Genomic DNA, 55,738 nt, shown 5'->3' on the forward strand with positions numbered 1-55,738 from the left:
GATCAGTTCGGCGGCCTGGCCCCATCCGGAGCCCAGCACTAGCGCGATATCGTGTTTTTCAACGTTGGTCTGCTCGGCGATTACCTGTGCAGCCTGTGCTGCTAGAGCCTGTGGGTCATTATGCATATCAGTCACGGGCAATACGCTACCGGTACAGGGGCGCTTTGTCAGGTGAAGCTAGTGCTTCAGAATCAATATCACGTCCGGAAACGGCCATTTGAATGTGCGCATTGAACCGACATGGTGAACAATAGAAACCGTGAGCGCAGATCGTAGTAATGAAGCAACCCGTTTAGTGATCCTCGGTGGCGGACCGGGCGGCTATGAAGCTGCCATGGGAGCGGCCCAGTTGGGCGCCAATGTCACCATTGTGGAACGTGCCGGCATGGGCGGTTCAGCAGTGCTGACCGATGTCGTGCCGTCTAAGACCCTGATTGCTACCGCCGACGCTGTGCGCCGCGTGAAGCAGGCCGAGGCCTTCGGTGTCCATGTTGATGGACTGGACTCCGCGGTGACCGACTTCTCGGTAGTCAACCACCGCCTGCTGGACCTTGCCAAGGAGCAGTCTTCGGATATCCGCACCGGCTTGGAGCGCAACGGGGTTCGCATTGTCATCGGCGAAGGCCGCCTGCTTGACCAGAACACCGTGGCGGTCTCCCACCCGGACGGCTCGGAGCAGACCATTGATGCCGATGCCATCCTGATCGCTGTTGGCGCGCACCCGCGTGAGCTGCCTACCGCGAAGCCGGACGGCGAACGCATTTTCAACTGGACCCAGATCTACAACATGAACGAGGTGCCTGAGCACCTGATCGTTGTTGGCTCCGGTGTCACCGGTGCAGAATTCGCTTCGGCCTACAACCTGCTTGGTGCCAAAGTCACCCTGGTGTCCTCGCGTGACCGCGTTCTTCCCGGCGAGGATGCTGATGCAGCTGGCGTGCTGGAAGACGCGTTCAAGGAAAACGGCGTGAACGTCGTATCCCAGGCCCGCGCAGAAGGCGTGGAGCGCAAGGGCGACAAGGTCCTCGTCACCTTGGCTGACGGCCGCGTGCTGGAAGGCAGCCACTGCCTGGTTGCCGTCGGCGGCATTCCGAATACCGCCAACCTCGGCTTGGAAGAAGCTGGCGTGCAGCTCACCGAATCCGGCCACATCAAGGTCGACGGCGTATCCCGTACTACCGCTACCAATATCTACGCCACCGGTGACTGCACCGGCGTCTTCGCGCTCGCCTCGGTGGCCGCGATGCAGGGCCGTATTGCCGTAGCCCACTTGCTCGGCGACTCGGTCAAGCCGCTGAATCTTGATCTGGTGGCTTCCAACGTCTTCACCTCCCCTGAAATTGCCACCGTAGGTGTCACCCAGCGCGCTGTTGCCGAGGGCAAGTACCAAGCGAACATCATCAAGGTTGATCTGAACGCGAATGCCCGCGCCAAGATGATGAACGTGGAGCACGGCTTCGTGAAGATCGTTTCGCGCAAGGGCTCGGGCACCGTCATCGGCGGCGTGGTGGTTGCACCGCGAGCCAGCGAGCTGATCTACTCACTGGCCTTGGCTGTCCAGAACGGCCTGCACGTGGATGACGTCGCAGAGACCTTCACTGTGTACCCATCGCTGTCTGGCTCATTGGCAGAGGCCGCGCGCCGTCTGCATCGGCACATCTAGCTATCGCTTTTCAGCACCGGCGGCATCCGCATTCAATGCAGATGCCGTCGTTGCTTTATTAACCGCCCATTGGTGAAATATAGTGATGATGTTCACATTCAATCTGCCTTTTGGTATAAGCCGGATTCCTCTTTGAACTAGTCACGTCTCATTATGTGAACTAGCGAATTCCCGCTAGTTAGATGGCAAATGGCGTGCTGGTGGCTGGTTGGTGGCTTAATGATGTCCAAATAGTGGACATCAATATCCGAATACTGGGCATTGAGGTTTAAGATTGTGACATTCGTAAATGAACGATTCACTCGTACTTTCACTCTAAGGAGCAGCCTCAATGTCGCAGGCTAACCAGACGGTGGTGCCAAAGGAAAACTCACGCGGACGCGTGCTGTTTGCCAGCATGATCGGCACTACGGTCGAATTCTTCGATTTCTACGCCTACGCCACCGCGTCGGTTCTCGTATTCCCCGCACTGTTCTTCCCGAACGCCACCACAATCAACGCGATCCTTTCCTCGTTCGCGATTTTCGGTGTGGCCTTCGTGGCTCGTCCGCTGGGTTCGATCGTCTTCGGCCACTACGGCGACAAGCTGGGCCGCAAGGGAACCCTGGTCGCCTCGCTGCTCCTGATGGGTATTGCGACGTTCCTCATCGGCTTCCTGCCACCGGCTGCCGGCAGCTGGACGGTGCTGGCGCCAACCGCACTGGTGCTGCTGCGCTTCGCCCAGGGCCTGGCCCTGGGTGGCGAGTGGTCCGGCGCTGCGCTTCTGGCCACCGAGAACGCTCCAAAGAACAAGCGCGCCATCTACGGGACCTTCCCGCAGCTGGGCGCTCCCATCGGCTTCATCATTGCAAACCTGATGTTCGTGGCCCTGCAGACCTGGACCACTGCCGAGCAGTTCATGGCGTGGGGTTGGCGCGTTCCGTTCTACTTCTCGGCAGTGATGGTGATCATTGGCCTGTGGGTACGCCTGAAGCTGGTCGAATCCTCCTCCTTCCAGAAGGTTCTGGACCAGAAGAAGGTCGTGAAGTCGCCATTCGCGGTGACCATGAAGAAGCACTGGCGCCCAACCCTGGCCGGTACCTTCATCATGCTGGCCACCTACGTGCTGTTCTACCTGATGACCTCCTTCACCCTGACCTACGGCACCCAGCCAGCCAGCGTGGAGCAGGCTACCGCGGCGGCCGAAGCCAAGGGCAAGACCTTCGACGCTGCCGGCTTCGTCCCGGGCCTGGGCATTGAACGCCCGACCTTCCTGACCATGCTGATCATCGGTGTTGTCTTCTTCGGCATCTTCACCGTCGTCTCCGGCCCATTGGCTGAGAAGTTCGGCCGCCGCAAGTTCCTGATCTGGGTCACCTCAGGCATCCTGGTCTTCGGTCTTGCATGGACCCTCTTCTTCGGCCCGGGCCAGGGCGCTGCCATGGCCGGCCTGATCATCGGCTTCGCGCTGATGGGCCTGACCTTCGGTCCGATGGCCGCCTACTTGCCTGAACTGTTCCCCTCGAACGTCCGCTACACCGGCTCGGCAGTTGCCTACAACCTGTCCTCGGTGATCGGTGCCGCACCAGCTTCCTTCGTCGCTGTGGCGCTGTGGAAGGCCGGCAACGGCAACACCTTGGGCGTGGGGCTCTACCTCGCCCTGGGCGCAGTGCTGACCCTGGTGGCACTGTTCATGACCCGCGATACCTCGGATGTCGACATGGAAGAATTCGTCGAATAAGCCGAACTCTTTCGAAGCGCAAAGGCCGGGCAGCTCATCCTTGGATGGTGAGCTGCCCGGCCTTTGCCCGTTGCATCGAAGAATATGTGTGCCACTATGGGCAGGTAACCGAAATCTTTCGCAGGGGAGTAGTCATGCGCATTGCAGTTGCCGGAGGCACCGGAGTCCTGGGACGCCAAGTCGTGGAGAAACTCGCGGCTCTGGGCCACGAAGCGGTGGTGCTCGCGCGCTCTGCCGGCTGCGACCTGACCAACTTCCACTCGGTGAAGCAATGGCTGGTTGACTGCCAAACGGTCATCGATGTGTCCGGCTCGTCCACGACGAGTGCCTCGGCCGCCATGCGCTACTTCACCCAATCCACCGCCAACCTCATTCGCGTCGGGCGAGAGGCAGGGGTGCAGAACCATGTGGCGCTGTCCATTGTCGGCGCGGCCGACATCGACTCGGGATACTATGCAGGCAAAGCGGCCCAGGAACGCATGCTCCAGATCCTCGAGGGCGGCTACACGATCCTGCGCGCCACCCAATTCCATGAATTTGTCGGACAGAATATCAACCGGCTGGGCGCCGGCCCAGTGCAGGTGGCCCCGAAAATGCGGCTGCAACCCATTGCCGGATCCGAAGTCGCCGACGCGCTGATTGATCTGGCGCTGGCCCCCGCCCAAGGACTGGTGCAGGATCTTGCCGGCCCGAAAGAAGAGAATATGCCAGAGCTCTTCGCGCAGTATCTCCAGCACGAGGGGAAGTCCCCGAAGATCATTGAAGTCCCGGTTCCCGGGGCGATGGGCAAAGCGATGCGCCAGGGCGGAATCCTGCCGGACACCTCGGCGCGCCTCGGCCAGGAGACCTTCACCGACTGGCTCGCCCGGCAGTAGCCGCGAACCTGCGGGGTTGTCCGAGCAAGCAAAAAGCCTGAGGGGCCCTGCCGCGATTGTGCGGCAGGGCCCCTCAGGCCTTTGAAGAACGGATCTAGCTGGCGTCGTCGATGGTTGCGATGACCGCACCGGACGACAAGGTCTCGCCCGGAGCAACTTCCAAACCGTTGACCACACCGGCGCGGTGGGCGGTGATCGGCTGTTCCATCTTCATGGCTTCCAGAACGACAATCAGATCGCCCGCGGCCACTTCAGCGCCATTGGCCACAGCCACCTTCACGATGGTGCCCTGCATTGGCGAACGCAGCTCAGCGCTGTTGGCGCTGCTTCCTGCAGCGGTCTTGCGGCTGGACTTGCGCTTCTTCTTGCCTGCACCGCGGTCAGCGCCGTTGGCGGACATCGAGCCCAGCGAAGATGGAAGGGTGACTTCCAATCGCTTGCCATCAACCTCAACGGTCACGCTGGTGCGCTCATTGTCTTCGTCCTCAGCCTCTGCGCCTGGCATCGGGTGGGGCTCGATGGCGGTCTTGAACTCGGTTTCGATCCAACGGGTGTGGACCTTGAAAGGTCCCTCGGCAGGAACGAAGGCCGGGTCGCTCATCACGGCACGGTGGAATGGCAGAACGGTGGCCATGCCCTCGACCTGGAATTCCTCCAAGGCGCGGCGGGCACGGGCGGCGGCGACCTCGCGGGTGCTGCCGGTGATGATCAGCTTCGAGATCATCGAGTCGAAGTTCCCCGAGACGCTTTCGCCCTGTTCGATGCCGGAGTCAACGCGGACGCCCGGGCCGGAAGGCAGAGCCATCTTGGTGATGGTGCCTGGGGTTGGCATGAAGTTGCGGCCGGCGTCCTCGCCGTTGATGCGGAATTCGAAGGAGTGTCCGCGGACTTCAGGGTCCTCATAACCGAGTTCCTCGCCGCGGGCGATGCGGAACTGTTCGCGGACCAGATCCAGTCCGGTGACTTCCTCGGAAACCGGGTGCTCCACTTGCAGGCGGGTGTTGACCTCGAGGAAGGAGATCACGCCATCCTGTCCGACCAGGAACTCGCAGGTGCCAGCGCCGGTGTACTTTGCTTCGCGCAGGATCGCCTTGGATGCCTCGTACAGACGGGTGGTCTGCTCTTCGCTCAGGAATGGAGCCGGAGCTTCCTCGACCAGCTTCTGATTGCGGCGCTGCAGCGAGCAGTCGCGGGTGGAGACGACCACGACATTGCCGTGGGCGTCGGCCAGGCACTGGGTTTCCACGTGGCGTGGCGCGTCCAGGAAGCGCTCGATGAAGCATTCGCCGCGGCCGAAGGCGGCCACTGCTTCGCGAACTGCGGAATCGTAGAGCTCGCCGATTTCCTCGCTATTGCGTACGACCTTGATGCCGCGTCCGCCGCCACCGTAGGCGGCCTTGATGGCCAGTGGCAGGCCGTGCTCATCAGCGAAGGCGTAGACTTCATCAGCCGAAGCCACCGGATCCTTGGTGCCCGGAACCAGCGGAGCGCCAACCTTCTCGGCAATGTGGCGGGCCTTGACCTTGTCGCCGAGCTGGTCGATGGAATCCGGCGAAGGGCCGATCCAGGTCAGACCAGCGTCGATCACGGCCTGGGCGAATTCGGCGTTTTCCGAAAGGAAGCCGTAGCCCGGGTGGATGGCGTCTGCGCCGGAGCGCTCGGCGGCGTCCAGGATTTTCTCAATGCGAAGGTACGACTCGGCTGCGGTAGTGCCGCCCAGTGCATAGGCTTCGTCAGCCAAGCGCACATGCAGTGCATCGCGGTCGGAGTCAGCGTAGACCGCTACGGACTCGATTCCTTCATCGCGTGCGGCACGGATAATGCGCACGGCAATCTCGCCGCGGTTGGCGATAAGCACCTTCGTCAATTGATTCATCATGAACCTTGTCTTCAAAAATAGGGTTTCTCACCTAGGAGCCTATCGTTTTTGTGGGAACTATATGTAGTTAAACGGTCAAACCCGGGTGTTTGCCTGAAAAGTTTGGAGGAATCCTACAAAATAATCGCGCTTGCGCTCCTCACCGGGTGGGTCTAGCGCCAGAGCACATCCTGAATTAGGGCTGGAGCAACTCCGAGGCTAAGGACCTGCAAGCAAAACGTCGAATGCTCATGACCGTTGTGCTGGCCTTGGCTGGGCTGATGGCGATCACCGCTTGCTCGCCTGCTGCGGGCATTGCCGCCCTGGGCCATCTGGCGGGCGAGGGGGATCAATGGCCGGGGGGAGAGCGGGCAGCTCGAAGGGCTCGATGAGCAGTCGGTGCGGCTGCTGGCCTCGAATGAAGGCGCCAAGTATTTTGTCGTGGCCTCGAAGGACCAGCAGACCGCTTGCCTCTACAAATTCAAGGAGGATTCCGCCCAGCACAGCGCTGGAGGGTGCGGCGCCGCCGGTGGATCGGGCATCATTGTCGAGGTGAAGACCCCGTCCTCCAAAATGATGCTGGTGCGCGAAGATGCGGATACCGCCGAGCTGGAAGAATCTGGCTGGACCCGCATCCACGAGAATATCGTGGTCGCCTAGCTGCTAGGACTGCCGGTTTCGGTGCCGCCGCACAGCCGCGCGGTTGGCGCAGCGCACCGAGCAGTAGCGTTGCCGTCCATTGCGCGTCACGTCCACCACCACTTGTCTGCACGGTTCGGCTTCGCAGCGGCGCAGCCGATGCATTCCGCGGGTGGTCAGATGAAGGGCGGTGCCCACCGCGATCACCGACCTTAGGACCTGCGGCAGGCTTTGCCCGTTATCGCGGTAGTGCAGATGCCAGCCTTCGCCATCATGATCCACCATGCGCGGGTAGGCCGCGGCGCGGGCCATCTGCTCATTGAGCAGTTCGGCGCGGTGCCCATCGGACGTGGCATCAACGATGCACAGCCAATCGTCGATGACCCGGCGCGTCTGCTCATGGTCATCGAGGTGCCGAGGGAAGGGCATGGTCATTCCCACATCCCTGGTGCGTTGCTCAATCTGATCGCGATCCCCGGGCCAGTTATTGGCAAGGGATGCGGCCAGCAGCACGGCATATTCGCCGTAAGGGTTGAGTTGCATAAGGACATTACATCATGCTGAAGCCATGACCACTTCAAAGTACATCGCCATGGCCAGACAAGCAGTTCCCGCCAGCGAACATGAACACAGCTGGCAGACCCGGTCAAGCCACCACACCTCGACCGGAATCGTCCAGTACCTGCAGTGCCTTACGTGCAAAACCCAGCAGATGCGTCAGATCGGATTCGACTGCCAGGTGCCAAAAGCGAGCAAAGAAATACGCGCCTAGAAACGGTGTTCCCAGGCGCGTATCCGGCGATTACTTCCAGAGATCAATGATCCCTACTCCGAGTTCGGCCAGAAGCTTCCGGAGAACGAAGACATCCAAGCCCACCACGTTCTGGAAGTTCCCCTCGATGGATTCAATGAATGATGCTGCCAGGCCATCGATGGTGAATGCGCCGGCGCAAGGCAGCGGTTCACCGCTGGCGACATAGGCTTCGATCTCTGCATCGCTGACCGTCGAGAAGTGGACCACGGTCGAGGACACCTGGCCGACCGGCTTTTCCGGCTGCTGCGTGTCGATGAGCCAATGGCCCGAATGCAGCACGCCGGTGGCGCCGCTGAGCTGCTGCCAGCGTTCCCTCGCCACCTGCTCGGTATGCGGCTTGCCGTAGGCGACACCCTCGAGCTCGAAGACCGAATCACAACCAAGCACCAGGGTTCCCGCAGGGTGCTGGCCGCTGGCGACATCCTCGGCCTTGGCCCGAGCCAATAGCTGTGCGGTCTGTGCAGGGGACTGCGCGCCGTGCTGGGCTACTGCCTGGGCGAGCACTGCATCCTCATCCACCTCCGAAACCTGGGTTGTGAATTCCAGGCCTGCATCGGAGAGCACTTTCTTGCGTCCCCATGACGCGGAGGCCAGAACTAGCCGGGCGGAAGGTCGAGGCTGCGTGCTCATACGGTGGCATTCTCCTTGGTGTAATCCTGATCGTAGTCATCGTCTGCGGTTGATTCCTCAGAATCAAGCAGCTCGTTCAACTTCGATCCTTCCACATCAACGTCCGGAAGAATCCTATCCAGCCACTTGGGCAGGTACCAGGCCTTGTCTCCGAGTAGATGCATTACTGCAGGAATCAATGTCATGCGGATGATGAAGGCATCGAAGAGCACACCGAAGGCCAGCGCGAAGCCCAGCGGGCGGATCATCGCCAGATGCGAGAAGACGAATCCGGCAAAGACCGAAATCATGATCAGCGCCGCGGCGGTCACCACAGGAGCGGCCATGGAGAAGCCTGAACGCACCGCATCCTTGGCAGGCTCGCCGTGGGCGTAGCGCTCGCGCATCGCCGAGACGAGGAATACCTGGTAGTCCATGGCCAAGCCGAAGAGGATGCCGGTCAGCAGGATCGGCAGGAAGCTGAGCAACGGGCCAGGGACATTGACGTCGAAGAAGCTGGAGAACCAGCCGAACTGGTAGACCATGACGCTGGCGCCGAAGGCCGCCGCCAGGGACAGCAGGAAGCCACCGGTGGCGAGCAGTGGGACCACGACGGAGCGGAAGACCAGCAACAGCAGGATCAGCGACAGGCCAACCACGATGCTCAGGTACGGAACCAGGGCGGCGGTCACCTTTTCGGAGACGTCAATCTGGGCGGCAACCTGTCCGGTGACCGCGATATCAGCTCCGGTGGCTTCGGAGAATTCCGCGTAATCGCCACGCAGCTGATGGACCAGGGATTCGGTCTGTTCCGAGGACGGGCCATCGGTCGGAATGACCTGGATGGCAGAGAGCCGGTGGTTGTCGGTCAAGGCGACCGGAATCGCGGCCACAACACCGTCATATTCGCGCAGCTTGTCGGCCACGTCCAATGCCTTGGATTCGGCTTGGCGCTCGGTGAGGTTTTCTGGCAGGTCAGCCAGTACCAGCAACGGCCCGTTGTATCCGGCGCCGAACTTGTCGCTGGTCTGTTCGAAGGCCTGGAAGGCCTGCGAATCGGCGGGTTCCGCGCTGCCATCAGGCAGGGCAGTGCGCATCTGGGTTGCCGGCAATGCGATAGCCCCCAGGACGATGACCACCAGCAGCGTGACGGGCACGGCCACCTTGGTCACCATGCGAACCCAGCGTGCCGAGAACGGCTCCTTGATTTCCGGATTCTCCACCTGGGCCGCGGCCTTGCGGCGGGCGCGCTGGGAAACCAGGCGATTGCCAGCCAGCGAGAGCAAAGCGGGCAGCAACGTGATGTTCAGCAGGACCGAGCAGAGAACGGTGAAGGCCGCCGAAAGCCCCAGCACCGTCAGGAACGGAAGTCCTGGCACGGCCAGCGCCGCCAGCGCGATGATCACGGTCAAGCCGGCGAAGACCACGGCGTTGCCGCTGGTGCCCACGGAGCGCGCGATGGATTCGCCCACCTCCATGCCGGCCAGCATCTGCGTGCGGTGTCGATGGATGATGAACAGCGCATAGTCGATACCCACCGCAAGGCCCAGCATGAGGGCCAGGGCCGGGGTAATCGAGGCCATGTCGATCACCGAGGAGAAGGCCATGGTGGTGCCGACACCGGCGCCAACACCCAGCAGCGCCAGGAGCAATGGCAGGCCTGCGGCGATCAATGTGCCAAGCATGATGATCAGGACGATCGCGGCGATGACAACGCCGATGACTTCCGATGATCCGAAGACCTGGGACATGTCCTGCATGATTTCTTTGGAGAACAGGACCTCCACGCCATTGGCCTGGGGACCGGCGGCGATGGCCTTGATCTGCTCGCGATCAGCAGGGGTCAACGCGTCAGTCTGGATCTTGAAACTTACCTGCGAGACCGCGGTGCTTCGATCCTCGGAGACAAAACGCATGTCCGAGTTGGCGCCCACCTGGCGGGCAGCGAACTGCAGTTCGGCATGGCCGGTTTCAAGTTCCTTCTGGCCCTTTTCAACATCCTTTTCGGCCTGCTCAAGTTCGGCGGTCTTCTCCTTGATGGTCTTCTCGCCGGATTCGAGCTTTTCCTTGGCCTTGACCAGATCAGCCTTGCCCTGAAGGAACTCGGCCTTCTTCTGGTCGAATTCCTTCTGGCCTGCATCCAGCTGGGCACGTCCGGCGTCCAACTCGGCCTGGCCATCAGCCAGCTTGGCCTTGTTGGCGTCAATCTGCGACTTTGCCTGATCAAGCTGCTTCTTCGCATCGGCGAGCTGGGTTTTCGCGGCGCCGAGCTTGCTGCTGTTCGCCTTCAGTTCCTTGCGTCCGGCATCCACCTGGGCCTGGCCGTCATCGAGCTTCTTGCGCGCGGCATCGAGCTGCTTCAAGCCGGCCTCGCCTTGGGCGATCTTCGCCAGCGCTGCCGTGGCCTGGTCCTTGCCAGCCTGGGCTTTCGAAAGTCCAGCTTCGGCGGCGGCCTTGCCCTTTTCTGCCTCGGCCAGACTGGTCTTGAGTCCGTTCAGGGTTTTGGTGTAATCAGCTACGGCTTGTTCATTACCATCGGCTTTGGCTTGTTCAAGGGCCTGCTCGGTGGACTGGATCTGCGCGCCCAGCGCGGCAATGGCGGATTCGGCCTGGGAGATCCCGGCCTTGGCCTGGGCCATGCCGTCCTCTGCTTCTTTCAGGCCGGTCGTTGCCTTGGTCTTGCCCGTGGCAAGCGAGGACTCGAACTCCGAGCGGGACGAACCGCCAAGAAGCTGTTGCATTCCCGACTTGTACTGCTGCTCGCCGGAAGTGATTTCCTTCTGGGCAGCGTCAAGCTTCTTCTCGCCGGCATCGTACTGCGCCTGGCCGGAATCGTAAGTGCTCTTGCCGGACTTGTACTTCGCCAGGCCGTCGTTGTACTTGGCTTCGCCGGCAGCCAGCTGTGCCGCACCCGAATCAAGCTCCTTCTGGCCAGCTTCCAGCTGTGCGCGGCTGTCGGCCAGCTTCTTCTCGCCGGCGTCGATCTGCGGCTGAGCGTCCTTGATTTTCTTTTCGCCATCAAAGTACTGGGCCCAGCCATTGGTCAGGTCCTCACGGCCGTCTTCGAGCTGGACCTTGCCATCAGCGATCTGTTTCTTGGCATCGTCGAGTTTCTTCTGGCCATCGACCAGCTTCTTCTCGTTCTTATCGATCTCCGGCTGGGCCTTGTCAAGCTGCTTCTGCAGATCGAAGGGGCTCATCGCGTCGACAACCTGCGGGTGCAGCGAGAGCTGTTCCAGCGCTTCGGAGATGGACTTCTGCTGTCCTTCGGTCAGCGGCTTGTCGGTGCTCTCGCGGAACACGATGGAACCGGAACCGCCGGCAAGATCCGGCAATTCTTGTTTCATGCGGTCCAAGGTGCGCTGGGTTTCAGTTCCCGGGAGTGTGAAGGTATTCGAGAGCTGCCCCATGAACAAGCTGGCGCAAACACCAATGAAGATAAAGGCAGCGAGCCACATCGAGATGACGCGCATGCGGTGGCGGTGAGCCCATCGTGCCAGACGGTAAAGGATTGATGCCATGAGCTTAGATGTCCTTCGAGATGCTAGTGCTGTTCAGCGGGAAGTGTTTGAAGCCTTGTTCCAGGGTGTGCATTGCCTTGGTCACCAGGGTGTGGAAGGTGGCAATGAGTTCCGGGGAGATATCCATGTTCTGGTTTTGCTGAGCCGGGATGTGTTCCATCCACTCATCGAAGGCGGCTTGGCCTGCCCCCAGGAGCGCATGAGTCAGGACGCGGATGGAGAAGCTGTCGGCGTGGGGGTAGCGGCGGCCGAATTTGTCGAGGACATCGGCGGTGGCCTGCTGCCATTCGTTCATATTCGCCGTGATGCAGCCATTGGGTTCGTTGCCGATGATGTAGGCACCGAAATGGGCCACCTGTCCCAGCTGCTCAGCGACTTCATCGGATTTGAGCGCCTGGATGATCGAGTCCAGCAGGGGCACGGAGTCGGCGGCCTCGCCCATGGACTCGACCATGGTGTCCAGGACCTGATGCAGGGGATAGGAATAGATGGCGTCCACTGTGGGGAAATAGTTGAACAGGGTGCGCCGTGAAATCCCGGCGGCGTCAGCGATTTGATTTGCCGTGAGCGCAGTGTCGGCGCCCTGGTGCAATAGCTGCGCGACGGCGTCGACGATGGCCTGTTTAGTGGCTCGTTTATTTTGTTCTCGGCGCGTGCCGGTACTCAGGGAAGTCACATACTTACACTACGTGCAAACTTGCACGCTGTGCAAGTTGATGTGGTTGGCCAGCAAGATCTTTTGGACCCTTAAAGACAATTGGCGTCCGAGCAATTATGCTCGGACGCCAATTTCAGCGATATGTGCTACTTCGCAGATGCGGATTCCACGAGGGTGCCGCCTTCCGCCACTGACTCGTCGGCAAACGGATTGCCGTTGCGTGGTGCGTTGTACATATCAATATCCAGGATGCCTTCGCGCTTGGCCACGATGGTTGGAACCAGCGCCTGGCCGGCAACGTTCACCGCGGTGCGGCCCATATCGATGATCGGATCAACAGCCATCAGCAGGCCAACACCGGCAAGCGGCAGGCCCAGGGTGGACAGCGTCAGCGTCAGCATGACCACCGCGCCGGTGGTGCCGGCGGTAGCCGCCGAGCCGAGCACCGAAACGATCGCAATCAGGATGTAATCGGTGAGGCTCAGATCAATGTTGAAGAACTGGGCAACAAAGACGGCCGAAACCGCAGGGTAGATCGCTGCGCAGCCATCCATCTTCGTGGTCGCGCCCAGGGGCACAGCGAATGAAGCGTAGCCCGAAGGCACGCCGAGGTTCCGCTCGGTCACGCGCTGGGTCAGCGGCAGGGTGCCAATGGACGAGCGGGAAACGAAGCCCAGCTGGACTGCTGGCCAGACCCCGGAGAAGTACTGCTTGATCGACAGGCCGTGGCTGCGAACCAAAACAGGGTAGAAGGCAAAGAGGACCAGTGCGAGGCCCACGTAGATCGCTACCGTGAACTTGCCCAGGGCGCCGATGGTGTCCCAGCCGTAGGTTGCCACGGCGTTGCCGATCAGGCCGACGGTGCCGATCGGCGCAATGCGGATGATCCACCACAGCACCTTCTGGATGATGGCCAGAGCCGAAGCGGAGAATGCCAGGAATGGTTCGGCGGCCTTGCCGACCTTCAGAGCTGCCACGCCGACGGCGATGGCGACCACGAGAATCTGCAGCACATTGAAGCTGACCGAAGTGGTAGCCGCTCCGTCTTCAATGGAAGTGCTGGCGCCAAGGCCAAGGAAGTTCGACGGGACCAGTCCGGTCAGGAAGCCGAGCCAGTCGCCGGTCTTGCCGTCGTAGCCTGCAGGAGCTTCCTGCCCGGTATTTGCGCCAGGCTGGAACACCACGCCCAGGAGCATGCCGATGGTTACGGAAACCAGCGCGGTAATTCCGAACCACAGCAGGGTCTGCCACGCCAGGCGGGCAGCATTGGTGACCTTGGAGAGATTGGCGATGGAAGCGACCACCGCGAAGAAGATCAGCGGGATGACCGCTGTGCGGAGCAGCGATACGTAGCTGGAGCCGATGATCGACAGGGCGCGGCCCAGGCCGTTAGGTTCGTCGGCGGTGCTGCCGGTGTACTTGGCGACGAGACCCAGGATGAGGCCAGCGATGAGAGCCGCAATGATCTGCGGCCCGAAGCTGGTCATCCAACGGGGGAGTTTAGATGAAGGTGCGGCGTTTGACATGCTTTCAAGGCTAGGTCGGTTTTCACCGCTGGGCGCAGTTGATATTACGCAAGATGACGAATATGCCGTAATTGTGTTTTTGAACACCAAATCGGTGTGAAGTGGCGCATGGATCCGGTGATATTCCGCAATGGTTGGTCACATCCTGTCATCTGCAGACCGCCTGCGGCATCGATGCTTATCCAACTGTTTCGCCTGTCAGCTGGACTCTCGAAGCCGACTATGGCATGAACTTCATGGCGCACTCGCAGCTGCGTTGCAAGGAGGGCTGGAACCCGCCGCTGGCTGCTGGGGCAAGTCCTGTCGAATGGGCTGATCTGCAAGGTTGGCTCCCCTTGACCTGGGGTCCCGGTATGGAAGAGTGGGGCACAAGCCCACGTCGTACCTTGGCACCGAACGATGAAAGTGCCGATCAATCAGAAGGATCACTGTCAATGCGTGTTTATATCACCAGCGTTTTTGTCTCTGACCAATCGCAAGCCAAAGAGTTCTACACCAAAGTCCTCGGCTTCAAGGTCAAGCACGATATTCCCATGGGGCCATTCAGCTGGCTCACCCTGGTGTCGCCCGAAGATGAAGGCGGCGCCGAACTCCTGCTTGAGCCAGCCGAGCACCGGGCCGTCGCTCCGTACCGTGATGCACTCAAGGCCGACGGGATTCCGGTGGCATCCTTTGCTGTTGAGGACGTCCAAGCCGAATATGAGCGCCTGAGTGGATTGGGTGTTGAATTCACGCAGGGCCCTACCGATGCCGGCACGGTCATGGTGGCAACCTTCGATGACACCTGCGGCAACCTGATCCAGATTTCCAGCTACAAGGGATGAAAAATGCCGGGCCCTGGGGCCCGGCTTTCCAGCAGGCTATTTCAGCAGCGCGCGCTTGAGGGTATCCAAGCCCACCGAGCCCAGACGCAAGGCTGCGGTGTGGAAATCCTTAAGTGAGAAGGCATCGCCCTCGGCGGCAGCGTACTCATCGCGGATTTGCTCCCACAGCCGTTGGCCGATCTTGTACGACGGCGCCTGGCCGGGCCAGCCCAGGTAGCGGTTGTACTCGAAGTCCAGCTGCCCCTTGGACAAATCAAGATTCCGCTCCAGGAACTCGTACCCCTTCTCTGCATCCCAGATGCCCTTGCCCCACTGCGCTGGCACCTGCAATCCCAGGTGCACGCCGATATCAAAAACGACCCGGGCCGCGCGAAGTCGCTGCGCATCGAGCATGCCCATGTAGTCGCCGGGATCATCAAGGTAGCCCAGCTGGTGCATGAGCCGTTCCGAATACAGTGCCCAGCCTTCGCCCTGGCCGGAGACCCAGCACATCAGCCGGCGCCAGCTGTTCAGGGTCGCCGCTTGCATTTGCGCCGTGCCGATCTGCAGGTGATGCCCGGGCACGCCTTCGTGGTACACCGTGGTCAATTCCGCCCACGTGGTGAATTGGTCCTCGCCTGGCGGCACCGACCACCACATGCGCCCGGGCCGGGTGAAGTCCTCGGACGGTCCGGTGTAGTACACCCCGCCGTCCTGGGTCGGCGCGATCATGCATTCAATGCGATCCATCGGAGCCGGGATCTCGAAGTGCTTGCCTGACAAGTCCGCGATCGCCTGGTCGGCTTTGCCCTGCATCCATTCGCGCAGGGCATCGGTCCCGTTCAGCTTGCGCGCAGGGTCCTCGTTCAGGACCCGCTTCGCCTCGTCGATGGTCGAGCCCGGCTTGATCTGCTGGGCCACGCGCTGCTGCTCGGCGATGATGGCATCAAGTTCGGCGACGCCCCACGCGTAGGTTTCCTCCAGATCGATGGTGGCGCCCAGGAATCGGCGGGACATCAGCGAATAGTATTCACGCCCTACGGCATCCTGTTCTGGCGCTTGTTCCAGGAGCTCGGTTTCGAGGTATTGGGCCAGCTTGCGGTAGGCGGATTTTGCGCCCTCGGCGCCGCGTTCCAAGCGTTCAGCCGCGGCGGAATCGATGGCACTGCCGGAGCTGGCGAGCTGGTCGAAGAATCCGCCGTCCTTGGCGTAGTCGACCGATTGGCCGGCAACGATCCGCACCTGCCGCTTGGCTGGCATCATCGAGTTGGCGGCCGAATCGCGCAGGGAAGCGATGTAGCCGTCGATGGCCGCCGGCAGGTTTTCCAGGCGCTGGGCGATGAAGGCAAAATCCTCGGCGCTGTCCTGGGGCATGAGATCGAAGATCGAGCGGATCTCCTGGGCCGGGCTGGCAATGTTGTTCAGTTCCGTGCGCCCGGTAAAAAGAATTTCCAGTTCCAGGCCGAGGCGCTCGGTCATCGCATCGAGCGTCACCTCGTCCACGGCGTCAACGGGCGTGGCATTGGCCAAGGCGCTCAACGTGTCGCGCAGGAGCCTGATCTGCCCGGTGGTGCCAGCCGGGGAGTAGTCGCCATAAGCGGATTCGTAGCCGGGAATGCCCAGCGATACTCCCCATTCAGGGGTGAGCTCCAGGCTCTTGGCGTAGAAGCCTTCGGCGATCTGATCGATCGCCGAAGGGTCGCGGTGCGGTGCGGAGGATGTCATGTAGCTAACAGTAGTTGATATGAAAGATTTGTTGAAGAGTTTTACGCACTGCTATGGGTTTGGGGATTGGGGTTTGCGCAGTGCCGCCAGCCAGCCGGCGCGCCGGATGTGCGGAGCGGGCGCCGCGAAGCTAGCGGCGCCCGATGGCCCAGCCCAGTCGCGGAGTCAGTGCGCGGCGCTTGCGCAGGCGGGTGACTCGCTTTTTGGCCGGCGCCGCTGCTTCGGGCTGCTCAACCGGAGTATTGCCCATGGCGCACAGCAATGCGGTGACTGCCGCCAGTTCCTCGGCGGTGGGATTGCCCTTGGTCACGCGGATCTGTGGGGCGGCAGGTGTCGCGGTGTCCTGTTGCATTGGCTTTGCTCCTGGGTAGTACTCGAATCGGCGGTGCGAGCGGCGTTTACAGCGGGATGTTGCCGTGCTTCTTCGGTGGCAGTACTGCGTGCTTCTCGCGCAGGGCGCGCAGGCCGCGCACCAGCTGCACGCGGGTGTCGCTCGGTGCGACGACCGCATCCACGTAGCCCAGCTCGGCAGCCTGGTAAGGGTTGAGCAGCTCGGCCTCGTAATCGTCGATGATCTGCTTGCGGCGTGCCTCGACGTCTCCGCCCTCGGCTTGAACTGCTGCCAGATCTCGGCGGTAGAGGATGTTGACTGCGCCCTGGGCACCCATCACGCCGATCTGCGCGGTAGGCCAGGCGAGGTTCAAATCGGCGCCAAGCTTCTTGGAACCCATCACGATGTACGCTCCGCCGTAGGCCTTGCGGGTGATCACGGTCAGCTTCGGCACAGTGGCTTCCGCGTAGGCGTAGAGCAGCTTTGCGCCGCGGCGGATGATGCCCTGGAATTCCTGGTCCTTGCCCGGCAGGAAGCCCGGGACATCCACGAAGGTGAGGATGGGGATGTTGAAGGCGTCGCAGTTGCGCACGAAGCGGGCTGCCTTTTCCGAAGCGGCGATATCCAAGGTGCCGGCGAACTGCATCGGCTGGTTGGCCACGATGCCGACGGTGCGGCCCTCGACGCGGGCATAGCCGATCATGACGTTCGGCGCGTACAGGGACTGCATCTCGAAGAAGTGGGCGTCATCGACCACGGATTCGATGACCTTGCGCATGTCATAGGGCTGGTTGGCCGAATCCGGGATGATGGTATCCAGGGCCAGATCATCAGCGGTGATCTCCAGCTCCTCATCGAATTCGGCGATCAGCGCGTCGGCGAGGTTCGAGGAAGGTAGGAAGTCCAGCAGTTCCTTGCAGAATTCGACGGCGTCTTCTTCATCGCTGGCCAGGTAGGTCGCGGTGCCGGTGTTGGCATTGTGCTGGCGTGCGCCGCCCAGGGCTTCCATGTCGATTTCTTCGCCGGTGACGGTCTTGATGACATCTGGTCCGGTGATGAACATGTGGCTGGTCTTGTCGACCATGATGACGTAGTCGGTCAGCGCAGGGGAGTACGCGGCGCCGCCGGCCGATGGGCCCATGATCAAGGAGATCTGCGGAACGACGCCCGAGGCGTGAACGTTGTTGCGGAAGATATCGGCGAACATGGCCAGGGAGGCCACGCCTTCCTGGATGCGTGCGCCGCCGCCGTCCAGGATGCCGACCACTGGACAGCCGTTGCGCAGGGCGAATTCCTGGACCTTGACGATCTTTTCGCCGTTCACCTGGGAGAGCGAGCCGCCGTAAACGGTGAAGTCCTGGGAGTAGACGGCGACAAGGCGGCCGTCAACGGTGCCGTAGCCGGAGACCAGGCCGTCGCCCATCGGCTTCTTCTTTTCCATTCCGAAAGCTGTGGAACGGTGAACGGCCAGGGCATCGAATTCTACGAAGGAGTCCTCGTCCATGAGCATTTCAATGCGTTCACGGGCGGTGTGCTTTCCGCGGGAGTGCTGCTTTTCGATTGCTGCCTGGCCGCTTGGTGCTTCGGAGAGCTTCTGGCGGCGGCGGAATTCAGCAAGTTTGCCGGCGGTGGTGGACAGGTCGATTGACTCGGCTGCCTCGGTTCTGCCCTGCGTCATGCCTTCGACTCCCTCGAGTTGTCTTCAATGTGTAGGAATAGCACAAGAAAAATGCCATCTAAGTCAGTCTAGCTGGGGAAACAGGACTTCTGGTTGTAGGAAACTTACAAAATGGCACGATATCGAGTGGGTGGCACGCCAGAATAAGTTACTCTGCAGTAGCTTAGCCGGGGAACTTCGCGTAACCTAGATCACATGACTAGTGAATCCCGCACTGAAATCGCTCCGGTCTCAGCGAGCCTCAAGAACCGCACCATCTTGATGAGCGGCGGAAGCCGCGGTATCGGATTAGCCATAGCCAAGGCGGCCGGAGCCCTTGGCGCCAACGTCGTCCTGCTATCCAAAACCGCAGACCCGCACCCGAGCCTCGAAGGCACCATCCATACCGCCGTGGAAGAAATCAACCAGGCCGGAGGCCGAGGCCTGGCTGTAGTCGGCGACGTGCGCATCGACGAGGACGTGCAGCGCGCCGTGGACGAAGCGGTCGCCGCCTTCGGCGGCATCGACATCGTGGTGAACAACGCCTCGGCCATCAACCTGGCCAAAACCGATCAAGTGGATATGAAGCGCTACGACCTGATGCAGGACATCAATGTGCGCGGAACCTTCCTGCTGTCGAAAACCGCGTTGCCCTACCTTCGCGCCTCGCAGCACCCGCATATCCTCACCCTCTCGCCTCCGCTGAACCTGGATCCGCGCTGGGCCGGAGAACACCTGGCCTACACGATGGCCAAATACGGCATGTCCATGACCACCCTGGGGCTGGCCGAAGAGCTCAAGGACCAGGGCGTGGGAGTGAACTCGCTATGGCCGGAAACCTTGATCGATACCGCAGCCATCCGCAACCTGCCCGGTGGACAGAAGATGATCCAGGGCGCCCGTGACGCGCAAATCGTTGCCGACGCCGCCATGGCCATCCTGGGCAGCGATCCGAAGAAGCTCAGCGGCAATTTCTTCACCGACGGCCAGGTCCTGAAGTTGGCAGGAGTCACGGATCTGGAGAAATACGCGCTGAACCCGCAGGTGCCATTAGTAGAGGACATTTTCCTTTAAAGAATCCACGCAAAGAGGCTGGCAGCGCGGCGGTGTTCTAGGGTTTTAGCTATGAACACTTCTGATGGCACCGCCCGCGCGGCCATAGACCCAGCCCGGTTCGCGCAACTCACAAAGCAGCTTGAACTGGGCACGGTGCTGTTCAAGGACCGCTCGGGTTCGACAAACACCGAGCTGGCGCAGCTGGCCGCCACTGGCACGGCTGGGCACCTGAGCGTCTACTACACCGAGCATCAGCAAGCGGGCAAGGGGCGCCTTGGCCGGAGCTGGGTGACACCCCTGGGCTCATCGATCACCGTGAGCGTGCTGATGGTTCCCGGAGCCAGCATCCCAACCGAAACACTGTCCTGGTACACCATGCTCGCAGCCCTGGCCTGGAGCCGGGCCGCCGAACGCGTTGGCGAAGTGCCCGTGCGGATCAAGTGGCCCAACGACCTGCTGGCCGGCGAATTCAAGATCTGCGGAATCCTCGCCCAGATGGTTCCCGCCGGCTCGGGATACGGGGTTGTGGTCGGTACCGGAATGAATGTGGATCAAAGCCGCGAAGAACTGCCGGTCCCTACCGCCACCTCGCTGCGCCTGGCCAGCTCCCGCGCCATCGACCGCACCGAGCTGCTGGCCGAGTACCTCAAGGAACTGGTGAACCTTGATCGCGCATTCCGCCAGGTCTCCGGTTCCGCGCAGATGCCGCTGCCCGGATTCGAGGGCCGCAGCCTGCAGGAGCTGGTCAGCGAAAAACTGGCCACCTTGGGGCACGTCGTCCGCGTCGAATTCCCGGACGGCAGGAGCCTGGAAGCCACCGCGGTTCAGCTGGCCGCTGACGGCGCGCTGGTTTTGGAGGAGAGTTCAGGGCAGCGCACCCACGTGCTGGCGGGGGATGTGCACCATGTGCGGCGCGCCGATGGAAAGTATGCCTAACCAGCATCGTGCCTAGCACCGGGACTATTATTGAATGTACAGACCGAAGAACTGTGTCCAGAGGGGAGGGGCGAGGACCTAAACGATGAAGCTGCCGCTACATGAACGGGAACGAGTGATCATCAAGACTCGTGAGCACTCCCGGGTACTGCGACAGCCCATCAGCGCCTTCCTCATTCTCACCGCGCTGTGCACTTTCGCCGTCGGCTACCTCTCGCGTGATGACCTCTCTGACTGGCTGGCCGCCAACGCCGAAGTATGGATGATCGTGGCCGTGGTTCTCTGGGCCGCACTGGTCCTGATCTGGAGCATTGTTCCCTGGATCCGCTGGACGCGCAGCCTGATCGTGCTGACCACCGAACGCATCATGTTCCGCTCGACCTACAGCCAGGGGCAGCTGCAATCTGTAGGATTATTTACGGTTCGCGACCTAGTCGCCTACGCTAAGCAGAATAATGCGATGACTCGTGCGGGAACCCTGGACATCGTCCTTAACCAGGGATACGTAAGAATCGCGCACGTTCCTTCCGTCCCGTATTTCCGGTCGCTGGCCATGGAAGCTATGACGAATCTGCGCAACAACCAAGGCGCGGCACACACCGAAACGACGAACAGTGAGGGCATGGGGGCATGAGCACCGAGCACACCAATTCACCCCGGGCTGACTCCCCACAGTCTGCCGCGCAGGCCGCTCGCGAAGCCCGTCAAGCCCCTGCCGCCGAAAGCCCGGACCTGGCCGATCCAATCCTCGAATTGGCCCAGGCCATGGAAGGCCCGCTGCGCATCCCGGCACACACCCCGGACGCAGTGCGCGATAACGTCGCCTCGCTGGAACACCGGCTGATTGGCGGGCAACGCGAATTCCGCCGCCGCGAAGTCGCGGCCGAAGCAGGAATCTCGCTGCACTCCGCCCGCAAGCTCTGGCGCGCCATCGGCTTCCCGGAACTCGGCGATGACGAGGTCTTCTTCACCAAGGCCGACAAGGCAGCGCTGGGCACCATGGTGGGCATGGTGCGCGAAGGCAAGCTCACCGAGGAAACCGCCATCTCGCTGATGCGTTCGGTAGGCCAGATGACCGACCGAATGGTGGTCTGGCAGATCGAAGCCCTGGTTGAGGATATGATCGCCAACCAGAACATGTCCGATCGCCAGGCCCGCCGCCAGCTGTTCAGCATGCTGCCGGAAATCATTCCGGCCATTGAAGACCTGTTGCTGTACTCCTGGCGCCGCCAGCTGAATTCCGCTGTGCACCGCATGGCCTTGCGCGTGGAAACCGGCGTCGCCGCCTATAAGCAGGACAGCCCGGAAGCCGATGGCGGCACGCCGCTGCCCTTGGCCCGTGCCGTGGGCTTCGCCGACCTCGTCTCCTACACCTCGCTCTCGCGCCGCATGAACGAGCGCACGCTGGCGCAGCTGGTCCAGCGCTTCGAAGCCAAGTGCGCGGAAATCATCTCCGTCGGCGGCGGACGCCTGGTGAAGACCATCGGCGATGAAGTGCTCTACGTGGCCGAAACCCCGCAAGCCGGTGCCCGCATCGCGCTCTCGCTCTCCCGCGAATTGGCGCAGGACGAGCTATTCCCGCAAACCCGAGGCGCTGTGGTGTGGGGCCGTGTGCTCTCGCGCCTTGGCGACATCTACGGACCGACCGTGAACATGGCGGCCCGCTTGACCTCGCTGGCAGAACCAGGGGCAGTGCTCACCGATGCACTGACCGCCAATACCCTGCGCAATGATGCCCGATTTGTTCTCACTGCCCAGGAAATCACGGCAGTACGCGGATTCGGCGACATCCAACCTTACGAACTCTCGCCTGGCGAGGGAGCCGGACTGGTGATTGACTGATGAATAATGAACCGACACCCGTGCCGTTCAACCTTGCCGCCGCCGGAATGACGGACGTTGGACGGCGCCGGACCGAAAACCAGGACCGGATCTTGATGCACGACATCGTGTATGCCGTCGCCGACGGCATGGGCGGGCACGAAGCCGGGGAAGTGGCCAGCCAGCTGGCGGTGGAAACCATGCAGGAGATCTGCACCTTCGCCAACAAGACCTCGGTGCGCAAGCTGCCCACCGTGGCTGAAGTCCAGCGCCAGGTGCAGCTTGCCGATGACCGGATCCGCGAAGCCCTCGAAGCCCGAGGAGGCACCACGCTCTGCGCCCTGTTGCAGATCAAGGCCCCCGACCAGGGCAGGGATAATGTCACCGCGCCGATTTCCGCGGTACCGCCTTGGACCTCAAGCTTCTCCATGAAGGTCAACACGGACGTGATCGCCAAGATCACCCCTGAAATGCTCAAGGTGCACCGCGACTCCACAACTCCGGGCACCGCTCCGCTGCCGGTGGTCACCGAGGAAATCCCCAACCTGCTGCTCGTGAACGTGGGCGATTCGCGCGGCTACCGTTTGCGCGATGGCGCCCTGCAGCAGCTGACCCGGGACCACTCGGCCGTCCAGGAAATGGTGGATGCCGGGCAGATCACCGAATTCGAGGCCCGCAACCATCCGCATCGCAACCTGATCACCCGCGCCCTGGGGGCCGGCGCCGAGAGCCAGCCCGACGTGACCGTGCTCCAGCCGCGCATCGGCGACCGCTACCTGCTGTGCAGCGATGGCCTCTCCGGCGAGCTGACCGAAGACATCCTGCAGACCATTTTGGTGAACTTCAAGGACCGGACCGAAGCCGTGCGGGTTTTGACCGGGGCGGCCCTGGAAGCCGGCGGCCGGGACAATATCGCGGTGATCGTGATCGACGTGGTTGCTGCGGAAAACCCGACGCCAGACGCAGAAGAGAACTAGGCTTCCAAGTCTGCGATTCTGCCGGCCGGTGGGGCACAATTGGATACGTGAGTGAAAATTCCGTAACCCCAGTTGAGACGACTAATGCTCCGCCGGAAGCTGACAAGACCCGCTATGAACAGCTGGTCGAACAGATCCGCACCCACCGCGACGCGTACTACCAAAATGACGCTCCGCTGGTTTCCGACGTGGAATACGACGCGCTCTTCCACGAGCTGCAGCTGCTCGAAGCGAAATATCCGATCCTGGCCGGACAGGACTCACCCACCCAAGAGGTCGGCGGCGAAGTCTCCGCGGCTTTCGCTTCGGTCACCCACGCCAGCCGCATGTACTCGCTGGAAGATGTCTTCTCGCTCGACGAACTCGACGCCTGGCTGGAACGAGCCCAGGTTAACGCCGAACGCCTGCACCCGCAGACCCCGGTCAAATGGCTCTGCGAGGTGAAGATCGATGGACTTGCGCTCAACCTGACCTACCGTGATGGCAAGTTGGTCCGCGCCGCCACCCGCGGCGATGGCACTACCGGTGAAGATGTCACCCATAATGCCTTGACCATCAGCGATATTCCGCAGGAGCTGGCCGGTTCCGGCTGGCCCGCCGAATTCGAAGTCCGCGGCGAAGTCTTCATCGCCACCGACGACTTCAACGCCTACAACGAGACCCTGATTGCCCAGGGCAAGGCGCCATTGGCCAACCCGCGCAACGCCGCCGCCGGCAGCCTGCGCCAGAAGGACCCGGAACAAACCGCCAAGCGCCCCCTGCGCATGTTCGTCCACGGTCTGGGCCGCAGCCGCGACTTCAACATGACCGAGCAGTCCGAAGCCTATGAGCTCATGCGCGGCTGGGGACTGCCGGTTTCCCCGTATGGCCGGGTGGTGGACAGCCGGGCCGAAGCCAAGGACTACATCGCCGAGCACGGTGAAAAGCGCCATGACCTGATCCACGACATCGACGGCATTGTCATCAAGGTCAATGACCTGGCCACCCAGGAGCAACTGGGCTACACCTCCCGCGTTCCGCGCTGGGCCGTGGCCTACAAATACCCTCCTGAAGAAGTGCACACCAAGCTTCTTGATATCCAGGTGCAGGTCGGCCGCACCGGCCGCGTCACTCCCTTTGGCGTAATGGAGCCGGTGCTCGTGGCCGGATCCACCGTGGCGCGCGCGACCCTGCACAACCAGGAAGTGGTCAAAGCCAAGAACGTAAAAATCGGCGACACCATCATCCTGCGCAAAGCCGGCGATGTCATCCCTGAAATCGTCGGACCGGTGCTGCCATTGCGCGAGGGCAACACCGGCCTGCGTGATTTCGTGATGCCTACCGTTTGCCCATCCTGCGGCCAACCCTTGGCTCCTGCCAAGGAAGGAGACGTGGATATCCGTTGCCTGAATGCCGAATCATGCCCAGCCCAGCTGACCGAACGCGTCGCCTACCTCGGCGGGCGCAGCGCATTGGACATTGAAGCGCTGGGCTATGAAGCGGCAGCCGCATTGACCAGCGGACCGGGGGAGGACCCGGCAACCCAAGGCGGCATCGTCCTGCCTGCAGGTCCTGGCCCGCTGCACAACGAGGCCGAGCTGTTCAATCTCAAGGACAAGCTGGAGGAACTGGGCGAGGTCAAGGTCTGGCGTGAAAAGCGTTCCAAGGGCGAAGGCACCGGAAAGTTCGAACTGGTTCCGTACTTCTACTCCAAGGCCACCGCGAAGAAGCCGTCGGCGCCCACGCGCAGCACGCTGAAGTTGCTCGACGAGCTTGAAAAGGCCAAGGAAAACCCGCTGTGGCGCGTGCTCGTGGCACTGTCCATCCGGCACGTGGGCCCCAACGCCTCACGCGCCATCGCCACCCGTTATGGCTCCATGGATGCGCTGCTCGAAGTCCTGGACTCCGGGGATGCGGTCACCGAACTGAGCGAAATCGATTCGGTCGGGTCGATCATCGCCGAGGCCCTGGTCGAATGGTTCAAGGTCGACTGGCATCGCGAGATCGTCTCCGCGTGGCAGAACGCCGGCGTGAAAATGAAAGATGAGCAAGACGAGAACATCACGAAAAATCTCGAAAACCTCGCCATCGTCGTGACCGGAACACTGGAGAATTACTCCCGGGACACCGCAAAGGAAGCCATCATTGTTCGTGGCGGCAAAGCCACTGGCAGCGTTTCGAAGAAAACAGATTTCCTGGTTGCCGGCGAATCCGCCGGATCAAAACTGGACAAGGCGCAATCACTAGGCGTTCCGGTACTCGATGAAGCAGGCTTCGGCGTGCTCCTCGAACAGGGACCCGACGCAGCGCGCGAGGTCGCCCTCGCCGCACCTACGGAAGGCTAAGACATGGATAAGGCAATCAGCCACGACCCGCTGGTATTGGTGGCGCGCCGCGCCGCAGCCGCCGGAGCCGAGGTGCTCGCACGGCGTGACGAATCGCAGTTCAACCTCAGCGACAAGTCCGCGGCAGGGGATTGGGTCACCGACTTCGACCGGGCCTCAGAAGAGGCCATCCGCGCCACCATCTTGACCTCGCGCCCCAGCGACGAATTGACCGGCGAGGAGTTCCCCAGTGCCAAGCCGGCGAACCCCAGCGGCGTGCGCTGGAGCATCGATCCCCTGGACGGCACCACCAACTTCGTCCGCAATATCGCCTACTACTGTTCTTCGGTGGGCGCGTGCCAGCTGGAGGAAGACGGCACCGAAACCTGGGTGGCTGCGGCCATTGTGGCCCCGGCCCTGCAGGTGGAATATTTCGCGGGCAAGTCCCTCGGCGCGTGGAAGCATGACCTGCGCACCGGAAAACTGACGCAGCTGACCGGCCCGGTGGATTCGCCAGCCAAGATCCTTGGAAGCGGTTTCGGCTATGACGCTGAACGCCGCCAATTCCAGGCCCGCGTCCTGGAAGGCATGCTCGAAGACTACGTCAACGTTCGCCGTATCGGCTCGGCAGCCCTGGACCTGTGCCTGGTTGCCGAAGGCGCGCTGGATGCCTATGCGGAATACGGCACCCAGGAGTATGACTGGGCCGCCGGCGCATTGATTGCCGAGGAAGCCGGGTGCCAGGTGGGCCGTCCGGCCAGCAATCCCGGATGGCAGTATGCCGGCTTGGTGGATACCGCCAAACTGATCGAACCGGGAAACTAGCCCAGCACCAGGGCCATCGCTTCATGCGCGTAGTGGATGGCTATGCCAACTGCGACACCGCCGCACACCTGTGTGGCGGTGTGCTGGAAGCTGCGAACGCGGGACCATGAGAGCACCGCGATGAACAGCAGCACCCAGGGCATGAGCTGCGGATTCTGCCCGGCGGTCTGCAGGATGACATAGCTGCCCACGGCCATGTGCACCGAGACTTTCCACCAGATGTTGATGATAGCGACGACCATCAGCCCCAAGAGCATGCAATAGACCTCGCGGAAGATCCCGGCGCTGGCATCCATCAGCCACAGGACCACCAGTCCGCAGACGATCAGCCCGGCCGTCATCGCGTAAATCCGATGGCGCTGGTGGCGCACCGTGACGTGCAGGTCCGTGACCTTGCCTCGCAGTTTCGCCGCCGCAAGCAGCAGCCAGGGGATCACGGTGGTGAAAAGCGCCGCCACCACGGCTTCGGCCCAGCTGACTGATGCATCGCGCAATGGCGAGAGCAGCAGCAACAAGGTGGCCAGGATAATGGGCGAGAGCACATGCGAAATGCCCAGCGCGATCCGGCGCACGGCCATGGAGCCGGTGGCGGGGGAGGAAACCTGCATCAAAGTTCTCAAGCCTTGCTCATCTTGCTGAAGTGTTCACCAGGAACGCATTGCGCACCCGGATCAGTCGCGGCATGTACCAGCTAAGCACCAAACGCTCGGCCAGCCAACCCAGCGGCCCCAGCGGCGCTTCGAATTGGATCCTGTCCACCATGATGGTGCCTGCATCGGCGGCATGGAACTCATGCACGTGATGGAACTTCTTGAACGGTCCGCGCACCTGCTGGTCGGTGAAACCTGAGGGTTCCATCAGTTCGCTGATTTCCGAGGTCATGCGCAGCGGAATTCCGAAATGCTTCGCACGCCAGGTGACCTGCTCGCCGAGGCCTATCTGTCCGCTGGTGACCCCGCCGACGGCCTGCTCGCCGGAGTCGGCCATGGACCCGGCATGCGCGTCGATGTTCAGGGATTTCTCGAAGAGCTCCTGCCTCGGCATATCGGTGATGGTCACGCATTCAAAGTAGACAGCCATGCGATCAGTCTGCCACAGGCCAGCTTCTGGGCACCTGGCCTAGAGAACGCGAAGCTGCATGTCGGACAGCCCTGCGGCGGCGTCATCGTAGTATTCGCGCAGCTTCAGACCCGCGGCGGCGGCTTCGTCCAGAACCAGGACCGCGTCGGGGTGCAGCTGCAGGACCGAGCCGGGGCAGGATGCGGTGAGCGGGCCTTCCACGCAGGCTGCGATCGTCTCTGCCTTGCCTTCTCCGGTGGCCACGAGCACCAGCCGGCCGGCTTCCAGAATGGTGCCAAGCCCCTGGGTTACGCAGTGCGTTGGCACGTGTTCGATGCCATCGAAGAATCGGGCGTTGTCCTGCCGGGTCTTGGCGGCAAGGCGCTTGACGCGGGTGCGGCTGCGCAGGGCGCTGCCCGGTTCGTTGAATCCGAGGTGGCCATTGGAGCCGATGCCCAGGATCTGGACGTGGATGCCGCCGGCCGCTGCAATCCCCTGGTCGTAGTTGCGCGCGGCTTCTTCGATGGCCTGAAGCGAGCTGGCCATGCCCTGCGGCGTGTGCAGCTGCTGCGCTGGCAGGCCGATGACCTGGCAGACTTCATTGACCAGGGTCTGCCGGTAGGACTGCTCGTGGGTGTCCGGGATGCCGATGTATTCATCCAGGGCGAAGCCGGTGGCCCGGGAAAAATCGGCACGCCCCTCGGTCACCGCGCGGGCCAGCTCGCGGTAGAGGCCCAGCGGAGAGGAGCCGGTGGCCAGGCCCAGGACGGGATCGGCGCCGGCGCCGTGGTTCGCCAAGCCTTCAAGGACGTTGTCTGCGGCGATTCGTGCGACATCGTCGGCGGTGTTGGCAATGAGTACGCGCATGATCTGTACTCTCCGTTCTGCAGTGGGTGGACTAAGGGGAATCGGTGGTTATGAAATGCCGAGTTGGTGGAACAGCACGTTGACCGCGGTGCCACGCAAGACCAGATGCTCGGGATCTTCGCTGATGCCCAGCGTGAAGTTTTCGGCGTGCGCCGTGTCGGTTCGTTGGCGCAAGGCGCCTAAGAGCCATTCGGCCATATCCTCGTGAACCACTTCCGGCGTTCCGGTGAATACGACATTGCGGATGTCGAGCACTGAAATCAGCGGGGCGATGGCCGAGGCCAGGGCCTGGGCGGCTTGCGCTCCGGCCTGCGCCGCGCTCTGCCCTTCGGCGATGGCTTGCCGGATGGCCGGCACCGAGGCGCGGGCTTCGAGGCAGCCGAAGTTCCCGCAGGCGCAGGGCGTGCGATCAGCGGCGTCGTGCCTGACGTGCCCCAATTCCCCGGCGGCGAATCCGGAGCCGCGCACCAGGGTGTTGTGGGTGATCACGCCGCAGCCGACACCGCGTCCCAAGCGCAAGAGCATCATGTGCTCGCTGCCTTGGCCGAAGGTGTGCTCGGCCAGGATGGCGCAGTCGGCGTCGTTCAAAACGTGGGTGGCAATCCGGGTGTCTTGCTGGACCCGGCCACGCAGGTCCAGATCCTTCCAGCCGAATTTTTCCGCGGTCTTCACCACGCCCTGGTCGGTGATGATGCCAGGGGTGCCGATGCCGATGCCCAGCACCGGTTCGGTGCATGCGCCCAGTGCTTGATGCAGCAGCTCCAGCAGTTGTTCGATGGCGCGCTCGCCGGTAGCCCCGGCGTCGTTGTCCGTGAGGGTGAAAGTCTTGAGCAGCTGGCCATCCAGGTCCATGATGGCCGCCTTGAAGGGGAGGATCCCCGAGAGGTCTACGCCGACGATGCGCAGGCCGGGCCGGTTGAGGTCTACCAGGGTTGCCGGTTTTCCCGGGCGCTTGCCTTCCTGCTGGCCGACTTCGATGACGTGGGAGCGCTGCAGCAGCTCAGCCACGAGTTCGGAGACGGTCACTCGCGTCAGTCCTGTGGCTCTTGATAGCGCCGCCCGGGATTGCGGCCCTTGTTCCAGCAGCGTTTGAAGCACCAGGGAGAGGTTCTGCTGTCTGCCGTGGGAGGGCAGGACGGCGCTGCCATGCGATAGCAGGTTCCATTCCCGGCGCAGAGTAGTCATGCGGTTAGTTAACTCTACTAACAAACCTAACTGCAAGCCCCCGGGCCAAAATTCATCAAACATTGCCCCTGGAAATTTCTGGCACACTAAGAGCATCATGAATCAGGCAGACACCTTCAGCTACCGCACCAAAGATCTGGTCATCGAATTGGCAGCGCCCGAAGACTACGAGCGCGTGGGGGAGTTGACCGCGCAGTCATACTTCGCGGCAGGCCATTTCGAAACCCCGGAAGACAGTTACCTGCAATTCGTGCGCAAAGTGCGTGAGCGGGCAGAGCAGGCAGAAATCTATGTGGTGCGCCGCGAGGCAAAAATCGTTGGATCGATGACGCTGATCCAAGTAGGCAGCGACTATGCGGACATCGCCCTGCCCGGTGAATTGGAGATCCGGATGCTCAGCGTTGATCCGGCCGCCCAGCGTGGCGGCGTCGGCCGGGCCATGGTGGGCGCAACCATTGAACGTGCCCGCAGCCTGCCGGGCATCAATGCGGTCAGCTTGACCACCGGCAGCACCTGGCATTCGGCCAGGGCCCTGTATGAATCCATGGATTTTGTCCATGTCCCGCAGCGCGACTGGGTGGTGCCAGGAACCGACATCAGCCTGGTGGTGTATGCGCGAAAGCTCTGAGACCCAGCGCCCGGCCAAGGAAACAAACCCGAACGCAGGAAATAATGCGGTGCCATCCCAGCGTTTTTTGCAAACTGTCCTCCCCGGATGAATAGAATGGCGCTATGAGTGCCCTTCGCCGTTCTGTTGTTGCCCTATCCGTTGCCGCCCTGGCCCTAGGCTCACTGAGCGCATGCAGCGCCGGCACACCAGACCCCGCTCCGGTGGCCGATGACCTGGCCGCGGCCATCAACTCCGGGGACTTCGGCAAAGTCCAATTCGCCAGCTCCGATGCGGCCGCCGCCGCGAAGGCCCAGAAGACCGCCTTCGGGCCAATGGGCGATATCAAGCACCAGAGCACCGTCAGCGCGGTTGCCGAAGACGAAGAGGAAACCGACGGCGTCAAAACCGCCACTGCCGACATCACCACCGTGTGGGATGTTGATGACTCCGACAAGGACCTGAGCTACACCACTAAGGCCGTCTGGGAATTCGACAAGGACGCCGAAGCGTGGAAATTGCGCTTTGACCCATCGGTGCTCGCCCCCGAACTGGAAGACGGCGGCTACCTCAAGGCCAGCTACCAAGCCGCCGACCGAGGCAGCATCACCGCGGCAGGCGGCAAGAAGATCGTCACCAATCGCCCGGTGATCCGGGTGGGCATCGACAAGACCCACACCGATAAAGCCAACTGGGAAAAATCAGCCACCAAGCTGGCCAAGCTGGTCGACATCGACGAAGAACAGTACGCCAAGACCGTGCTTGCCGCCGGCGACAAGGCCTGGGTCCAGGCCATCGTGCTGCGAGATGATTCCACCCGCGAGGTCACAGACGCCCAGATCCACGCCATAGAGGGTGCCACCTACCAGGAAGATGAAATCCCGCTGGCGCCCACCCGCTCATTCGCCCGCCCGCTGCTGGGATCAGTGGGGGAGGCCACCGAGGAAATCATCAAGAAGTCCGAGGGCAAGATCAAGAGCGGCGACCAGGTCGGCATGTCCGGCCTGCAGTCCGCCTACAACGACACGCTCTCGGGCACCGACGGCATCGTGGTCTCCCGCTACACCAAGGACAACGAAGCGCAAGGTGAACTGTTCACCGCTGAGCCGGTCGCCGGCAAGGACGTGGAAACGACCTTGGACATGGATCTGCAGCAAAGCGCCGACGAGCTGCTGGAAGATGCGGATTCGAACTCGGCCATCGTTGCCATCCGCCCTTCGGACGGCAGCGTGCTCGCAGCCGCGTCGGGCCCCGTGGACTCCGGGCTGAATACAGCCCTGCAGGGAGCCTACGCCCCGGGTTCATCCTTCAAGGTGATCAGCGCGCTGTCCATGCTGCGCGAAGGATCCACCCCGGACTCCAAGGTCCAGTGCCCGGCCACCACGGTAGTCGATGGAAAGACCTTCAAGAACTACGACGGCTACCCGGCGGCCAAGCTCGGCACCATCCCGCTCTCCGAGGCAATCGCCCAGTCCTGCAACACCGTTTTCGTGAACCAGGGAGCGGAAATCGGCGGCAAGAAGCTGGCCGAAGCCGCCGCAGCGCTCGGATTGACCGGGGAAGATGGCACCGGGATCGGCTCGGTGCTCGGCTCGGTCCCCGATGATTCGGAAGGAACCACGCAGGCGGCCAATATGATCGGCCAAGGCGTGGTGCAGGCCTCGCCTCTGGGCATGGCCACCGTGGCCGCCTCTGTCCAGGCCAAGTCGACCGTCCAGCCAAAGCTCGTGGTGTCCCCGGAACCCAAGGCGCCAGCCAAGCCGGCCTCTGAACTCACCGAAAAAGAAGCTGGGCAATTGGCCACCATGATGGGTGAAGTCATCGACCACGGAACGCTCAAGGACCTGAACTCGCTCTCCGGATCCAAGATCATCGGCAAGAGCGGCACCGCCGAATACGACAGCGAGCGCAACGCCCACGCTTGGGCCATCGTCGCCCAGGGCGACCTCGCCGTGGCTGCTTTTGTCGAAGATGGCGACGGCGGAGCTCAAAGCGCCGGACCACTGGTCAAGGCAATGCTTCAGGCCGCGGCCAAGTAGGACTTGTGCGGCAATGGCACAATTGACAGACTAAGCTCATGGGAATTGTCTACAACACCAGTATGTCGCCAAGCAAGAACGAGCTGGTCTCCGCTTGGCTGCCCAAGCAGGACTTCTATACCGGTAAAGGCACCCCAAAACTCCAGCACATTGGAGGCTTCCGCCTAGAGGACCCGCAGGGCGAAGTAGGTGTGGAATTGCGCATCTACGCTGACCACTCGGACACCTCGGACGTGGTCTACCACCTGCCTCTGACCTACCGGGATGCCCCCTTGCCGGGCGCCGAAAAATACCTGATCGGCACCAGCGAGCATGCCATCCTGGGCAAGCGCTACATCTACGACGCCGCCGGGGACCCGGTATTCATCGCCCAAGCCCGCCAACTGCTGGCCGGGAAGACCACAGCGCAGCACCATTCGGAGTCCTTCACCGACGAGCCGCGGATCAAGCTCAAAGGCCAAACCGCTGGCAAGGATGCGGTGATTATCCGCAAGCCCGTTTCGTCCGCCTCCGCCGGTGACGGGGTCATCGGCTACTGGGAAAACGCGCTGGGCCAGGAATTGACCGGATTGGTATTGCGAACAGCATAACTACTGCGCCACATAAAGGTCTGATGGCGGGCCTGCAAGGGATAGACTTGTCTATGAAACCCAACCGCCATTCAAAGGGAGATACATGTCTGCCATCAGCCGTGAGGACGTTGTGCATCTGGCACACCTTGCCCACATCGAGATGAGCGGCGCAGAGCTGGACAAAATGACCGGTGAGCTCGACGCTATCGTCGGTGCCATCGCGTCCGTCAGCGAAGTCGCCTCCTCCGACGTCCCAGCCACCAGCCACCCGATCCCGCTGACCAATGTGTTGCGCGAAGACACGGTGGGGCAGACGCTGAGCATCGACGAAGTCCTGCTCAACGCCCCGGATTCGGATTCGGACCGCTTCAAGGTCCCGGCAATTCTGGACGGTGAATAATTTCATGAACGAACTGATCAAGCTCTCCGGCACCGAACTGGCCGCCAAGCTGCGCGCCGGCGAAGTCACCTCCGTCGAAGCCGTCCAGGCCCACCTGGACCGCATCGCCGAGGTTGACGGCGCACTGAACGCCTTCCTGCACGTGAACGCGGAAGAAGCCCTGGCAGTAGCCGCAGAAGTCGACGCCATCCGTGCCGCAGGCGGCGCCGAAGCAGAAGCACTGCACCCGCTGGCCGGCGTGCCAATCGCGATCAAGGACCTGATCGTCACCAAGGGCCAGCCAACCACCGCGGCATCAAAGATGCTCGAAGGCTGGATGAGCCCGTACGACGCCACCGTGATCGAAAAGATCCGTGCTGCCAAGCTGCCAATGCTGGGCAAGACCAACCTCGATGAATTCGCCATGGGTTCCTCCACCGAGCACTCCGCCTACGGCGTGACCCGCAACCCATGGGACCTGAACCGCATTCCCGGCGGTTCCGGCGGCGGCTCGGCCGCTGCCGTGGCTTCCTACGAAGCTCCTCTGGCACTGGGCACCGACACCGGTGGATCCATCCGCCAGCCAGGTGCTGTCACCGGCACCGTGGGCGTGAAGCCGACCTACGGCGCGGTTTCGCGTTACGGCGCGATCGCCATGGCCTCCTCGCTGGACCAGATCGGCCCGGTCTCCCGTACCGTGCTGGACTCGGCATATCTGCAGGAACTGATCGGCGGGCACGACCCGAAGGATTCCACCTCGCTGCCAAAGGACCTTGAAGGCCTGGTTGCCGCCGCTGAGGCCGGCGCCACCGGAGACCTGAAGGGCCTGCGCGTTGGCGTCATCAAGGAACTTACCGGCGAGGGCTACCAGGAGGGCGTCCAGGCGCGCTTCAACGAGTCGCTGGAACTGCTCAAGGCTGCCGGCGCTGAAATCGTCGAGGTTTCCTGCCCGAACTTCAAGTACGCGCTGGGCGCCTACTACCTGATCATGCCTTCAGAGGTCTCCTCCAACCTGGCCAAGTTCGACGGTGTCCGCTACGGCAACCGCGTGCTGCCAGAAGAGGGCCCAATGACCATCGAGCGCGTCATGGGTGCTACCCGTGCCGCCGGTTTTGGCGATGAGGTCAAGCGCCGCATCATCCTGGGCACCTACGCCCTGTCTGCTGGCTACTACGACGCCTACTACGGCTCGGCTCAGAAGGTCCGCACACTGATCCAGCGCGACTTCGATGCCGCGTTCGAACAGGCAGACGTGCTGGTTTCCCCAACCGCGCCTACCGTGGCTTTCGAGCTGGGCGCCAACGACAACGACCCGCTGGCCATGTACCTCAACGACGTGGCCACCATCCCGGCCAACCTCGCTGGCGTCCCGGGCATCACCGTGCCTGGCGGCCTGTCCGAGAACCTGCCGGTTGGCATCCAGTTCCTGGCTCCGGCCTTCGAGGACGCCCGCCTGTACCGCGCCGGCGCTGCCCTGGAAACCCTGCTGGAAAAGCAGTGGGGCCACTCGCTGATCTCGCAGGCACCAGCCATCAACACCGCTTCGATCGCGCAGGAGGCCTAGAGATCATGAGCAACTACACCGATGAATTGGTTGACTTCGACGAAGCCCTGGATCGCTACGACCCAGTCCTGGGCTTCGAGGTCCACGTCGAGCTGAACACCAAGACCAAGATGTTCTCCGACGCCCCGAACGCCTTCGGTGACGAGCCGAACACGAACGTCACCCCGGTGGACCTGGGCCTGCCTGGCGTGCTGCCAGTGGTCAACAAGACCGCCGTGGAGTACTCCATCCTGATCGGCCTGGCACTGAACTGCCAGATCGCCGAGAAGTGCGGCTTCGCCCGCAAGAACTACTTCTACCCGGACACCCCGAAGAACTTCCAGACCTCCCAGTACGATGATCCGATTGCCTATGACGGCTACCTGGACATCGAGCTGGAAGACGGCGAAGTCTTCCGCGTCGAGATCGAACGCGCCCACATGGAAGAAGACGCCGGCAAGCTGACCCACATGGGTGGCGCCACCGGCCGCATCCAGGGTGCCGACTACTCGCTGGTGGACTACAACCGCGCAGGTGTGCCACTGGTCGAGATCGTCACCAAGCCAATCGTTGGCGCCGGCAAGCGTGCGCCCGAACTGGCCAAGGCCTACGTGGCCGCAGTGCGTGAAATCGTGAAGAATCTTGGTGTTTCCGACGCCAAGATGGAACGCGGCAACGTGCGTTGCGATGCCAACGTTTCGCTGATGCCAAAGGACGCTGACAAGTTCGGTACACGTACCGAAACCAAGAACGTCAACTCCTTGCGCGCAGTGGAGCACGCGGTGCGTTTCGAGATCGAACGCCACGCAGCAGTACTGGATTCCGGGGCCAAGATTGTCCAGGAAACCCGCCACTGGCATGAGGACACCCGCTCCACCACCTCGGGCCGCCCGAAGTCGGACGCCGATGACTACCGCTACTTCCCGGAGCCTGATCTGGTGCCGATCGTCACCACCGCGCAGTGGGTCGAAGAGCTGCGCTCCCGCCTGCCGGAACCTCCAGCCGAGCGCCGCAAGCGCCTGAAGGCCGAGTGGGGCTACGCCGACAAAGAATTCCGCGACGTGGTCAACGCCGGCGTGCTCGACGAGATCGAAGCCACCGTGACTGCTGGCGCATCGGCTGCCGTGGCCCGCAAGTGGTGGATGGGCGAGATCGCTCGTCTGGCCAAGGCCGCGGACAAGGACATCGCCGACTTGGGCGTTACTCCTGCGACCATCGTTGAGCTGAACTCGCTGATCGAGGGCAAGAAGATCAACGACAAGATCGCCCGCCAGGTCCTGGAATTCGTCATTGCTGGCGAAGGCACCCCAAGCGAAATCGTTGAGAAGCGCAGCCTGGCTGTTGTGAACGACGATGACGCGCTGGGCAAGGCCGTGGATGACGCCATGGCTGCCATGCCTGATGTGGTTGAGAAGATCAAGGGAGGCAAGATGCAGGCTATCGGTGCGCTGATGGGCCCTGTTATGAAGGCTACCCGCGGACAGGCCGACGCCGGCCGCGTTCGTGAAATCGTGATGGAGAAGCTGGGACTCTAGTTCCGCAGAATCCAAAGCCAGACACCAGCCTCGGACTTCCACTTGTGAAGTCCGAGGCTGGCGTTTTTAACGAGCATTACGCACAGATGATCTTGATGGCACAGGTTTTTATGAGTCGTTTTTATATTCAGTTAGTATCTGAACATGATCAACGCATCTCGTGGACTGAAAGCTTTCGGTGTCGTCGCAACACTAGGGTTGCTGCTCACTGGTTGCAGCGAACCGAAGAGTGACCTGAAGACCTTGACTCCGACGGTTGGCCCATCGCCGAGCAAGGAAGCGCCCAAGATCAAGTCCCTGCGAGATGCGGATCTTGCCAATGCGGAGTGGACTGATCCGATGGCGATTGATGGCCATGCCTCGAAAATTCGTCTCAAGAATTCAAAAGGCAGCGATGAATTCAACAGCTACAAGTTGGGGAAGATCGTCTATGCGGATCTGAATGCCGACGGAGTAGACGACGCAGTCGCGACCTTCACCAGCACTTCCGGCAATGCCTACTGGGAACACTTTGTCGCATGGGTAGCGACGGCTGATGGCCCGGTTCAGGTACCTGGAGAGATCGCCTACTCGCATAATTGCGGGTCCACTGTTGAAAGCGTGGCGCCAGCGAAGCAAGGAGTCAAGGTCACTGAATATCTGCGCAGCGACTTTGAAAATACTGCCTGTTCCGAGAACGGGCCACTGAAACAAGTTAGAACGGTTGGCGTAAAGCAGTATGCCGGCGATGACCAGTACTACCTCGTGCGCACGGATGCACTGGGTGGCTACGGCGGATATTGCCATCCAGAAGTGCAGGGAGAAACGATTTCAGTCTCGATCCCGGTCTATTCAGCTCCAAATTCCAGAAGCAAGATGCCATTGCAGCGCCAGGAAATGATGGGCTACATGGCCGGACCGGAAGCTGCTGGTACCGTCACCAAGGATGGACAGTGGGCCTTAGGCGCGGTGCTGATCAGGGATGAGAAATCGGCAACCGGAATGAAGACGCGTTGCGCGTGGATCCCAACGACCAAGAACCCGTTGCACACCGAAGGCGAAGCGGTGTTGGGAGAAAACGGGAAACCGGTGGGGTAGTGCAAGAACAATGAGTTCTGAATTGTGTACGGTTGGTGCGGTCGCGAACGGGTACGTTGCGTGACATGGATGCTGAGAAGTATCAGCAAGTGCGAATTGATTCATTCCCATGGGTTGAAGAGCGAGACACCAGTTTGATCAAAATCCTTCACGTTCCTCGTTACCAGAACTAAATCGTGAACTAGGGCAGTGGCGGCTATGAGTCCATCCATATGTGGCAGCGGGTCGGGGAACTGTAGGTTTGCAGCGACCTGAGCAATGCGATCATCGACGAGGATGAAGGCGCCCTTGAAATTCCGCTTGACATTGTTGTCTAGCCATATTCGCAATCTTTTGCCCTGTAGTGGATCTTCGCGTTCTGCCCTCTGTACTCCGACCTCAAGTTCAAAAAGGGTAATCACACTTATCTGGATGTCAGATTCTCGCTGTGCTGATAGCCAAGTGCGTGCAGGGGAAAGGAGTGTTCTTCGCGAATCGCTGATGATGTTTGTGTCTACCAAAAATTTCATAGGTCTATGTCTCGTTCTTCTAGGGTTCTGGCGGGAATATCCAATTCGTAGTCAACTTCTTCTCCGGCCCATAGGAAATCGCCAACGAGCCGTTCGCTCTTTGTGATGCGATCGTATTCTTCAGCGCTAAGTAGCACGTGCGACGGACGTCCATGATCTGTAATCATGACTGGTTCTTTCATCGCGGCTCTTTTTGCGGCTGAGACGTCTTGATTAAATTCTCGGCTCGTTATGGTCTTGCTCATTTTGCTCACATCCTTTGTACCTATAGTAGGTACTATACGATGAAGCGGCAGCCTAGAACAGGCAGAGGAAAGTTCCTGTTCTTAAGTCCGATCCGACACTCACCGGAGCAAACACGACTACTTGAAGGGAACACGATTTAGCACCTTCGTCGTCGATGCATAATGAACTGGTGAAGAGTGAATGGTTTGGTAGCCCAGGTAACGAGCCAGTCCGGCTTGTTGAGCACGACCCCGATTGGGCAATTCAAGCCTTGGATTGGGCACTTCGCATTCAAAGAGCCATTGGCTCTATCGCTGAATCCGTCGAGCATATTGGCTCGACTGCGGTTCCTGGCCTCGTGGCCAAACCGGTTCTCGACCTTTTAGTAGTTGTTCCAAATATCGCCGACGAGCCTGTCTACCGACATAGCCTTGAAAGCCTCGGGCTGGTACTGCGACAACGCGAAACGGACCATCGTTTCTTTCGGCCGCCAGCGGGTGAGTTGAGAACAGTGCATGTTCACGTGTGCGAGGCCGGTTCGCTTTGGGAACAAGAGCATTTGGTGTTTCGAGATCGGCTGCGGGCAGACGCTTCGTTAGCCGGTGCCTACGCCAATTTGAAACGAGGACTGGCTAGAAGCGTCGGGCATGACCGGCTTGCCTACTCAGCAGGCAAATCCCAGTTCATCAAGGACGTTGTTGACGGAAAGTGGCCGCGTGACTTGTCGGTGTGATTCCTAAGCGAGCTATAAAATGCTTACGCAGCAGATCATCCGAAGTGAATCCGACTTCACGAGCTATGGCACCAATTGACAGGTCTGTTTGTTCAAGGAGGCGTTGTGCTTCTTGCACGCGGAGATCATTGAGCCAAGCGACGGGTGTAGTTCCGAGATTCGCAGAGAACCATCGGTGAAACGTTCGTGGAGACATTGCACAGGTAGCTGAGAGCTCTTTGACGCTCCACTGTCGTTGGAGATCCTTGCTGACTTGCAAATGTAGGTGCTCGACAGACGGCAACGAGCTGGCAGGAAGACGGGTATCTGCATATTGGGCTTGAGTACCCGGTCTGAACACGGGTGTGACCATTGCCTTGGCGATGGTCTGTGCGGCGTTTACGCCCCAACTCTCGCGAACCAAGTGCAACAAGAGATCAACCCCGGCGGTGACACCTGCTGACGTCCAGACTTTGTCCTTGCCACAATACAAATCCCTGGCCTTGACATGAATTCCTGGGTAGCGGCGGGCTAGTTCGTCGGCAAAGCGCCAGTGTGTTGTGGCTTCGCGCCCATTGAGCAGTCCGGCTTCAGCAAGTGTGAATGCGCCGGTGCATAACGAAGCTACAGTTACACCGGCAGATGCAGCCCTCGCGACCGCATCGACTTCTACCTGACTCGGTTCGGACAGCGGATCTTCGCTGCCTGGGACCACCAGGATGTCGAGTTCCTCCACGGAGGTGAAGTCATGGGTGCTCCGGATCGATTGGAACGGGTCCAAATCAGTGACGTTCTCGGCTGCAATGAGGCGAATTGTCGGCCGGGGGAGTCCTCGATCTGAACGGTCATCGAATACTTCTCGAATAACCGCAATATCAAATGCACGCCGTCCCGGGCCGATGAGAATTCCGACGATCATCATGGCGCAATCTTATCGAACCATGGCATTAATGCCGCTGTTGATGCCTTTAGATCACTGATGAACTATAGGTATGACTAGGAATAATGAACCAGCGCTGATCGTGGTCGATATGCAACAGGGTTTCTACGAAGAGTCGTGGGGACAAACCACGAATTATCCTGGGTGCGAAAACAACGTTGATCGACTTCTGTCGGCGTGGTCCGAGTTCCAATTGCCGATAGTGATCGTCAGGCACGATAGCCGGAATCCAATGTCGCCATTGTTTGCTGAAGGACCCGGCAACAATCTTCAGGAATCAGTACAAGCCGTCACACCCGATCTCATCGTGACTAAGACGGTGAACTCGTCCTTTTATGGTTCGCCAGATTTGGAACAGTGGCTCAGGTCCAAGGAGATCAGCAGGATTGTTGTCTGTGGGATCCAAACCAATTTATGCGTGGAGACAACTTCCCGCATGGGAGGAAATCTTGGTTTTGAAGTCATCGTGCCGCTCGACGCTACACGAACTTTCGATTTAGCCGGACCTGATGGCGCTGTCATTCCGGCGGCCACTTTAATGCAAGTTACGGCGACAAATCTACATGGGGATGGGTTCGCGCAAGTGGTTTCGACTCAAGACGTTTTGCACTCATTGAAACAGGTGTGACAGGGCAGTGGCAGGCAGGAGCTAGAAGGATTGATTTCTCACAACGGTAAATATGCTGGACGCAGCCACAATGTTCCCTATAGGTTCGTGCTATGAAGATCTCGTTCACGCCAATGGGCCCGCCAGACAGCGACGCCATCGTCGAATTTCTATCCACAAACAATTTCCCGTTTCATGTTCGGCGAGACTGGAAAGACGGAGAACTGAAGCAGAGCGTTGATGACGGACGATATTGGAACGAAGAGAGCCAAGGATTCTGGATCGATGGTGATGGCCAGTCCCTTGGAATGGTGGTACTCGAAGACTTGGAAGACGATACCCCGATGTTCGACCTTCGCATGGCGACGAGCTATCGCGGACAAGGGCTTGGCGTAAATGTATTGAAAGAACTTTGCGCCAAGGTTTTCACCGACTACCCAGAGGCATTGCGCTTTGAAGGACAAACCAGGGAAGACAATATTGCGATGCGCAAAACTTTCCTTAAGGCTGGTTTTCTGAAGGAAGCACACTACCGGATGGGTTGGCCAGCCGACGATGGCAAGAAGTTGGCTTCGGTAGCCTACGCAATTCTCCGCCAAGATTGGGAGAGCGGTGAAACAACCAACTTCGACTGGAATGACATGGAAGTCTGAGCCTTCATTGTCCGATCTTTAGTCTGTGGTGAGTTTCAAGTAGTCCCGAGTAATTTCCAGATGGCCCAAGTGCTGGCAAAACTCTTCGTACACATGCAGGAGGACGCCTTCGCAGGTGGCCATCCAATATTCGACCTTGCGACCGGTTGGCAATACGGCGGGAGCCTGCTGCAGTTGGGTGCGGGCAAGATCGGCAACGAATGCAGTTCTCGCCTCGGAGGCCACTTTTAGGGCGTCCGACTTATCCATCGTGGTGCTGAACTCGGCATCCCGGTCGCGGGGAATTTCGACACCGAGGTTTACCGTTGAGGACCAGCGGCGCATCATTCCGCAACAATGAAGCAGGATCTGCACGGGAGAATTGCTGCCATGCATCGGCAGGCAACCGTTGACCGAATCCTCGGGAATGTCCTGGACGGTTTCAAAAATCTGGTCGAACTTTTCGAGCAAGAGCCTGACGAGGATCTGCTCGTTGGGCGCCAATGAATTCATGCCTCGATTCTAGTCATGCGCCGGATCCCCAGTCGCAGAACAGCTCATCCCAGCAAGGTCTTGAAACACTTCCAGGGTGCAGCGGAGAAGATCCGCTGTGCCCTGGAAAGGTATTCAATTACGTGGAATGCTTCCCAACGTGGTGCGATTCCAGTGTACTTTCTGGCACGCGCATCGACTCCTTGGCATGGAATGCCCGACCATCCAACGGTACTTGACCGGAACTCACCGCTAATCACGTCAGATTTTGGAATTGCTGTTTTCGCCTGAAGGCGTAAAGGTCACCAGATTAAAGGATCCTGAGATGCTAAGACGGGATTGCGAGGGCACCATGAGTGCATCCAGTCGGTTGAGCTGATCATTGCCAACCTGGCAATGATCGTTCAGTGCAACCAGGATTTTCACTTGGTCGATACTGCACTCTTGCTCGGAATCGTGGGTGGTGGACACCTTCGCATCCCAATGTTCGCCCACGAACATGAGATTTAGTGCCAGAAATCCCGTTCCCAATGGCGCAACTGAAACTTCATCTTCACCAGCAAACGCGATCTGTTCACCGGCGCGCAGGCGATGCCTCTCGCCGTCAACTTCAAGATCGATCTCGCCAGGCCCCAGGGCAACTTGCACTCGGTCAATGCCCGGATATTGGCTATAAGGCTGAGACTGAGAAATCTCTGCGATGCTCACCTTCCAGCTCCACGCACCTTGGGAATTTGAATCGCTGAATAGCGTGCGCGACACCCCTTTGCCGTTCTTCCAAGGCTGAGTCGGCAGATCTGCATATCGAACGATGGGCGCTGCAGGCATGATGGTTCGCTTCCTTGTGTGCTCACGTGGCTTTGGTCGTTATCATTCCACCTGAGTTCAATTCCAATTAATTCGTGACCGAAGAAGCATGGTGCGGACTGTTCTGTCGGAACCCGGCGGATAGCGTTCAACCACCCTCACCAGTATTAAGATGGAGCGATGAGCCAACCACCAGCTAAGAAATCAGTCATGCCTGATGCTGAAGTATCGATAGATCTTGAGTTGGTGCGCGAGCTGATCACAGCCCAAGCTCCGCAATGGGCTCATGAAGCCATCACCTACCTGGCTACAGGTTGGGATAACGAAGTTTATCGTCTGGGCGAGACCCTGCTCGTCCGGCTTCCTCGGCGGCAGATGGGGGAGGACACTGGTGCCAAAGAGCGACGTTGGTTTCCACAACTGGCAGAAGACTGTGGGGTGGACATCGGGCTGGCGATCTTTGAAGGACAGCCCACTTCGAGCTACCCCTTCACCTTTTCAATATGCCCATACGTTCCAGGTGTCAGCGCGGCCCAGCTGACCCGCCAGGACCGTGATCAGTATGCAGACCAGTTTTCAAATCTGTTGAAAGCGATTCATCAACCGTCTCGTACGCCGGAGCCACGAAGCGAATTTCGTGGATGCGCACTCTCGCTGGTTGATGCGCGGACTCGTGAGCAAATCGCGAGCTTGAAATCATCGATGCAGCCCGCCGCCTTGGCGATTTGGCAGCAAGCCGTGGAAGCTGGGGAATATCAGGGAGCCCCAGCATGGCTGCATGGAGATCCTCATCCGCACAACACTGTGGTTGATGACCGATCGCCACATCTTTCCGTGTCCTTGGTCGATTACGGGGATCTATGCGTTGGCGATCCAGCCTCGGATCTCGGCATGTTCTGGATGCATTTCACTCCAGCGGGCATCAGCAGAGCCTTCGAGAACTACGGCATCTCGATTGGTAGCCCAACATGGATACGAGCTCGTGGCTGGGGACTCCGATACGCGATGCTGACGGCGAATCTCGGAGCCGAGGATCTTCTGGGCATCGTCGGGCGCGAGACATTAGATGTGCTCGTTGCTGAATCTAATGCGCAATAAATAAGCAGTCCGTGACGTGCACGAGACCGTAAGCTAAATTCAAACCAGCCAACCTATTAGCTGCTGACCTTTGTCAGCGAGAGGACTGCTGTGGATCTCGAAAAAAATCCGAGCATTGCTGCAAGACTGTGCAGGGAATCGCACGCAGAATTATCGCGACAGGTATCCGGTTTGGACGACGAGATCATGTGTAAGAACAGCAGGCTACCTGGCTGGACTGTGGGCCATGTATTAACGCACCTCGCTCGAAACGCGGATGCTCATTCACGGCGTCTTGCTGGAGCGCTGAATGGTGAGGACGTTCCCAAATACGCAAACGGTCCGGAGCAACGTCGACAAGAAATCGAGGACGGGGCTAGAAGGACTGCAGCAGAAATTTTGGCTGACTTGGAATCGAGCAATCGCCAATTGGACATGTTGCTTGAACAGTGCGAGCAGGAGCGCTGGCCCAACGCAGATTTTGTGGGAGGCGGCCACTACGGGGCTGGCGGATGCCCGGCCCACCGTTTACGCGAAGTGCAGATGCATCTCGTTGATCTGGGGTTGGGATACACCCCTAGCCGGTGGCCCAAAGAATATGTGGAATGGGATCTTGATAATTTACTGGCCAGTGTCCCTGAACGTTTGGCTAGTTCGAAGGCCCGTACCGAGCTAGTCGCGTGGTTGGCTGGGCGTTCACCTCTGAACGAGGACTTCGCTCTGGAACCCTGGGGCTGAGCAAGATTGCCACAGCTTCCTATCGATCTCGCCCTAGTCAGTCCTGGCTGAGAAGTCCCGGCAACTGATCCATGCCGGTGAACACCTCGGAAGCCCCTGCTGCCAAGAGCTTTTCCTTGGTGCTGCTGATCGGTCCACCAGGGCAATATCCGAAGACTGTGGCTCCAGCGGCAATACCAGCGGCCACACCGGTGACGGTATCTTCAACGACTGCGGCTTTAGCCGGATCAATTTCAAGCCCTGAAGCTGCTGCCAGATAGACATCCGGCGCCGGCTTGCTGTGGGCATACTCCATGCCACTGTAGATATGACCGCCGAAGAACGGCGCCATTCCGGTAATCGAAAGCTGCATTTCGACTTTGGCCCGGTCCGCTCCAGTAGCGCACGCAATCTTGCCGCCGTAGAGGGCTGAAGCTTCCTTCACTACCTCCAAGGCACCGGGAATGGCCTGCAGATTTTCGCGAAGGGCCACATCGCGGCGTCGCCTAAAGCCGCCAATCCACTGTTCGTCAATGCGCACCCCGGTATTCTCCAGGATCGGTTCCCACTGATCTTTGAGCGCCTTCCCGATGAAGATGCTGATGCACTCTTCTTGGCTGATATTCCAGCCCAATTCCATGAGCATCTCGCGCAGCACTGCGTTGGTGATGGATTCGGAATCGACCAGTACGCCATCACAATCGAAGAGCACGGCGGAGAATTTTGGACGCGACAAGATTGACCCTTCCTGCAGGACTACAGAACTGCGACTCGGCTAAGCGACTGAGAACTCGTGGAGAATGCGTGCCAGCGGAGCCAGCTCAGGCTGCTCTTCTGCCTGCTTCAAAACGCGTTCCAAGGTGGCATCGTGAATCGGCTTGGCCTTTTGGTACAGCTCGTGGCCAACCGGGGTCAATTCGGTATAGATGCCACGACGATCATCGGCACACAACACCCGTGACAGTAGGTTGCGGTCTTCGAGCCGGGTGACCAAGCGCGTCGTTGCGCTCGGGCTCAGGGCGGTGGCTCGGGCGAGCTGCGCCATGCGCATATGCCAGCCATCCTGGCGGTTCAAGGCGTCCAACAATGTGTACTCGACCACAGAAAGCCCAACCTGAGCGGTCAGATCTTTTTCTAGTGCGGCATCGATTAATCCGTGCAATGACGCCAAAGTACGCCATCCACGAGCACGGATTTCGACAGCATCATCTGCGATTCCCATGGTTCCTCCAAAAATACTTGCTTGCGCCGGTTAGTTGCGTGTGCAACGATGGTATCCATCGCGCAATAACAAGCGTGTGCAACTAATTTATCTAGTCTATCAGGAGTAACGCTATGCCGCTCGGTCTTATTGCGTTGGCTATCGGTGCCTTTGGCATCGGGCTTACTGAATTTGTCATCATGGGCCTGTTGCCAGACGTGGCCAACGACTTCGCTGTCAGCGAGGCCGCTGCTGGCTGGCTCATTTCCGGATACGCACTCAGCGTAGTTGTCGGAGCCCTCGGCCTGACCGCTGCTACCGTCCGCCTGCCACGCAAGCCGGTGCTTGTCGGCCTGCTGCTTCTGTTCATCGTCGGCAACTCGCTCACCGCGCTGGCCGGCAACTACGAAGTGGCCATGATCGGCCGCGTCATCGCCGCACTATGCCACGGTGCATTCTTCGGCATCGGCTCGGTAGTGGCATCTGACATGGTTCCAGCCAATAAGAAGGCCGGCGCTATCGCCATCATGTTCACCGGGCTGACCGCCGCTAACGTTTTGGGTGTTCCTTTCGGGACCCTGCTTGGACAGCACTCCGGCTGGCGCTCGACCTTCTGGGCTATTTCCGGCATTGGCGTCCTGGCGCTCATCGGTATCCTCGTATTGGTCCCAGCGATCAAGCATGCAGCAGAAGGAATCTCGCTGCGCAAGGAACTCGGTGCCTTCACCTCATTGCAGGTTTGGCTCTCGCTGGGCGTCACCATCCTGGGCTACGGCGGCATGTTCGGTGCCTTCACCTACATCGCCTACACCCTGACCGAAATCACCGGCTTCAATGCGACCACCGTGCCATGGCTGCTGATGCTCTTCGGTGTTGGCCTCTTCGTGGGCAACTGGATCGGCGGGCGCATGGCCGACAAGAGCATCGATCGCACGCTGCTCTTCTTCATCTCGGCACTGCTGCTCGTCCTGGTCCTCTTCGGATTCTTCGCAAGCAACCAGGTTGCCACCGTCATCGCCTTGCTGCTCATGGGCGGCTTCGGGTTCGGAACCGTTCCTGGCCTGCAGAGCCGCATCATGCAGTACGCCGGCAACGCGCCAACCTTGGCATCGGGTGCCAACATCGGCGCCTTCAACGTCGGCAACGCACTGGGCGCATGGGCCGGCGGCCTGGGCATCGCAGCAGGCCTCGGCTACACCTCGCCGATCTGGATCGGTGCGCTGATCACCTTGGTTGCGCTGATTGTCATCCTAGTCGCCATGGGCTTGGCCAAGAAGGCCTCGGCAGCGGCACCGCAGCTGGTTCCAGCTAGCTAATCAACAGTTTTCCTCAGTCCATCAACCAATTTTTAGGAGTTAGATATGACTACCGCCATCCCAACCATCACCCTGAATAACGGCGTTGAAATGCCTCAGGTAGGTTTCGGAGTCTTCCAAGTTCCCAATGAGGAAACCACTGCCGCAGTGAGCGCAGCTCTCAAGGCCGGCTACCGCAGCATCGACACCGCTGCGATCTACGGCAATGAAGAAGGCGTCGGCAAAGCGTTGGCACAGTCCGGCATTGCCCGCGAAGAACTGTTCATCACCTCCAAGATCTGGATCGCAGACATGGGTTACGAGCAGACTCTCGAAGCATTCGATGCAAGCCTTGAGCGCTTGGGCCTGGATTACCTGGACCTGTTCCTGATCCATTGGCCAGCTCCTGAAAAGGATCTCTACGTTGAGACCTGGAAGGCACTGGAGAAGCTGTACGCAGAGAAGAAGATCCGCGCTATTGGCGTTTCGAACTTCCAGCCAGCACACCTGGACAAGCTGATCGCTGAGAGAACCATCGTTCCAGCAGTGAACCAGGTTGAGCTGCACCCGGCTCTGCAGAACCGCGAAGTCATTGCCTTCAATGCCGAGCACGGTATCGCCACCGAAGCATGGAGCCCGCTGGCCCAGGGAGCAATGCTCACTGACGAAACCATTCTCGCAATTGCAGATGCTCACAAGGTCACTGCTGCACAGGTCATCCTGCGCTGGCATCTGCAGCAGGGCCGCGTGATCATCCCTAAGTCGGTCACCGAGTCCCGCATCGTTGCCAATCTGGATCTGTTCGGCTTTGAATTGACCGGCGATGAGCTGGACAGCATCGACGCGCTTGATCGCGACGGCCGCACCGGGCCAAACCCGGACACCTTCAACGGCTAACAGCATCGCACCAGCGAAGCTCGCTCTCATTTGAGGGCGGGCTTCGCTCTTTAACTAGCCCGTAACCAGTCCCTGCACCGCCGTGCGAATAGCTTCAATAACATCATTGATGGTGCTCCGGTGCAGGTGCTCTGCCCTGAGCAAAAGGTCGATTTGTCGCCCGGAGTTCAGTCCCTTAATTGGTCGTAAAGTCACCGATTCATCCAGGGTCTTCCGCGCGGTGAATCGCGGCAGGATGCCCAGGCAATCACCGGCTTCCACGAGGGCTCCTGCAGTGGCGTAGTCGTTGACCCGATGCTCGATATTCGGTGCCTTGCCGGCCAAAGCGGCAATGGTTTCCAGCACGTCGGCGGGGGAGTAGCCAGGGCGTGAAACCACCCAACGCTCATCAATGACCTGCTGCGGAGTGAGCTGATCAAATTCGGCCAGCGGGTGATCCTGGTGGATGGCAATGTCCAACGGCTCGAAGGCCAGAGGTATCACGGTGATCCGGTCCTCTGGCCACGGCGCCGTGTGCGGCATGCGATGGGCGAGGACCATGTCGTAGGTCGAGGTCAGAGCCGGGAAATCCTGCTGGGATACGTCCTCGTCGAAGAAATGCAGCGGCGGCAGCTGGTCCGGAGGCAGGGCGAGCAGCGGCGCGAAAATGGTCTGGCCGATGGAATGGAAGCCGGCGATCTTGATCGGGACATCCTTGTCCTGCTCCACGGTGCGGATTCTTGCCGAGGCTTCAGCCAGGGTGGAAGCCACCGACGCCGCCGCAGAAGCGAGCAATTTGCCTTCGGAAGTCAGCACCAGTCGCCGGCCTTCCTTCTGGGTCAGGGGCGCGGAGAATCCCCGCTGCAATTGAGCCAGATGCTGGGAAACAGCCGAGGGAGAGACAAAAAGCGCCTTCGCCACCGCGTTGACGCTGCCTAAATCCGCGAGTTCTCGCAGGATCCGCAGCTGATGTAGTTCCATGAAGTAAATGCTAAATCAACAGATCAGTAAATCGTAATTCTTCTAATATGTTTTCCCTTCGGATCTGGTGCCACACTGGAAGCAACACAGTCCGTCGTGTGTGAACCGACGGCCATCTGCAAAGGATCACGCATGAAAGCACTGTACAAGTCCGGGCCGCACGCGGGCCTGGAATTGGTTGATCGTCCGGAACCAGAAGTTGGCGTGCACGATGTAAAAATCCGTGTCATGACCACCGGTATCTGCGGCACCGATCTGCACATCGAGGCCTATGACGATGCCGCCAAGGCCATGATCAACACCCCTCTGGTTCCCGGTCACGAGTTCTACGGCGAAGTCGTGGACATCGGTGATTTTGTGCACGGCGTTAAGGTCGGCGACCGGGTTTCCGGCGAAGGCCACGTGGTCTGCGGAATCTGCCGCAACTGCCGGGCCGGGCGCAAGCAGATGTGCATCAACGTCGATTCGGTCGGCGTCCAGCGCGACGGCGCCTTCGCCGAATTCGTGGTGATCCCCGAAAGCAACGTGTACATCCACCGCGACGAACGCATCACCCCGCTGCTCGGCGCGATCTTCGACCCCTTCGGCAATGCGGTGCACACCGCCTTGCAATTCCCGATGGTCGGCGAAGACGTGCTGATCACCGGCGCCGGGCCGATCGGTTTGATGGCCGCCGCCGTCGCCCGCCACGTTGGCGCCCGCAAGGTCGCGATCACCGATATTTCCGATCAGCGCCTGGAACTGGCCAAGACCATGGGCGTGGACCTGGCAGTGAATGTCGGGACCACCCGGATCAAGCAGGCACAACGCGACTTGGGCATGGTCGAAGGCTTCGACTACGGCATGGAAATGTCCGGACACTCCAGCGCCCTGCCGGAGATGATCGAGAACATGAACCACGGCGGCAAGATCTGCATGCTCGGCCTGCCAAGCTCCTCCATCGATATCAACTGGGGCAAAGTGGTCACCCACATGCTCACCCTCAAGGGCATCTACGGCCGCGAAATGTTCGAGACCTGGTACGCCATGAGCGCCATGCTCACCAGCTCGGATGTCATGCGCGAACGCATCTCCTCGGTGGTCACCGACTTCCTGCCAGCTACGCAATGGCAGCAGGGCTTTGAAGCGGCCCGCGGCGGCCACGGCGGCAAGGTCGTACTCGACTGGACCGTTTTCGCAAGCTAAGAATTTCTCGCACCAACAAGGAGCAATCCCCATGTATACCGATCTCAAGGACCAGCTCACCGATGAACTCGACGAGCTGAAGTCCTCCGGCCTGTTCAAGGCAGAACGCCACATCGACTCGGCCCAGTCCGCGTCCATCCTGGCCGGCTCGCTGGGCACCGACGCCCGCAAGGTCTTGAACTTCTGCGCCAACAACTACCTGGGGCTGGCCGATAACCAGCAGATCATCGACGCCGCCAAGTCCGCCATGGACGAGCGCGGCTTCGGCATGGCCTCGGTCCGCTTCATCTGCGGCACCCAGGACCTGCACCTGGAATTGGAATCCCGGCTCTCGAAGTTCCTGGGCACCGACGACACCATCCTGTTCTCCAGCTGCTTCGATGCCAACGGCGGGGTCTTCGAGTCCCTGTTCGGCAAGGAAGACGCCATCATCTCCGACGCGCTGAACCACGCCTCGATCATCGACGGCATCCGCCTGTCCAAGGCCGCGCGCTTCCGCTACGCCAACCAGGACATGGCCGATCTGGAAACCCAGCTGCAGGCCGCCGCGCAGCTCAACGACGGGGCCGGAGCACGCCGCACTATCATCGTCACCGACGGCGTCTTCTCCATGGACGGCTACCTGGCACCGCTCGAAGCCATCTGCGATTTGGCCGACAAGTACAACGCGCTGGTCATGGTCGACGACTCCCACGCGGTGGGCTTCATGGGCGCCACCGGTGCCGGCACTCCCGAGCATGCAGGGGTCTCGGACCGCGTGGACATCTACACCGGCACCTTCGGCAAGGCCTTGGGAGGAGCCTCCGGCGGCTACGTCTCCGGCCGCGGCGAAATCGTCGCGATGCTGCGCCAGAAGGCCCGCCCGTACCTGTTCTCCAACTCGCTGGCCCCATCGATCGTGGCCGCCACGCTCAAGGCGCTGGACCTGGTAGTCGACTCCAAGGACCTGCGCGAGAAGCTCTTCGAGAACGCCGCTCACTTCCGCCACCGCATGACCGAAGAGGGCTTCGAGCTGCTCGACGGCGAGCACGCCATCATCCCGGTGATGTTCGGTGACGCGGTCAAGGCCGCAGAGGTGGCAGGCAAGATGCTGGAACAGGGCGTCTTCGTGACCGCCTTCAGCTTCCCGGTGGTGCCCAAGGGCGCCGCGCGCATCCGCGTGCAGCTTTCCGCGGCCCACTCGGCAGAGGATATCGAGGCCTGCGTGCAGGCCTTCGTCGCAAGCCGCTGACCGAACCGCCGGCCGGTGCTCGTGTTTCAATAGGAACTACGAGTTGGCATAACCAAAGGCGGAGGACTCATGGCGACAAGGGATGATGTGGCGCGCTTGGCCGGCGTTTCCCCCAGCACCGTGTCCTACGTGATCAGCGGCCGGCGCACGATCTCCGATGCCACCAAGGCCAAGGTGCTGTCGGCAATGCGGGAGCTGAATTACACACCCGATGCCTTTGCCCAGGGCCTGGCCGGGTCACGCCGCGGCATCCTCGCCCTGCATTTCCCCACCAGCGTGGACGGCTATTCCTCCACCGAATTCGAGTACGTCACCGCCGCCATGGAGCGCGCCCGGGCGCTGGGCTACCACATGCTGCTCTGGTCCAACCCGATGACCGATGTGATGGGGCTCGAAAGCCTGGTCGGCCAGAAGCTGGTTGCCGGGGTGCTGCTCATGGAAGTGTCGATCAACGATCCGCGCTTTGACGTGCTGCGCCGGGCCAACATCCCCTTCGCCTCCATCGGGCGCCCCGATGACAGCGAGGACCTGTCCTACGTGGACAATGATTTCGCCGAAGCCGGGCGCATCGCCGTGGACTACCTGGCCGATCTCGGCCACCACTCGCTCATGTACATCAACGTGTCGGTCCAAGACCAGAAGGCCGGCAACGGCCCGGCCACCCGCACGGCCCGCGCCATCGGCGATGCGGTGGCCGGCCGCGGCCTGCGCATGCAGGAAGTCCCGGTGGAGAATAATGCCCGCGGCGGCCGCGAGGCGCTGGAGATCTACCTGGCGATGGATCCGCGGCCTACCGCGGTGCTGGCCCTGAAGGAGTTCGCCACCGCCGGCTTCGTCAACGCCGCCGGCATGGCCTCGCTGCGGATCCCCGAGGATCTTTCGGTGATCGCCCTGGGCGTGGGAGATCGTTCCGCTGAGATGGTCGCCCCGGCCCTGACTACCGTGGCCCCGTCGGGGGAGCGGATTTCCCATGCGGCGGTGGATGCACTGGTGCAGCAAATCGAGGGCCGGACCACGGGTGCGGTGCAGGAACTGATCACCCCGCAGATGATGGTGCGGGACAGTTCTGGCCCGGCCCCGCGCTGAGCTGCGGCGGTAATTTATCCGGGGGTTCGCCGCTAAGTGTTGACGCGCGTCGATGACCTGCGTCACTATTGGAGGGATCATTCGTGCCAGGCCACCGAAGCCGGCCGGGTACTACTCAACGTGGAGGGCATCATGAAGAAAGCGCACCGCGGGCTCAAGCTCGCACCGGTGATCTCAGTGGCGGCAATCAGCCTGCTTTTGGCCGGCTGTTCCGGGGGAGCGGACCCCAATGACCCCAACGCATCCGGAGGCTCAGGCGAAGCCCAGGTAGGCCAGGCCGACGGCGTCGTGGACATCTACGGCCCGGTCACCGGCATCGAAGCGGAACTGCTGGAGAAGTCCTGGGCCAAGTGGTCCGAGGAAAACGACATCAAGATCCGCTACACGGGAGACAAGAACTTCGAATCGCAGATCGGCATCAAGGTCCAGGGCGGCGACACCCCGGACTTGGCGGTCTTCCCGCAGCCCGGCCTGCTGCAGGCCACCGTGGCCCAGGGCAAGGTGCAAAAGCTCCCCGAAGCGGTGCAGAGCCAGCTGTCGAGCAACTGGTCCGAAGACTGGCAGAACTACGGCAAGGTTGACGGCGTGCAATACGGTGTGCCGCTGATGGCCAGCGTCAAAGGCTACATCTGGTACTCGCCCAAGCAGTTTGAAGAATGGGGTGTGAGCGTACCGAAGACCTGGGACGAGATGACCAACCTGGGCACCGAGATCTCCAAGAAGACCAACGAGCCAGCCTGGTGTGCAGGATTCGCCTCGGGCGAGGCCTCGGGCTGGCCCGGCACCGACTGGATCGAAGACGCTGTACTGCGCCAGGCCGGAACCGAGGCCTACGACAAGTGGGTTGCCGGCGACCTGGAATTCACCTCGCCAGAAATCACCAGTGCCTTTGAATCCGTCGGAAAGATCCTGCTGGACCCTAAGCAGGTCAACGCCGGCTACGGCGACGTGAAGTCGATCAACGCCACCGCCTTCGGCGATGTAGGAACGGCCGTAGCCAAGGGCACCTGCCCGCTGACCCACCAGGCTTCCTTCCTCGAAGGCTACGTCCTTGATGCCAAGAACGCCGACGGCAAGAAGGCCACCGTGGCTCCCGACGGAGATGTCTGGGCCTTCGTCGCCCCGCCAGCCAAGGCCGATGACCCGGTATCCGTGGTCGGCGGCGGCGAGTTCGTCGCGGCCTTCTCCAACGACGAGGACACCGCCAAGGTCCAGGAATACCTGGCCAGCGCAGATTGGGCCAACAGCCGCGTGGGACTTGGCGGCGTGATCTCGGCGAACTCCGGCCTGGATCCGAAGAACGCCAGCAGCGACCTTTTGCGCTCCGCGGTGGAGCTGCTGCAGGATCCGAACACCACCTTCCGCTTCGACGGCTCGGACCTGATGCCAAAGAGCGTGGGCTCCGACTCCTTCTGGAAGGGCCTGGTCGACTGGATCGACGGCAAGCCAACCAAGGAAGTACTGGAAAATATCCAGTCCGGATACGACTCCTAGCCACCACCTCGCACATCGCCAACGGCCGGGCCTCCCGGCCGTTGGCGTGATGACAGGAGCTTGAACCATGTCTGAATTCTTCCAGTGGCTGGCCGGGGTGCCGCCGCTGATCCAGGTGCCGATCATCCTGGTGGCCTTCGCCATCCTGATCGCGCTCATCCTCGCCTTCGTGGAAGCCGCCACCAGGGGCGGCCGCGCATTCACCGTGCTGCGCCTGCTGGCCGCGGTCCTCGTTCCCGTGGCCATTCTCCTGGCCCTGGGACTGTACAACTCGGTGATGTGGGTGGCCGGGATCGCCGCGGTGCTCGGAGCCCTGCTATACCTCGCCGACCGCCGATCGCGCGAAGGCGCCGGTTCGCTGCTGCAGCTGAGCGGCTTCCTGGCCCCCGCACTGCTCCTGCTGGCCATCGGCCTGATCTACCCCACGATCAGGACCGCGATCAGCGCGTTCATGGCCAACGACGGGTCCGGATTTGTCGGGCTGGGCAACTTCATCTGGGTCTTCACCAGCCCCGATGGCGTCACCGCCCTGCTCAACACCCTGGTGTGGGTGCTCGTGGCCCCCGTGGTGTCCACCATCATCGGCCTGGCCTATGCGGTCTTCATCGACAAGTCCCGCGGCGAGAAATTCTTCAAGCTCCTGGTCTTCATGCCCATGGCCATTTCCTTCGTGGGCGCCTCGATCATCTTCAAATTCTTCTACGACACCCGCCAGGGCGAACAGATCGGCGTACTGAACGCGATCATCACCGCCTTCGGCGCCAAGCCCGTGGACTGGCTCGGACTGGAACCATTGAACACCCTGTTCCTGGTGGTCATCCTGATCTGGACCCAGGCGGGGTTCGCCATGGTCATCCTCTCCGCGGCGATCAAGGGCGTGCCGGCCGAACAGCTCGAAGCCGCCGCCCTGGACGGCGCCAGCCCATGGCAGCGGTTCGCCAACGTCACCCTGCCGGGGATCCGCTCCTCGGTAGTGGTCGTATTAACAACCATTTCCATCGCCTCGCTCAAGGTCTTCGACATCGTCTCCTCGATGACCGGCGGCCGCTCCGATACCACCGTGCTGGCCTTCGAAATGGTCCGCCAATTCCAGCTCGGCGCACGCACCGGCTACAGCTCGGCCCTGGCGGTCATCCTGTTCATCCTGGTGCTGCCGATCATCATCTACAACGTGCGTCAGCATAAAAAGCAAAGGGGAATCCGATGAGCACCGTCAGTGAATCCTCTCGCCGCCTGATGAGGGCCACCGAAAAAGCCAGCGGGAAGCTGCGCAAAGCCACCACTTCGCGCGGGGCCACGGTGGCGGCTTTCATCATCGCCGCCATCTGGACCATTCCGACCTTCGGCCTCTTTGTCTCTTCCTTCAGGCAGGCAGATGACATCAAGAGCTCCGGCTGGTGGACCGCGCTGTCCAACCCCTCCTTCACGCTGGATAACTACGTGCAGGCCTTCTCCTCGGGAGACAGCCTGCCATTATCCAAGGCGTTTTTGAATTCGCTGGTCATCACCATTCCAGCGGCGATCGTTCCGATCATCATCGCCAGCCTGGCGGCCTACGCTTTTGCCTGGATCAATTTCAAGGGGCGCAACACGCTCTTCGTCCTGGTATTCGCCCTGCAGATCGTGCCGATCCAGATGGCCCTGGTTCCCCTGCTCCAGCTCTTCTCCGATGGCCTGAAAATCGGCGGGCTGTATATCCTGCCTGGCCTTGGCGTCAACGGCCTGGATGGGGCCTATGCGAAGGTATGGATCGCGCACACGATCTTCGCTTTGCCGCTGGCGATCTTCATGCTGCACAACTTCATCTCGGAGATCCCCGACGAAGTGATCGAGGCGGCCCGCGTGGACGGTGCCGGGCATGGCAAGATCTTCTCGAAAATCGTCCTTCCGCTTTCGATGCCGGCGATCGCCTCCTTTGGCATTTTCCAGTTCCTCTGGGTGTGGAATGACCTGCTGGTCGCCACGGTATTCACTTCCGGCGGCGGCCTGCCGATCACCAAGGCGCTGCAGGATCTGTCGGGAACCTACGGGCAATCCTGGGAACTGCTCACCGCCGGTGCCTTCATCTCGATGATCATCCCGCTGGTGGTCTTCTTCGCCCTGCAGCGCTACTTCGTCCGTGGCCTGCTGGCAGGTGCCACCAAGGGGTAGCGGCAAGCTCCAGGCACATCGAGGGTCCCGGAATTTTTCCGGGACCCTCGCTCTGTCTGAAATCCCGGATCTGAATCGATGCTGAACGCAGACCTGCGCGGGCCGGGGAAGTAGGCTCGGAACATGGCTACAACACTGCTGGCGAATATCGAGCAACTATCCACCGTTGATGCTGCCGGACGCGTGCTGGAAAATGCCGCGGTGCTCATCGAGGACGATAAGATCGCCTGGATCGGTCCAGCAGCAGATGCCCCGCAGGCCGATGCCATCACCGACCTCTCGGGGCGCAGCGTGCTCCCGGGCTGGGTCGACTCGCACAGCCACCTCATTTTCGGAGGCG

57 protein-coding genes (2 of these 57 cut by a window edge) are annotated in these 55,738 nt (G+C 60.8%); 35 read left to right on the forward strand and 22 right to left on the reverse strand.

Annotated features, from left to right (window positions below):
* Positions 1-126 carry the 5' end (the start) of a purine-nucleoside phosphorylase gene (locus D3791_RS12385; protein ID WP_028268489.1) on the reverse strand. The gene continues 675 nt to the left of window position 1, outside the view, so 126 of the gene's 801 nt are visible here — the first part of the coding sequence; the start codon lies at positions 124-126; its stop codon lies beyond the left edge, outside the window.
* 133 nt (positions 127-259) lie between these two features.
* On the opposite strand from D3791_RS12385, the gene D3791_RS12390 reads away from it, so the two are divergent.
* The 3 genes from D3791_RS12390 to D3791_RS12400 all read left to right on the forward strand — a co-directional run bounded on the left by D3791_RS12390 (position 260) and on the right by D3791_RS12400 (position 4,258).
* On the forward strand, positions 260-1,663 hold the full coding sequence (locus D3791_RS12390; protein ID WP_061953648.1) for an NAD(P)H-quinone dehydrogenase: 1,404 nt from the start codon (positions 260-262) through the stop codon (positions 1,661-1,663).
* Between the two features lie 331 nt (positions 1,664-1,994).
* On the forward strand, positions 1,995-3,383 hold the full coding sequence (locus tag D3791_RS12395; protein ID WP_022874978.1) for an MFS transporter: 1,389 nt from the start codon (positions 1,995-1,997) through the stop codon (positions 3,381-3,383).
* Positions 3,384-3,517: 134 nt separating this feature from the next.
* Positions 3,518-4,258, forward strand: a complete 741-nt coding sequence (locus D3791_RS12400; protein ID WP_172512390.1) for an SDR family oxidoreductase — start codon at positions 3,518-3,520, stop codon at positions 4,256-4,258.
* Between the two features lie 94 nt (positions 4,259-4,352).
* Here D3791_RS12400 and D3791_RS12405 read toward each other — a convergent pair whose 3' ends face one another.
* Entirely contained in the window at positions 4,353-6,134 is a 1,782-nt protein-coding gene (locus D3791_RS12405; protein ID WP_172512969.1) for an acetyl/propionyl/methylcrotonyl-CoA carboxylase subunit alpha, read from the reverse strand.
* 227 nt (positions 6,135-6,361) lie between these two features.
* Between D3791_RS12405 and D3791_RS12410 the strand changes: the two genes are divergently transcribed.
* Positions 6,362-6,508, forward strand: coding sequence for a hypothetical protein (locus D3791_RS12410; protein ID WP_172512391.1), 147 nt, complete (start codon positions 6,362-6,364; stop codon positions 6,506-6,508).
* 7 nt (positions 6,509-6,515) lie between these two features.
* On the forward strand, positions 6,516-6,776 hold the full coding sequence (locus D3791_RS12415; RefSeq protein ID WP_172512392.1) for a hypothetical protein: 261 nt from the start codon (positions 6,516-6,518) through the stop codon (positions 6,774-6,776).
* A gap of 3 nt (positions 6,777-6,779) precedes the next feature.
* Here the strand turns inward: D3791_RS12415 and D3791_RS12420 are convergent, their stop codons facing one another.
* Positions 6,780-7,298 carry a CGNR zinc finger domain-containing protein gene (locus D3791_RS12420; protein WP_172512393.1) on the reverse strand — a complete coding sequence of 173 codons (519 nt, stop codon included), beginning with the start codon at positions 7,296-7,298 and terminating at the stop codon, positions 6,780-6,782.
* 25 nt (positions 7,299-7,323) lie between these two features.
* Here D3791_RS12420 and D3791_RS12425 point away from each other — a divergent pair, with 25 nt between their 5' ends.
* Positions 7,324-7,527 (forward strand): hypothetical protein, encoded by a 204-nt coding sequence (locus tag D3791_RS12425; RefSeq protein WP_216847348.1) that lies wholly within the window; start codon positions 7,324-7,326, stop codon positions 7,525-7,527.
* Positions 7,528-7,557: 30 nt separating this feature from the next.
* Here the strand turns inward: D3791_RS12425 and D3791_RS12430 are convergent, their stop codons facing one another.
* The 4 genes from D3791_RS12430 to D3791_RS12445 all read right to left on the reverse strand — a co-directional run bounded on the left by D3791_RS12430 (position 7,558) and on the right by D3791_RS12445 (position 13,883).
* On the reverse strand, positions 7,558-8,199 hold the full coding sequence (locus D3791_RS12430; RefSeq protein WP_022874984.1) for a Maf family protein: 642 nt from the start codon (positions 8,197-8,199) through the stop codon (positions 7,558-7,560).
* Entirely contained in the window at positions 8,196-11,699 is a 3,504-nt protein-coding gene (locus D3791_RS12435; protein WP_022874985.1) for an MMPL family transporter, read from the reverse strand. Before D3791_RS12435 ends, D3791_RS12430 begins: the two co-directional genes overlap by 4 nt.
* A 4-nt stretch (positions 11,700-11,703) precedes the next feature.
* Positions 11,704-12,375, reverse strand: coding sequence for a TetR family transcriptional regulator (locus D3791_RS12440; RefSeq protein ID WP_172512394.1), 672 nt, complete (start codon positions 12,373-12,375; stop codon positions 11,704-11,706).
* Positions 12,376-12,503: 128 nt separating this feature from the next.
* Entirely contained in the window at positions 12,504-13,883 is a 1,380-nt protein-coding gene (locus tag D3791_RS12445) for a dicarboxylate/amino acid:cation symporter (RefSeq protein WP_172512395.1), read from the reverse strand.
* Between the two features lie 434 nt (positions 13,884-14,317).
* Here D3791_RS12445 and D3791_RS12450 point away from each other — a divergent pair, with 434 nt between their 5' ends.
* The gene (locus D3791_RS12450) at positions 14,318-14,707 is read left to right on the forward strand and encodes a VOC family protein (protein WP_172512396.1); all 390 of its coding nucleotides are present in this window, start codon (positions 14,318-14,320) and stop codon (positions 14,705-14,707) included.
* Positions 14,708-14,743: 36 nt separating this feature from the next.
* Here the strand turns inward: D3791_RS12450 and D3791_RS12455 are convergent, their stop codons facing one another.
* The 3 genes from D3791_RS12455 to D3791_RS12465 form a co-directional block, all read right to left on the reverse strand.
* A complete protein-coding gene (locus D3791_RS12455; RefSeq protein ID WP_172512397.1) occupies positions 14,744-16,411 on the reverse strand; it encodes a DUF885 domain-containing protein in 1,668 nt (555 codons plus the stop codon).
* 130 nt (positions 16,412-16,541) lie between these two features.
* Positions 16,542-16,763 carry an acyl-CoA carboxylase subunit epsilon gene (locus D3791_RS12460; RefSeq protein ID WP_172512398.1) on the reverse strand — a complete coding sequence of 74 codons (222 nt, stop codon included), beginning with the start codon at positions 16,761-16,763 and terminating at the stop codon, positions 16,542-16,544.
* A gap of 46 nt (positions 16,764-16,809) precedes the next feature.
* Positions 16,810-18,420 carry an acyl-CoA carboxylase subunit beta gene (locus tag D3791_RS12465; RefSeq protein ID WP_022874996.1) on the reverse strand — a complete coding sequence of 537 codons (1,611 nt, stop codon included), beginning with the start codon at positions 18,418-18,420 and terminating at the stop codon, positions 16,810-16,812.
* Between the two features lie 195 nt (positions 18,421-18,615).
* Here D3791_RS12465 and D3791_RS12470 point away from each other — a divergent pair, with 195 nt between their 5' ends.
* The 7 genes from D3791_RS12470 (at position 18,616) to D3791_RS12500 (ending at position 26,317) form a co-directional block, all read left to right on the forward strand.
* Positions 18,616-19,473: an SDR family oxidoreductase gene (locus D3791_RS12470; RefSeq protein ID WP_172512399.1), complete on the forward strand. Its 858-nt coding sequence runs from the start codon at positions 18,616-18,618 to the stop codon at positions 19,471-19,473.
* Between the two features lie 51 nt (positions 19,474-19,524).
* Complete coding sequence (locus D3791_RS12475) at positions 19,525-20,391, forward strand: biotin--[acetyl-CoA-carboxylase] ligase (protein WP_172512400.1); 867 nt, start codon at positions 19,525-19,527, stop codon at positions 20,389-20,391.
* An 85-nt stretch (positions 20,392-20,476) separates the two neighbouring features.
* Entirely contained in the window at positions 20,477-21,025 is a 549-nt protein-coding gene (locus D3791_RS12480) for a hypothetical protein (RefSeq protein WP_061954422.1), read from the forward strand.
* Entirely contained in the window at positions 21,022-22,233 is a 1,212-nt protein-coding gene (locus D3791_RS12485; RefSeq protein WP_022875000.1) for an adenylate/guanylate cyclase domain-containing protein, read from the forward strand. The genes D3791_RS12480 and D3791_RS12485 overlap by 4 nt, the downstream gene beginning before the upstream one ends.
* A complete protein-coding gene (locus D3791_RS12490; protein ID WP_081638078.1) occupies positions 22,233-23,189 on the forward strand; it encodes a PP2C family protein-serine/threonine phosphatase in 957 nt (318 codons plus the stop codon). The genes D3791_RS12485 and D3791_RS12490 overlap by 1 nt, the downstream gene beginning before the upstream one ends.
* A 47-nt stretch (positions 23,190-23,236) precedes the next feature.
* The gene (gene ligA / locus D3791_RS12495; RefSeq protein WP_052165200.1) at positions 23,237-25,513 is read left to right on the forward strand and encodes an NAD-dependent DNA ligase LigA; all 2,277 of its coding nucleotides are present in this window, start codon (positions 23,237-23,239) and stop codon (positions 25,511-25,513) included.
* Positions 25,514-25,516: 3 nt separating this feature from the next.
* Complete coding sequence (locus tag D3791_RS12500) at positions 25,517-26,317, forward strand: inositol monophosphatase family protein (RefSeq protein WP_172512401.1); 801 nt, start codon at positions 25,517-25,519, stop codon at positions 26,315-26,317.
* On the opposite strand, the gene D3791_RS12505 is transcribed toward D3791_RS12500, so the two are convergent.
* Genes D3791_RS12505 through D3791_RS12520 form a run of 4 tightly spaced genes read right to left on the reverse strand, consistent with a single transcriptional unit; the run spans position 26,314 to position 29,428 of the window.
* Entirely contained in the window at positions 26,314-26,937 is a 624-nt protein-coding gene (locus D3791_RS12505) for a hypothetical protein (protein WP_172512402.1), read from the reverse strand. The genes D3791_RS12500 and D3791_RS12505 overlap by 4 nt on opposite strands.
* 7 nt (positions 26,938-26,944) lie before the next feature.
* On the reverse strand, positions 26,945-27,397 hold the full coding sequence (locus tag D3791_RS12510) for an SRPBCC family protein (RefSeq protein WP_022875005.1): 453 nt from the start codon (positions 27,395-27,397) through the stop codon (positions 26,945-26,947).
* A gap of 39 nt (positions 27,398-27,436) precedes the next feature.
* Positions 27,437-28,243, reverse strand: a complete 807-nt coding sequence (gene nagB / locus D3791_RS12515) for a glucosamine-6-phosphate deaminase (RefSeq protein ID WP_172512403.1) — start codon at positions 28,241-28,243, stop codon at positions 27,437-27,439.
* A gap of 48 nt (positions 28,244-28,291) precedes the next feature.
* On the reverse strand, positions 28,292-29,428 hold the full coding sequence (locus tag D3791_RS12520) for an ROK family transcriptional regulator (RefSeq protein ID WP_172512404.1): 1,137 nt from the start codon (positions 29,426-29,428) through the stop codon (positions 28,292-28,294).
* A 97-nt stretch (positions 29,429-29,525) separates the two neighbouring features.
* Between D3791_RS12520 and D3791_RS12525 the strand changes: the two genes are divergently transcribed.
* The 7 genes from D3791_RS12525 (at position 29,526) to D3791_RS12555 (ending at position 37,180) form a co-directional block, all read left to right on the forward strand.
* The gene (locus D3791_RS12525; RefSeq protein ID WP_022875008.1) at positions 29,526-30,056 is read left to right on the forward strand and encodes a GNAT family N-acetyltransferase; all 531 of its coding nucleotides are present in this window, start codon (positions 29,526-29,528) and stop codon (positions 30,054-30,056) included.
* A gap of 104 nt (positions 30,057-30,160) precedes the next feature.
* Positions 30,161-32,074: a penicillin-binding transpeptidase domain-containing protein gene (locus tag D3791_RS12530; protein ID WP_022875009.1), complete on the forward strand. Its 1,914-nt coding sequence runs from the start codon at positions 30,161-30,163 to the stop codon at positions 32,072-32,074.
* A gap of 38 nt (positions 32,075-32,112) precedes the next feature.
* Entirely contained in the window at positions 32,113-32,664 is a 552-nt protein-coding gene (locus tag D3791_RS12535) for a maltokinase N-terminal cap-like domain-containing protein (RefSeq protein WP_172512405.1), read from the forward strand.
* An 85-nt stretch (positions 32,665-32,749) separates the two neighbouring features.
* Complete coding sequence (gene gatC, locus D3791_RS12540) at positions 32,750-33,046, forward strand: Asp-tRNA(Asn)/Glu-tRNA(Gln) amidotransferase subunit GatC (protein ID WP_022875011.1); 297 nt, start codon at positions 32,750-32,752, stop codon at positions 33,044-33,046.
* A gap of 4 nt (positions 33,047-33,050) precedes the next feature.
* Positions 33,051-34,589: an Asp-tRNA(Asn)/Glu-tRNA(Gln) amidotransferase subunit GatA gene (gene gatA, locus D3791_RS12545; RefSeq protein WP_172512406.1), complete on the forward strand. Its 1,539-nt coding sequence runs from the start codon at positions 33,051-33,053 to the stop codon at positions 34,587-34,589.
* Positions 34,590-34,594: 5 nt separating this feature from the next.
* Positions 34,595-36,103 carry an Asp-tRNA(Asn)/Glu-tRNA(Gln) amidotransferase subunit GatB gene (gatB, locus tag D3791_RS12550; RefSeq protein WP_172512407.1) on the forward strand — a complete coding sequence of 503 codons (1,509 nt, stop codon included), beginning with the start codon at positions 34,595-34,597 and terminating at the stop codon, positions 36,101-36,103.
* A 144-nt stretch (positions 36,104-36,247) separates the two neighbouring features.
* Positions 36,248-37,180, forward strand: coding sequence for a hypothetical protein (locus D3791_RS12555; RefSeq protein ID WP_172512408.1), 933 nt, complete (start codon positions 36,248-36,250; stop codon positions 37,178-37,180).
* Between the two features lie 101 nt (positions 37,181-37,281).
* On the opposite strand, the gene D3791_RS12560 is transcribed toward D3791_RS12555, so the two are convergent.
* The gene (locus D3791_RS12560) at positions 37,282-37,689 is read right to left on the reverse strand and encodes a type II toxin-antitoxin system VapC family toxin (RefSeq protein ID WP_172512409.1); all 408 of its coding nucleotides are present in this window, start codon (positions 37,687-37,689) and stop codon (positions 37,282-37,284) included.
* Entirely contained in the window at positions 37,686-37,934 is a 249-nt protein-coding gene (locus tag D3791_RS12565) for a type II toxin-antitoxin system prevent-host-death family antitoxin (RefSeq protein ID WP_172512410.1), read from the reverse strand. The genes D3791_RS12560 and D3791_RS12565 overlap by 4 nt, the downstream gene beginning before the upstream one ends.
* Before the next feature lie 155 nt (positions 37,935-38,089).
* Here D3791_RS12565 and D3791_RS12570 point away from each other — a divergent pair, with 155 nt between their 5' ends.
* Positions 38,090-38,647, forward strand: a complete 558-nt coding sequence (locus tag D3791_RS12570) for a GrpB family protein (RefSeq protein ID WP_172512411.1) — start codon at positions 38,090-38,092, stop codon at positions 38,645-38,647.
* Here D3791_RS12570 and D3791_RS12575 read toward each other — a convergent pair.
* Positions 38,601-39,548, reverse strand: a complete 948-nt coding sequence (locus D3791_RS12575; RefSeq protein WP_172512412.1) for a GlxA family transcriptional regulator — start codon at positions 39,546-39,548, stop codon at positions 38,601-38,603. The two genes, D3791_RS12570 and D3791_RS12575, sit on opposite strands and share 47 nt — an antisense overlap.
* 70 nt (positions 39,549-39,618) lie before the next feature.
* Between D3791_RS12575 and D3791_RS12580 the strand changes: the two genes are divergently transcribed.
* Both D3791_RS12580 and D3791_RS12585 read left to right on the forward strand, forming a co-directional pair.
* Positions 39,619-40,194 carry a cysteine hydrolase family protein gene (locus D3791_RS12580; RefSeq protein WP_172512413.1) on the forward strand — a complete coding sequence of 192 codons (576 nt, stop codon included), beginning with the start codon at positions 39,619-39,621 and terminating at the stop codon, positions 40,192-40,194.
* A 92-nt stretch (positions 40,195-40,286) separates the two neighbouring features.
* Positions 40,287-40,826: a GNAT family N-acetyltransferase gene (locus tag D3791_RS12585; protein WP_172512414.1), complete on the forward strand. Its 540-nt coding sequence runs from the start codon at positions 40,287-40,289 to the stop codon at positions 40,824-40,826.
* A gap of 18 nt (positions 40,827-40,844) precedes the next feature.
* Here the strand turns inward: D3791_RS12585 and D3791_RS12590 are convergent, their stop codons facing one another.
* Both D3791_RS12590 and D3791_RS12595 read right to left on the reverse strand, forming a co-directional pair.
* Positions 40,845-41,318: a mycothiol transferase gene (locus D3791_RS12590; protein ID WP_172512415.1), complete on the reverse strand. Its 474-nt coding sequence runs from the start codon at positions 41,316-41,318 to the stop codon at positions 40,845-40,847.
* A gap of 240 nt (positions 41,319-41,558) precedes the next feature.
* Positions 41,559-42,125 (reverse strand): HutD/Ves family protein, encoded by a 567-nt coding sequence (locus D3791_RS12595; RefSeq protein WP_172512416.1) that lies wholly within the window; start codon positions 42,123-42,125, stop codon positions 41,559-41,561.
* A 189-nt stretch (positions 42,126-42,314) separates the two neighbouring features.
* Here D3791_RS12595 and D3791_RS12600 point away from each other — a divergent pair, with 189 nt between their 5' ends.
* Together D3791_RS12600 and D3791_RS12605 are read left to right on the forward strand one after the other, a co-directional pair.
* Positions 42,315-43,202 (forward strand): aminoglycoside phosphotransferase family protein, encoded by an 888-nt coding sequence (locus tag D3791_RS12600; protein ID WP_172512417.1) that lies wholly within the window; start codon positions 42,315-42,317, stop codon positions 43,200-43,202.
* A 90-nt stretch (positions 43,203-43,292) separates the two neighbouring features.
* Positions 43,293-43,919, forward strand: coding sequence for a maleylpyruvate isomerase N-terminal domain-containing protein (locus D3791_RS12605; RefSeq protein WP_172512418.1), 627 nt, complete (start codon positions 43,293-43,295; stop codon positions 43,917-43,919).
* Between the two features lie 37 nt (positions 43,920-43,956).
* On the opposite strand, the gene D3791_RS12610 is transcribed toward D3791_RS12605, so the two are convergent.
* Together D3791_RS12610 and D3791_RS12615 are read right to left on the reverse strand one after the other, a co-directional pair.
* On the reverse strand, positions 43,957-44,634 hold the full coding sequence (locus D3791_RS12610; protein ID WP_246242079.1) for an HAD family hydrolase: 678 nt from the start codon (positions 44,632-44,634) through the stop codon (positions 43,957-43,959).
* Positions 44,635-44,673: 39 nt separating this feature from the next.
* Positions 44,674-45,120 carry a MarR family winged helix-turn-helix transcriptional regulator gene (locus D3791_RS12615; protein WP_022875026.1) on the reverse strand — a complete coding sequence of 149 codons (447 nt, stop codon included), beginning with the start codon at positions 45,118-45,120 and terminating at the stop codon, positions 44,674-44,676.
* 113 nt (positions 45,121-45,233) lie between these two features.
* Here D3791_RS12615 and D3791_RS12620 point away from each other — a divergent pair, with 113 nt between their 5' ends.
* Positions 45,234-46,415, forward strand: coding sequence for an MFS transporter (locus D3791_RS12620; RefSeq protein WP_172512419.1), 1,182 nt, complete (start codon positions 45,234-45,236; stop codon positions 46,413-46,415).
* Positions 46,416-46,460: 45 nt separating this feature from the next.
* Positions 46,461-47,291: an aldo/keto reductase gene (locus tag D3791_RS12625; protein ID WP_022875028.1), complete on the forward strand. Its 831-nt coding sequence runs from the start codon at positions 46,461-46,463 to the stop codon at positions 47,289-47,291.
* Between the two features lie 54 nt (positions 47,292-47,345).
* On the opposite strand, the gene D3791_RS12630 is transcribed toward D3791_RS12625, so the two are convergent.
* The gene (locus D3791_RS12630) at positions 47,346-48,251 is read right to left on the reverse strand and encodes a LysR family transcriptional regulator (protein ID WP_172512420.1); all 906 of its coding nucleotides are present in this window, start codon (positions 48,249-48,251) and stop codon (positions 47,346-47,348) included.
* 132 nt (positions 48,252-48,383) lie between these two features.
* Between D3791_RS12630 and tdh the strand changes: the two genes are divergently transcribed.
* From tdh to hutI, 7 genes are all read left to right on the forward strand, one after another.
* Positions 48,384-49,436, forward strand: a complete 1,053-nt coding sequence (gene tdh / locus D3791_RS12635; RefSeq protein ID WP_172512421.1) for an L-threonine 3-dehydrogenase — start codon at positions 48,384-48,386, stop codon at positions 49,434-49,436.
* Between the two features lie 31 nt (positions 49,437-49,467).
* Positions 49,468-50,667 (forward strand): glycine C-acetyltransferase, encoded by a 1,200-nt coding sequence (locus D3791_RS12640; protein WP_172512422.1) that lies wholly within the window; start codon positions 49,468-49,470, stop codon positions 50,665-50,667.
* A 69-nt stretch (positions 50,668-50,736) separates the two neighbouring features.
* Entirely contained in the window at positions 50,737-51,753 is a 1,017-nt protein-coding gene (locus D3791_RS12645) for a LacI family DNA-binding transcriptional regulator (RefSeq protein ID WP_172512423.1), read from the forward strand.
* Between the two features lie 132 nt (positions 51,754-51,885).
* Entirely contained in the window at positions 51,886-53,247 is a 1,362-nt protein-coding gene (locus tag D3791_RS12650) for an ABC transporter substrate-binding protein (protein ID WP_172512424.1), read from the forward strand.
* 67 nt (positions 53,248-53,314) lie between these two features.
* Positions 53,315-54,454 (forward strand): carbohydrate ABC transporter permease, encoded by a 1,140-nt coding sequence (locus tag D3791_RS12655; protein WP_172512425.1) that lies wholly within the window; start codon positions 53,315-53,317, stop codon positions 54,452-54,454.
* Entirely contained in the window at positions 54,451-55,398 is a 948-nt protein-coding gene (locus D3791_RS12660; RefSeq protein ID WP_022875035.1) for a carbohydrate ABC transporter permease, read from the forward strand. Before D3791_RS12655 ends, D3791_RS12660 begins: the two co-directional genes overlap by 4 nt.
* 123 nt (positions 55,399-55,521) lie before the next feature.
* Positions 55,522-55,738 carry the 5' portion of an imidazolonepropionase gene (hutI, locus tag D3791_RS12665; RefSeq protein ID WP_172512426.1) on the forward strand. 974 nt of this gene lie beyond the right edge of the window, so the window shows 217 of its 1,191 coding nt (coding positions 1-217); it begins with the start codon at positions 55,522-55,524; its stop codon lies beyond the right edge, outside the window.

This window comes from Glutamicibacter mishrai, from assembly GCF_012221945.1.
GTDB lineage: Bacteria > Actinomycetota > Actinomycetes > Actinomycetales > Micrococcaceae > Glutamicibacter > Glutamicibacter mishrai.

Bases quoted from the DNA above. Each gene is read 5' to 3' on its own strand.
- D3791_RS12395 (WP_022874978.1), top strand. From the start codon at position 1,995: ATGTCGCAGGCTAACCAGACGGTGGTGCCAAAGGAAAACTCACGCGGA.
- D3791_RS12400 (WP_172512390.1), top strand. From the start codon at position 3,518: ATGCGCATTGCAGTTGCCGGAGGCACCGGAGTCCTGGGACGCCAAGTC.
- D3791_RS12405 (WP_172512969.1), bottom strand. From the start codon at position 6,134: ATGAATCAATTGACGAAGGTGCTTATCGCCAACCGCGGCGAGATTGCC.
- D3791_RS12410 (WP_172512391.1), top strand. From the start codon at position 6,362: ATGCTCATGACCGTTGTGCTGGCCTTGGCTGGGCTGATGGCGATCACC.
- D3791_RS12420 (WP_172512393.1), bottom strand. From the start codon at position 7,298: ATGCAACTCAACCCTTACGGCGAATATGCCGTGCTGCTGGCCGCATCC.
- D3791_RS12425 (WP_216847348.1), top strand. From the start codon at position 7,324: ATGACCACTTCAAAGTACATCGCCATGGCCAGACAAGCAGTTCCCGCC.
- D3791_RS12430 (WP_022874984.1), bottom strand. From the start codon at position 8,199: ATGAGCACGCAGCCTCGACCTTCCGCCCGGCTAGTTCTGGCCTCCGCG.
- D3791_RS12435 (WP_022874985.1), bottom strand. From the start codon at position 11,699: ATGGCATCAATCCTTTACCGTCTGGCACGATGGGCTCACCGCCACCGC.
- D3791_RS12445 (WP_172512395.1), bottom strand. From the start codon at position 13,883: ATGTCAAACGCCGCACCTTCATCTAAACTCCCCCGTTGGATGACCAGC.
- D3791_RS12450 (WP_172512396.1), top strand. From the start codon at position 14,318: ATGCGTGTTTATATCACCAGCGTTTTTGTCTCTGACCAATCGCAAGCC.
- D3791_RS12455 (WP_172512397.1), bottom strand. From the start codon at position 16,411: ATGACATCCTCCGCACCGCACCGCGACCCTTCGGCGATCGATCAGATC.
- D3791_RS12460 (WP_172512398.1), bottom strand. From the start codon at position 16,763: ATGCAACAGGACACCGCGACACCTGCCGCCCCACAGATCCGCGTGACC.
- D3791_RS12465 (WP_022874996.1), bottom strand. From the start codon at position 18,420: ATGACGCAGGGCAGAACCGAGGCAGCCGAGTCAATCGACCTGTCCACC.
- D3791_RS12470 (WP_172512399.1), top strand. From the start codon at position 18,616: ATGACTAGTGAATCCCGCACTGAAATCGCTCCGGTCTCAGCGAGCCTC.
- D3791_RS12475 (WP_172512400.1), top strand. From the start codon at position 19,525: ATGAACACTTCTGATGGCACCGCCCGCGCGGCCATAGACCCAGCCCGG.
- D3791_RS12480 (WP_061954422.1), top strand. From the start codon at position 20,477: ATGAAGCTGCCGCTACATGAACGGGAACGAGTGATCATCAAGACTCGT.
- D3791_RS12485 (WP_022875000.1), top strand. From the start codon at position 21,022: ATGAGCACCGAGCACACCAATTCACCCCGGGCTGACTCCCCACAGTCT.
- D3791_RS12490 (WP_081638078.1), top strand. From the start codon at position 22,233: ATGAATAATGAACCGACACCCGTGCCGTTCAACCTTGCCGCCGCCGGA.
- D3791_RS12500 (WP_172512401.1), top strand. From the start codon at position 25,517: ATGGATAAGGCAATCAGCCACGACCCGCTGGTATTGGTGGCGCGCCGC.
- D3791_RS12510 (WP_022875005.1), bottom strand. From the start codon at position 27,397: ATGGCTGTCTACTTTGAATGCGTGACCATCACCGATATGCCGAGGCAG.
- nagB (WP_172512403.1), bottom strand. From the start codon at position 28,243: ATGCGCGTACTCATTGCCAACACCGCCGACGATGTCGCACGAATCGCC.
- D3791_RS12520 (WP_172512404.1), bottom strand. From the start codon at position 29,428: ATGACTACTCTGCGCCGGGAATGGAACCTGCTATCGCATGGCAGCGCC.
- D3791_RS12525 (WP_022875008.1), top strand. From the start codon at position 29,526: ATGAATCAGGCAGACACCTTCAGCTACCGCACCAAAGATCTGGTCATC.
- D3791_RS12530 (WP_022875009.1), top strand. From the start codon at position 30,161: ATGAGTGCCCTTCGCCGTTCTGTTGTTGCCCTATCCGTTGCCGCCCTG.
- D3791_RS12535 (WP_172512405.1), top strand. From the start codon at position 32,113: ATGGGAATTGTCTACAACACCAGTATGTCGCCAAGCAAGAACGAGCTG.
- gatC (WP_022875011.1), top strand. From the start codon at position 32,750: ATGTCTGCCATCAGCCGTGAGGACGTTGTGCATCTGGCACACCTTGCC.
- gatA (WP_172512406.1), top strand. From the start codon at position 33,051: ATGAACGAACTGATCAAGCTCTCCGGCACCGAACTGGCCGCCAAGCTG.
- gatB (WP_172512407.1), top strand. From the start codon at position 34,595: ATGAGCAACTACACCGATGAATTGGTTGACTTCGACGAAGCCCTGGAT.
- D3791_RS12555 (WP_172512408.1), top strand. From the start codon at position 36,248: ATGATCAACGCATCTCGTGGACTGAAAGCTTTCGGTGTCGTCGCAACA.
- D3791_RS12560 (WP_172512409.1), bottom strand. From the start codon at position 37,689: ATGAAATTTTTGGTAGACACAAACATCATCAGCGATTCGCGAAGAACA.
- D3791_RS12565 (WP_172512410.1), bottom strand. From the start codon at position 37,934: ATGAGCAAGACCATAACGAGCCGAGAATTTAATCAAGACGTCTCAGCC.
- D3791_RS12570 (WP_172512411.1), top strand. From the start codon at position 38,090: ATGCATAATGAACTGGTGAAGAGTGAATGGTTTGGTAGCCCAGGTAAC.
- D3791_RS12575 (WP_172512412.1), bottom strand. From the start codon at position 39,548: ATGATGATCGTCGGAATTCTCATCGGCCCGGGACGGCGTGCATTTGAT.
- D3791_RS12580 (WP_172512413.1), top strand. From the start codon at position 39,619: ATGACTAGGAATAATGAACCAGCGCTGATCGTGGTCGATATGCAACAG.
- D3791_RS12585 (WP_172512414.1), top strand. From the start codon at position 40,287: ATGAAGATCTCGTTCACGCCAATGGGCCCGCCAGACAGCGACGCCATC.
- D3791_RS12590 (WP_172512415.1), bottom strand. From the start codon at position 41,318: ATGAATTCATTGGCGCCCAACGAGCAGATCCTCGTCAGGCTCTTGCTC.
- D3791_RS12595 (WP_172512416.1), bottom strand. From the start codon at position 42,125: ATGCCTGCAGCGCCCATCGTTCGATATGCAGATCTGCCGACTCAGCCT.
- D3791_RS12600 (WP_172512417.1), top strand. From the start codon at position 42,315: ATGCCTGATGCTGAAGTATCGATAGATCTTGAGTTGGTGCGCGAGCTG.
- D3791_RS12615 (WP_022875026.1), bottom strand. From the start codon at position 45,120: ATGGGAATCGCAGATGATGCTGTCGAAATCCGTGCTCGTGGATGGCGT.
- D3791_RS12620 (WP_172512419.1), top strand. From the start codon at position 45,234: ATGCCGCTCGGTCTTATTGCGTTGGCTATCGGTGCCTTTGGCATCGGG.
- D3791_RS12625 (WP_022875028.1), top strand. From the start codon at position 46,461: ATGACTACCGCCATCCCAACCATCACCCTGAATAACGGCGTTGAAATG.
- D3791_RS12630 (WP_172512420.1), bottom strand. From the start codon at position 48,251: ATGGAACTACATCAGCTGCGGATCCTGCGAGAACTCGCGGATTTAGGC.
- tdh (WP_172512421.1), top strand. From the start codon at position 48,384: ATGAAAGCACTGTACAAGTCCGGGCCGCACGCGGGCCTGGAATTGGTT.
- D3791_RS12640 (WP_172512422.1), top strand. From the start codon at position 49,468: ATGTATACCGATCTCAAGGACCAGCTCACCGATGAACTCGACGAGCTG.
- D3791_RS12645 (WP_172512423.1), top strand. From the start codon at position 50,737: ATGGCGACAAGGGATGATGTGGCGCGCTTGGCCGGCGTTTCCCCCAGC.
- D3791_RS12650 (WP_172512424.1), top strand. From the start codon at position 51,886: ATGAAGAAAGCGCACCGCGGGCTCAAGCTCGCACCGGTGATCTCAGTG.
- D3791_RS12655 (WP_172512425.1), top strand. From the start codon at position 53,315: ATGTCTGAATTCTTCCAGTGGCTGGCCGGGGTGCCGCCGCTGATCCAG.
- D3791_RS12660 (WP_022875035.1), top strand. From the start codon at position 54,451: ATGAGCACCGTCAGTGAATCCTCTCGCCGCCTGATGAGGGCCACCGAA.